This window comes from Carboxylicivirga longa (assembly GCF_050589825.1).
Taxonomy (GTDB): Bacteria; Bacteroidota; Bacteroidia; order Bacteroidales; family Marinilabiliaceae; genus Carboxylicivirga; species Carboxylicivirga longa.
Map to the genome: position 1 here is coordinate 230,686 of NZ_JBNGOZ010000004.1, position 53,202 is coordinate 283,887.

The following is a 53,202-nucleotide window of genomic DNA, read 5'->3' on the forward strand; positions in this document are numbered from 1 at the left end:
TGACCGGTACGGCGGAGACAGAAGCAGGAGAGCTGTGGGATATCTACGAACTGGATGTGGTGGTGATTCCAACCAATCGCCCCATTCAGCGTAACGATATGGAGGACATTGTGTACAAAACCAAGCGTGAGAAGTACAATGCCGTTAGTGCCGAAATCATTCGCCTGGTAGAGCAGGGACGTCCCGTATTGGTGGGTACTACTTCGGTGGAGGTATCCGAGTTATTGAGTCGTACCCTGAAGATGCGCGGAATTAAGCACAATGTACTGAATGCGAAGCTGCACCAGCGCGAGGCCGAGATTGTGGCCGATGCAGGTACAGCAGGTGTTGTTACCATTGCTACCAACATGGCAGGTCGTGGTACCGACATTAAGTTGTCGCCCGAAGTGAAAGCCGCCGGCGGTTTGGCCATTATCGGTACCGAGCGCCACGAGTCGCGTCGTGTTGACCGTCAGTTACGGGGACGTGCAGGTCGTCAGGGTGATCCGGGTTCATCACAGTTCTTTGTATCGCTGGAAGATGATTTGATGCGTCTGTTTGGCTCCGATAAAATTGTGAAGTACATGGATCGTCTGGGACTCGAAGATGGTGAGATGATTCAGCATAGCATGATTACGAAATCTATTGAGCGTGCCCAGAAGAAGGTGGAAGAGAATAACTTTGGTATTCGTAAGCGCTTGCTTGAGTACGATGATGTGATGAATTCGCAGCGTGAGGTAATTTACACCAAACGTCGCCATGCTTTATATGGTGAGCGCATTCAGGTAGACATCTCCAATATGATGGCCGATACTTGTACTGATATTGTAGAGGAATATCAGGCAGCCGGCGATTTCGAAGGCTTTAAGCTGGAGCTGATACGTATTTTCTCAGCCCAATCACCTTTTACCGAGGAGGACTTTTTGAAGGGGCGTGCTGATGAGCTCTCAATACAATTATTTGAAAAAATGTGGGAGGCCTACAAGCGTAAAGGCGCCCTTATTGCCCAGCAGGCCAATCCGGTTATCAAGGATGTGTACGAGACCAAGTCCGAAATGTTTAAAAACATTGTGGTGCCCATCAGCGATGGACAGAAGGTGTATCAGATAACTACCAATCTGAAGAAAGCCTACGAGAGCGAGTCGAAAGAGCTGGTTCGTTCCTTTGAGAAGGCTGCCATGTTGGCAACCATTGATGATGCGTGGAAGGAACACCTGCGTGAGCTGGACGACTTGCGTCAGGCGGTACAAAATGCTACCTACGAGCAGAAGGATCCACTGTTGATTTATAAGTTTGAGTCCTTCAACCTGTTTAAGGCTATGGTGGGCGAAAACAATAAGGCCGTGGTATCCTTGCTGTCAAAGGGTCATATACCTATTCAGAATGCCGATGGTGTTCAGGAAGCCCAGGAACGCAAGCGTCAGGATTATAGTAAAATGCAGACGCGTAAAGATGAGTTTTCGCGCGGTGGAGGCGGCAGTAGTGCTCCGGGACAAGCGCCCAAGCAGGAGCGTATTGAGCCGGTGCGTGTTGAGAAGAAGGTGGGCCGTAACGAACCTTGTCCCTGTGGAAGCGGTAAGAAATACAAACAATGTCACGGTAAATAATAATTAGTGCTCGTTGCATGGTGCCTTGTGCACGATGCAACGGGCATTATGCACTAATAACAGAAAATATGATTCTTAACTCAATTAACTGGAATGTTCATCCCGAGATATTTTCGATAGGATCGTTGCACGTGCGTTACTATGGCCTTCTTTTCGCCATGGGCTTTATGCTGGGTTATTATATTCTTGAGAAAATGTTCAAATCGGAAGACATAAAACAAGAATGGCTCGATAAAATATTTATGTACGTGGTGGTGGCTACCATTGTTGGGGCACGCCTGGGGCACGTGATCTTTTACGGATGGGATTATTACTCGCAGCATCCTGGCGATATCATTAAAATATGGGAGGGCGGATTGGCCAGTCACGGAGGTGCCATCGGAATTCTGATAGCATTACATTATTATTCAAAAAATGTGACGAAAAAGAGCATGATATGGACACTGGATCGCCTGGTGGTACCGGTTGCCCTAACGGCTGTCTTTATTCGTTTAGGTAACCTTATGAACTCTGAAATTTATGGTCATGTTACCGATTTGCCCTGGGGTTTTGTGTTTGAGCGACGCGGTGAAACGCTGCCCAAGCATCCCACGCAGCTATATGAGGCCTTCTGTTATCTGATTACCTTTATCGTGGTGTTCTTCACCTACTGGAAGACCAAGGCCAAGGAGAAGCAGGGCTTGATTTTTGGTATCTTCCTAATCGGTATTTTTGCCTCTCGTTTCTTCATTGAGTTTGTGAAAGAAAATCAGGAGGCCTTTGAAGAAAGCATGACCTTTAATATGGGACAGCTGTTGAGTGTGCCATTTGTCATTGCCGGTGTTTATTACATCTACAATGCGATAAAGAAGTAAATTGCTTTAAAGCATAACTAAAGCAGGCCGTTCAAAAATGAGGTTTTCATATTTTTGAACGGCCTGTTTTCGTTTTTTATACCACCCAACTAAGCGGGTTGATGCTGTGGACGTAATAGGTCCATTACGGTTTTTACCGGATTAAAAGTGCTTATCGGTACCTCAACAAAGAAGCTGAGCCAATGGGCCATGGCACCGTTCCACAGACCCGGTAATTCAAGTGCTTTTAAGGCTTTTCCGTTCTGTGTTTTCTCTGATATAAAGCCGGTTTCCGGATCCACAAAATTCGTCAGGTCAAACTTCTGTCCTTGATAATCTTTCGTATAACACACCAGATCTACCGGATTAAAGTGAGTACTGCTTTTCACTATTTCCTGCTGTTGGCCATCCTTGGGATGTATTTGTGCGCTTTCTACAATCTGCAGGCTTATGGTACCGTCTGATTGTTTCACCCAGAAGGGGCCGCCACCGGGCTCTCCTTCGTTTTTTACCATGCCACACACGCGAATCGGGCGGTTCAGATGTTCTTTAATAAAGGCTGCCTTCTGATTGTGATCCATGCTGGCCATTTTGTCATCGGTGATCTGAAGTTCAGAACAAAGGAAATCCACCCCTTTATCAATGGCATCGGGGGCTTGGCTATCAATTCCCTCAAGAATGGCAAATACCTGCTCTTTTTTACTAAGAAGAAGACCGGCCAGTACCTGCTTATAATGAATGGTGTCGCTCAGTAAATGCTGCGGCACCACGTTATCTATATTTTTGATGAAAACCATTTCTTCTGCAAGGTCATTTAGGTTTTCGATGAGAGCACCATGGCCGGCAGGTCGAAACAGCAGGTTACCATCCGATTGTCTGAAGGGGGTATTGTCGGGCTTAACGGCTAAAGTATTGGTGGAAGGTTTCTGGTAGGAGAATGATACCTCAAATTTACAATTATGGACTTTCTCAAGGGCATTGCGTCGCTCCTCCAATCGTGTTTTAAATAGTGCCTCGTGCTCCGGGCTTACCGTAAAGTGTACCTTACCCTTTGAGCCATCGCTTGCATAGGCAGCTGTCTCCTTTAGGTGTTCTTCCAAGGGCGTAAAGGCACTATTTTCACTATGGTGAAATAATAACAGTCCCTTGGGTAGCTGCCCGTAATTGAGGCCTTTGGGTAATAAAAGTCCTTCAATCAGGGTTGTGGCTGCCTCAACACTAACTGACTCGTTACCGGTATTTACCTGCGTACCTTGAGTGAGGGCATTGCCAAAGGCAAATTTGCGAATGTCACGCAGAAAGGTTTGATAAGGCTCCTGATTGAGAAGTTCTTGTTGGCGGCCATCATCGGCCTGTAAAAATTCAAACAGAGATTTGAACATACGGGTGGCAGCGCCCGATGCCGGCACAAATTTGATCACATCAAGTCCTTGATTTAATGCCCTGTTGTATTTTTCAATAAGCGTAGTTTCATCATATTTGTTGGTTCGGATGATGCCGTCGTTAATCGTGGCTGCTTTTACCAGCCTTGCATAAGGGAAACCGGCTTCAAAATGCTCCAGCTGCTTACTGATGCGTTCGGGTGTAATCCCTTCTTTGTGTATTTGTAAGTAGTCTTTTTCGCTTAGCATATAAATAGATTTTGATATGTAATAATAGTTTTTTTTGTCCTGTTTAACAAGCAAAATACATTTTATCATACTCGCAATACGGCAGCTTATATGCCTGAAGTTATTTAATACAAGGATGTTATTTGTTAAGACATGCTGTTTTTGAAAAATACACCATTAGACTAAATGACTCGAATAGTTGAATGTATTGATTATCAAATATTTAAAAGTTTAGTAATTCGGGAAAATATGATATATTCGCTCACTTAAAAATTTAATATTATTCACGAATCGTTCTTTTATGAAGAGAATAGGATTATTATGTGGGTTAATGATGATGGGTTTTCAGCTATTTGCTGAGGGCTATCAGGTAAACCTGCAGGGAAACAGGCAAACCGGAATGGGACATACTGGTGCCGGCCTTTTAATGGGAGCTAGCAGCATGCATTTCAATCCGGGAGCCTTAAGTTTAATGAAATCAAAATATGATTTTTCGGCAGGTGCAAGTGGTGTATTTTCAAAAAACACTTTTCAGAAAAAGGCACCTTCAGTATATGAGGCTAAATCGGATAACCCTGTAGGCACACCGTTTTATTTTTATGGTGCCACAAAGTTAAATGATAAGCTGGCAATGGGTCTCAGTGTTACATCGCCTTATGGAAATACCCTGAAATGGGGGGATGACTGGGATGGTAAATACCTGATTCAGGATATATCTTTACAAGCGATTTTTATTCAGCCCACTGTGGCCTATCAAATCACCGATAAATTAGGCATTGGCGTCGGATTTATGGCCGTTAGTGGTAGTGTGGACTTAAATAAGGCGCTGCCAGTGCAATATACCGATGAACAAGGAAACCCAATGAATGCGGGAGTCAATATCTCGGGTAATACCTGGGCCTTTGGTTTCAATGCCGGTATTTTTTATAAGGTATCTGATAATTTTACTGCCGGTTTAAGCTATCGATCGGAGGTAATGGTGAAGCTTGATGGCGGTGATGCTGATTTCTCGGTGCCGGGATCATTGGCCGGTTTATACCCCGATACTAAGTTTGACTCCGAATTACCGCTCCCTTCCAATATCACTTTAGGGCTGGGTTATCAGTTAAACGATAAGTGGTTACTGGCAGCTGACCTTCAGTATGTGGGCTGGTCGGCTTATGAAAGCCTAAACTTTGATTTTGAAGCACCAAGTGTGCCTGATTCATACAACCAGCGGGATTTTGAAAATACGATGATTTACCGCCTGGGAGCTGAGTATTCCCTAAATGAAAAAGCGCAGTTCAGAGCCGGTGTCTATTACGATAGTACTCCCATTTCTGAAGATTTGCTGACACCCGAAACCCCGGGAACCAATAAGATTGGTATGTCATTGGGCTTTGGCTATAAATTCACGGACAAATTGTCTTTGGATGCTTCTCTGCTATATATTCATGGAGAAAAGCGAGAAGATGGTTATGCACCCAGTGACTTTTATGGTACCTATTACACCAATGCCATTATTCCGGGTATAGGTATTAATTATTCATTCTAAAAGCGATATGGTAATGATAAAAAAATATACTGATCACCTTTTATTGATGAGTTTGGCGCTGGGCCTATGGTCCTGCGAACCCAATGTGGATACCTTTGTGCCATCTCATGGAAGTGCTGATTTTACGAAGTTTATTGCCATAGGCGATTCATACACCGCCGGATATACCGATGGTGCCCTGGGGCGTCGTGGACAAGAGGAGAGTTTTAGTTATATACTAGGTAAGCAGCTGATGTATGCCGGCAGTGAATCATTTAACCAGCCCTTGGTAAAATCTGAAGCCAGTGTGGGTACAACTGTTCTAGCCGAAAACCAGAACAATGGTTATTTTGAATTAAAAGTGGTAGATGGTGCATTTAAGCCGGTACCCGTACTGGGCGATATGGGCATATTTACTGAAAGCGTGTACAGTGCCAATAATCAAAATTTTGGTGTTCCTGGAGCCAAAGTTACTCATTTAGCACTTGAAGCGCCTTATCCACCGTACTCGACCCTTAATCCTTTCTTTAAGCGCTTTGCCAGTACTCCTGAAGCTACAGTTATGGGTGATGCCCTGGCTGCCCATCCTACTTTTGTGTCGCTGTGGATTGGTAACAATGATGTATTGGGTTACGCCCTTGCCGGTGGTGAAGATGATGAAATTACCGATGTAGCACTTTTTGCGGGTCTTATTGATCAATATGCTGGAGCCATTGCGGCTGGCGGCGCCAAAGCAGTGATGGGTAATATCCCGGCGATTGAAAGTATTCCTTATTTTAATACGGTGGCTTATAATGTGTTGCCGCTGGATGCTGATAAGGCAGCCCAGCTCAATGCTGGCTATACCAAATATAATGAAGGAGTAGATCTGTACAATAGTCAGGTGCCGGAAAACATGCAGCTGCCCTACATTAGTTTTCAGGAAGGAGCCAACGCTCTTATTATTGAAGACGAGGATTATCCCATTAATGGTATGCGCCAGATAAAGACTGATGAGAAATTGGTATTAACCCTGCCCAGTGATAAAATTGCCAATGAAGGCTGGGGAACCATGGTGCCTGTCCCAGCCGAATATGTGTTGGATGAGGAAGAGCTGGAGGATATAGATGTAGCTACTAAAGCCTACAATACTGCCATTAAAGCCACTTGCGAGAAATATGGTTTCGCCATGGTTGATTTGAATAAAAAAATGGAGGAGTTAAGTACCACGGGCTTAATCATCGATGGCCATCGTTACACAAGTCAGTTTGTGACCGGAGGTGTTTTCTCATTGGATGGTATTCATGCCACCGGAAGAGGTTCGGCCATTATCGCCAATGCCTTTATCGATGCGATTAATGCAAAATTCAATGCATCGGTTCCACGGGCTAATATTAACGATTATAACACAGTGGAGTTTCCGTAAGCGGGAAAATCAATAAGGAATAAATATAAAAGATGCCGCAAATAATTTTTGTTGGCATCTTTTTTATTTCAGCTGCATGGTAATGCGCTCCTCCAGGCTGTCGCGCAGGCGTATCAGCAGCGGATGATTAGCTTGAAATGGATGCTCATCAATCCTGCGAATGGGGAGCAAGCGAGGCGAGGTGCCGGAAATAAAGGCGGCCTCCATAACAGGTAGTTCATCCATCGGAAGCGAGCGATACACAATTTTTATCTTCAGCTCAAGTGCACAATTGATAATCTGTTGCCGCATAATGCCCGGCAGTACCTCCTGTTCTTTTGCTGTTATAAGTGTGTCATCTTTTATAAAAAATAGGTTAGAGCGGCTTCCCTCGGTAAGGGCATGGCGATGATTGACCAGCAATGTTTCATACACATGCTCCTGCGCAATAATATCATTGGCTTTATTACGTATGCTTGCATTGTATATTTTGGCCGTGGGATGAGTACGCTCATCATATTGTAGGGTGCATACAATCCCTTCTTTCCTTTCTGCTTCGTTGGGATAGCGGGCCGGTATAAAATAAGCCAGAAAGTAGGCATCTCCATTATTTTTAAACCTTAAATCAAGCTTCACATTCCCATCGTTGATATTATTAGCTGTATAGAGCACCTGCAAACGGCGGGGAAGCATGCTGATGCGCACAGGACTAACTTTGCCGGCTGTTTTTAGGCTATGTGTCAGTCGATTTAAATGATCGTCCAGAAAAAGTGGTGTAGACGCTTGTATACGGAATACCTCATACACGCAGACTTCATCGGGTGCGATGGTGGCGTTGAAGAAATTCACCGACTTAAGAGTTCTGTCCATCAGGAAGTACTGACCTCGTATAGCAGATTGCATCTGAAACAATGGTATCGTTAATATTTCAGTATGAAGATAAGTATTTTTTATAACCCGAAAAAATGTCAGGAGGCAATGTCATAATGCCCTGATCAGGAGTTGTGTAGTAGTCATTTTGTCATAGTGCGAAATCTGCTTATTTACATCGTGTAATAGTAATCTATTGATAATCAGAAATTAGTTTGTTTTTTGTCATTTAGGTGCTGAAATTGGCATCTACTTTGATATTGTCTGTGTGAGTGAATTAAAAATTTGTTGAACTAAATTTTGGAGGAAAAAGCTATGACACTGGCAAAATTATCAAACAACTGGTTTCCATCAGTACCTTCAATCTTCGATAGATTTTTTGATGGAGAATTGATGGATTGGAATAGAACTAATTATTCCAGCACCGATACAACCTTACCCGCCGTTAATGTTACCGAAAATGACAATGAGTTTCTGATTGATGTGGCGGCCCCGGGTTTAAAAAAAGAAGACTTTAAGGTGGATTATGACAATGGCCGATTAACCATTTCATCGGAAAAGAAAAATGAGAAGGAAGAAAAAGAAGGTGAGAAGGTAACAAGGCGTGAGTTCAGCTATCAGTCATTCCAGCGCTCGTTCACCGTATCGGAAAGTGTGATCGATGCTGATAAGATTGGGGCTAACTACGATAATGGCATTCTTCATATCACTTTGCCCAAGCGCGAGGAGGTGAAGCCACGTCCGGCCAAGCAGATTGCTATTAAATAGCCTTAAGGTTTGTCTCAAAAGGGAACATAGATGTGACCTTAAATGATATTGATTTTAATTAACAGAGAGTGCTATGTTGGAGTTATGTAAGAAAGTATTGAATGGTGTACAGGAAGATAAGGAGCTCTTTCGTAAAGAATTGATAAAATCTATGGCATGGCTAAATCGCGAAGATCAAACAAAGTTGAAAGATTATGTGCAGCTAACATTTGCCGATGAGCATGCCGATGTGATACAAGAGGTTCTTAGCACCCAATACGATTTTGCATCCTAACAATATTGAAAAAGCCGTTGGCTGTTTGCGATTGCATCGGCCAACGGCTTTTAATATGTTTTATGGCTCGGTTCTTTATCTGCCGAAATCCATTTAAGGATTAAATACAAAAAAGCTTAACGAATTGGGTGCTTTCAAAGCTTACACGTCCTAATCAGTCTCTCGGCTCTTTTCGCATAACTCACCGCTAATTCCTCACTTCTCACTTCCTACAACCTAACATACTTACACATTAATAGAGCCTAATTAAAGATAATAGTGTATTTTAAGGCTGAAAAATCACTTAAAATATACCTCATGAAGTACTTCTTTATCCTATTGGTATTGCTCGTTGTGGAACCAGTTTATACGGCGGGCAAAAATGTGACGGGCATTGTCTTTAACGACAAAAATAAAAATGGCATCTACGATGCAGGTGATATAGTAATGCCGGATGTTTGTGTCTCTAATCAAAGGGAGGTGGTAAAAACCGATGCGCAAGGACGCTACCAATTGCCTTTGCGTAAAAATGCTTTTATTTATGTGGTGAAGCCCCAAGGCTATGCTCTTCAGCTCGATGAGGATAACATCCCCCAAGGTAATTATTATCATCATCCCAAAGGAACGCCCCGTAATTTAAAATATCCGGGTGTGGAGCCAACAGCTAAACAACCTGTAGAAATTAATTTTCCACTATATGCTACCGGGCTAAAGACGAATTTTCGAATGCTGGCGCTGGGGGATCCGCAGATGCCCAATGATGAAGCACTGGACTATTTCAGGGATGGTGCTGTGGCCGATCTGTTTCGCCACCAGGCCGATTTTTATATGGTGCACGGCGATATTGCTGATGATCATCTTTTGATTTATCCGCGAGAGAAGAAAATAATGGGCAAGCTGAATGTACCCGGCTATCATGTTCCCGGTAATCACGATGTGAACTATCGGTCAGAAGATCGGGTTAATGATTTTGAGACTTACCGAATGGCCTATGGTCCCGATTACTACGCTTTTAACTATGGCAATGTTCACTTTATCGTACTGAATAACATTGCCTACCAGGGATGGGATAAGCTTAATAATAAAGCTGGGCGCTATACTGGCAATCTGGATGATACACAGCTGGAATGGTTGCAAAATGACTTGGCCACCGTGCCACACAATCGGCTGATTGTCATCAATTCGCATATTCCCTTTCTGGAAGGGCCTGCACAGAAAGAGGCCGTTGTTAAGCTGCACCAAATGCTGAGTGACCGGCAGGCCGTGCTCTCACTAAGTGGTCATACCCATCAGGTAAATACTTACCGGCTGGATGAGAATAGCCATTGGCCCTACCCGGGAATGCACGAAGGCGTTATTTTAGGAGCTACTTGCGGCAGTTGGTGGTCCAACCCCAAGGATGAGAATGGCATACCGGTGGCCACCTGTAATGATGGTTCACCCCGTGGCTATTTTGTGTTTGACTTCATGGGTGTCGATTATAGCTACCGTTTCATCCCATTTCATTATCGCGATGATTTTCAGATGCGCGTATCATTGCCCCAGGGACGATTGCAACAATCGGAGTTGGCAGATACTGATATTGTGGTTAACTGGTTTGTGGGGAAGCCACAGCAGAAGGTTGAAGTGCGTATCAATGGTGGAGCTGTGCGGTTGATGGAAAACTTCTATGGCACTGATCCTTTTTATGAGGGTACATTGGACATACGCAAAACAGATCCGGCTTATCCGCCACGTGCCCGTGAAACGCAGCACCTGTGGAAAGTTGCATTGCCTGTTGATTTACCTGTCGGCACACATCATATTGAGGTGACGGCCTACGGCGATAAGGGAAAGACCTATCAGGCCATTAAGCTATTTGCGGTAGAGTAAATAACTAACGAAGGTGTTCAAAAAAAGTATCACGCAGAGACCGCTAGGGATTTCGCGAAAGACATAAAGCAAAGAATGCAATGCTTCAGGCCTTTGCGCACTTTGCGAGAAATATCAAATATCTTTGAACACCTTCGTTTTGTAATATTGCCTTGGAAAAAGGCTTATCGCTTCTTTATTTATCGGGCGCTACGAATCCAGGTAAGACGGTGCCATAACTTTTCCAGCGGTCCCTGGCGGTACTTCTTCATCCACCAATTACAAAATGCAATTTGCAGAATAAACAGTACCACACCCAAATACAAACTACTTAATACCCCAATCTTCGGTGCCATATTCAGGGCAAAGGGGAAGTATATCAGTGAGCCGATAATTGATTGGGTAATGTAGTTGGTAAGGCTCATGCGGCCATAAGCGATAAAAGGCTTCATTAGCTTTTTAAAGAGACTGCTGCGGTATAAAAGAGCAAAGAGACTGACCCAGATAAAAGTAAAGCTAAGCTTCCACCACATATCAATGGCCACGCCCAGCGAGCGGCGGTACATAAATTCTCTGTCGATATAATAGTTCTGACGCAACAGATAGAAACAGGCAGCAGCAACAGTGGCTATGGCCAGCACACGCAACCAGGTTTTTTTATTCTCAGCCAGGTGAGCAAACCAGCCCCTGCGTCCCAGTAACAAGCCCACCAGAAATAAACCGGCAGTTTGCAGGAAACGGCCGTTTTCAATGGCCCACAGCATACTCCATAGCTGACCTATGGTAGTGTTTCCTTTGATAAGTGCCCAAAAAGTACCTTCCGACAAATAGCTTCTCACATCACCATGAAACAGTCTGTTAAGTTGTTTTGGCAGCTCAAAAGCATTGTCCGCAAGTTGCCTGAAAAAGTAGAACAGTTCCACCGGTTGTAGTAAAAAGAAAATTGCCAACAGCAGCACAGCGCGGTCGCCCCACTTGCGAACAACAAATAGCACCAGGCCAACCACAGCATACAGCATTAGTACCTCACCCGGAAAAAAAGCGGCATTAACACAGGCAAAGCCGGCCAGCAGCAAGAGACGCCACAGGTAACGGCCACCAAAACCGAGGCCTCGCGCCTGAGCCCTGGTGTATTGGATGTAAAAGGTGAAGCCAAACAGAAGGGCAAAAATTGAATAAGTTTTGCCCGCAAATAAAAAGAAAAGGGTATCCCAGGCGGCACGATCAGCGGTGCCCATGGCCTCAAAAGCAGTGGGGAAGACATACAGATTGAAACGTTCGATATTGTGCAACAGCATAATGGCCATAATGGCAAAGCCGCGCAATACATCCACTACTTCAATGCGCTTGGTGTTAACAGAGAGTGAACTCATTTTTATAAGTTTTGTGTTTATAAATGATCCTGATAATGGGGGTTGGGGTGGGCAAAGCGCCAAAAATAGTATTTATTTATTGGTTTTAATACTCCTTTGGATAGGCTTTGCCCAATTATCATGGGCACAATTCAACTGTTCACTTGTCTCCTTATTCTTGGGTGGTTTACGAAAGCGTAGTAGTCATTTAAAATGTGATGTAATGGCAGCAGCTCTTAAATGCCTTTAATGCGCTGCAAAAAGGCAGAAAAGGCTCCTTTATCTATCTCTCCTGATTTGCGGGCTTGATTAATAATTACTCGCTGATTATCGGCGGTAAGGTAAAATTTAAAGATATAATCGGCTGTTTCATCAATGCCCATCTTGCCAAAGCGCAGATCTGCCAAGTATAGTCCTTCTGTATCTTTGCCTACCTGGTAATAGCCCTTGGTGAAAAGAAGGAGTTTTTGAAGGTCCGTATCATGGCTCAGCGGTGCGAGAAGATGCTCGTTACGGGGAATGTAAATAAAGTCGGTGGGGTGGTGCTCGTCAAAGTTAGAATACAGGGCCATGTGGTATCCGTCAGATGCCTCAGCAATACCCATCCATAAGAAGTTACTCAGGGGTAGCGGGCTTGTGCGGAAGCGTTCATAACTAATGTCTTGCGCCTTAAAGGCTTGTTCAAATACTTTATTCACATAAAACTTATTGGCCACAGTAAGGCTCAGGTAACCAGTTGTTAAAGCCAGGGTGCCCACCATTAAGTAACGGCGTATCTTAGATTTTCTGTTGAAAAAGGGTAGTGTAAGCAAGGCCAACAAGAAAGGGAGGGTGTAAAATACATCTACAATGCCAATGGTGCCGAGTTCAACACGATAAGATGAGAAGGGCAGAAAGGCGCCGGTTCCATAGGTGGTTAGGTAGTCGAGCAAGGGATGGGTAAAGATTGACCAAAACATAAGTTGGGTCCATTCTATGCGGGTAATGAGCATTTTTTTTCGGTGGATGCGGTGAATCAACCAGCCCATGATAGGAGCCATCAAAAAGGCAAACACAAGGCTGTGACTAAATCCCCTGTGTACAAAGAGCCCATCTGCCACACTGTAAAATCGTGTGAACAGCACATCCATATCGGGGATCAGTCCCCCTACAGCTCCCCACATCAGGGCTTTGTTACCGGCTTTTTTCCCTAAAACCACTTCTCCTATTCCGGCACCCAACACTGTTTGTGTTACTATATCCATCAATTTGTTTATTATTTTGACATACTATTTTGAAAAATAACGATTCAACATTTATTTGGTTGCATAAAAAGGGCTGCTCTTTTGAAAAGAAAATGAGCTATTGCATATCTTTGATGATGGCAGAAATTGAAAGTTAAGTGATTATGAAGATCGAAAAGGAGAATGAAGACACAACAAGGGGCTACCTACAGGTTTATACCGGTAATGGTAAAGGGAAAACCACAGCAGCTATCGGCCTTACCATTAGAGCTGTGGGAGCCGGTAAGCGGGTTTTCTTCGCTCAGTTTGTAAAGGGGATGATATACTCCGAGGTAAAGGTGCTACAAGGACTTGCTCCTGCCGTTACCATCAAACAATATGGTTTGGAGTGTTTTATACACAAGGCGCCCACCCCAGCCGATGTGGAAGCAGCCCGTAATGGCTTGCTTAAGGTGAAGCAGATAATTGAATCAGGTAATTATGATATGGTGGTGTTGGATGAAGCCAATATCGCCCTCTACTATCAGTTGTTTAGCCTTGATGAATTCCTTGAAATCCTGAAAAATAAACCCTCTGCTACCGAGATCATTATTACAGGGCGTTACGCACCCGGTGCACTCATTGATATGGCTGACCTTGTATCTGAGATGAAAGAAATAAAGCATTATTACAGCACCGGCGTGTCAGCCAGGGAGGGAGTAGAGTTTTAGCCGACACATTGATGCCCAATTACTAAGTAAAACAGCCCTTGCTTTGAACATCTGGATCTTGAATTTATGATCAATTTAGTCCATAATTTTTATTTCGTATTTAAGTGATATGTAGATAGTCAATTAGCTGCTTAGCCCTAATGGCACCTGCTTTTTTTGGTAACTATTACCCTTCATTGGCGTATCATTACCTGCATTTTTATTCTAAACATAGAATTAGGAAAAATTTATTAACCTGTGTTGTTACTGCGTAGGCATCATCCAGTGGGATATGTGTACGTAAACAACTGCATGAAACAAATTAACATGAAGAAGATGAATTGGCTATCAGCACTTATGCTGGGTAGTATGATTGCCTTTACGGCATGCAGCGATGATGAAGCTAAGGGTGATGTATTCAGCGACCTGACCCCCGAGGCACACAAGCAGGAGATAGAACGCGAAGGTGTGGCTCTTGTGAAGAAGATGGAGGCTGCCAAAAGCTTAGAGACTTTCGATGTGATCGACGGATTTTTTACGCTGATGGATCGTACAACAGCTCAGCCTCCGGTGGCGTTAGCGATGCCCCTTACAGAGTTGCAAAATTTAAGCGAAGGCAATAAAACCATGGTGAGTGCACCGGCTGCCCTTGTGGCTCAGTACCGTATTTCAGATGAGTTTAAAAGCCAGACGGGTATTTATGAGTGGGATGAAGAAGCCACGGATTGGAGGTTGCTTGCTGCATCGGATACCGAAGCTACCTTCCGCTTTACGGTGAAAGAGCAGGCTGCGGAGATTAGCGTGTACAATTTTTCCACCAAAGATGCCACGCATCAGGATGAGTATGCAGAAACCGTTACAGAGTTGCCTTTAAGCCTGAATGCGCATGTGAAGTTAGGGGAGGCCGTGCTCACCAGCTTTAGCTTAGTGGCAGAATGGAACGAGGATGATACGCCCAGAAACATTGTGGAGACCATTACACTGGAAGATTTCTCTTTTACCGGCGAGCTGGTAAATACCAATACGGTGGTAAGTGCTGGTACGGCTTTCAAGTATAACAGCGATGTCATCTATGCCAATGGATTTCAGTTGGACGGTAACTTTAGCTACGATGAAATTTTCAATACCATACCCCAGGAAGGTGGTGACATGAATTCGGTATTTGCTCAAGAAGTACTGGCGCGTGCCAATGCCTGGTTTCAGCTGGGTAATATTAAAATTGAAGGTATTTTTGATGTGAAGGGCTTTATGGACGGTTTTGTTGATAAGGCAGGATCACTCACTGAAAATTCAACAGAAGAGGATTTTAATAATATGATGGTGGAGCTCATCAATGAATATGCCTTGTTCTATGTGCGTTTTGCCGATTCAAATGAAATCATTGCCAAAGGCGAGTTTTATCTGAAGGAAGTAAACGATTATTATGGCGGAACACATGTTGAGCCGGCTTTCCTGATGGTGTTTGGCGACGGTTCCAAAGTATCTGTAGATGACTTTGTAAAAGAAGGATTTGGTGATCTGATCACTGAGCTGGAAGCCTTTACAAAGGCTATGGACGCTGCTTATGGCGGCGACACAACGCCCGTTCAGTAATTTTTTATGGATGATAAGCTGAGTTTGGGGTAAAGTTTAATTCTAACGCCAACTCAGCTTAATGGTATTAATGGGGAATGTCCGAAATATAGGCTTCGCTTACATTGCGAATGATCATCATTTGGGACATTCCCTAATATTTTATTTTTCCCTTTGAGAGCGCTTATACTTCTTAGTTTATTTTTTTATTCCTTCGGGCTATGGGCACAAAATACATCCAATTGCCTTCAGGGACGGGTGGTGGCTGCCGATGATGGAGGTGCCATACCCTTTGCCCATCTGCGGACACCGGATGGTTTGTTGGGTACGGTAAGCGATGCCAACGGAGACTTTTCGCTTTGTGGCTTTACCGAGGCTCACACACAGCTTATTGTAGGTCATACAGCCTTTGAAACCAAAACCATTACCATTAACCCAGAGTGTTCGGCCCACCTGACTGTGCACTTGTCGATAAAAATTTATGAAGCGGCTGAGGTGAAAGTCCTGGCCACCCGAAACAGCCTTGTCAAAAGCCCAACGCCCGGTAAGCTCACGCTCAAAAATGAAGACGTACTCGCTTTACCCGCCTTTATGGGCAGTCCGGATGTGCTAAGGGGATTACAGCTGCTGCCCGGCATGCAGTCGGTAAGCGAGGGCAATGGCGGCATTTACGTTAGGGGAGGATCACCCGGACAAAATTATGTGCTCTTCGACCATATTGAACTGATGAATCCGACCCACCTGATGGGCGTTTACTCGGTTTTTAATCCTTTATTAAGCACTAAAGTTGATTTTTACAAAGGCAATGCACCCCTGCATTTATCCGGCCGACTGGCATCTTCTATATTGGTCGAAAGTGAGTACCAAAAGCGCGATAGTAGTAACTGGGCAGGCAATGTGGGCAATGTTGTCACCAACCTTAGTTATCGCGCACAGTCCAGGGATGAAAAGTGGTTTGTAAGCACCGGACTGCGGCGCAGTTATCTGGATGTGCTGGCTGGTATGACCAGTTTGTTCGTCAGTGATGAGCAGAATTATTTCAAGCAAAACGATTATGCTTTTTATGACTGGAATGGCAAGGTAAGTTACAGCACGGCGAATAATCGTATTCAGTTAAGCTGGTACCTTGGACAGGATAATTTTAGGATGCAGGCCTATAACTCCACTATTAAATCGCAGGCTCGGTGGGGAAATAAAGGGGCTGCTTTGCACTGGTATAAGTCATTGTGTCCGGGACTTAGCATGAGCAATACCTTATCCTACTCATCATATGGCTCAGAATTTGGCGCATCATTGCCCGACGGACGGATGCGTTTTGCCAGCAACTACCGGCAGATGAGCTTAAGCAATTACTTTAGCTATGAAAAGGGAGGGCAGTTATGGCGATGGGGATTTACCCTCAAAGGCTATGACGTATCCCCTCAAGAACTGGAAGTGAGTAATTTTACCGATCATAGTGCTGCGACTCATCAATACCGCAGTGCTGCCCTACGGTGCTTTATAAGTAATCATTTTAACCTTAGTAGTAAGTGGACGGCCTCACTGGGAGCTGCGCTTAATATCTACCGTTATCCTGATGCCTTCCCAACTCAGGGTGCCATAACACATGGATCGGCTTTTCAGCTAAAGCCCAATGTGCGGGCCACTCTTAGTTATGCCCAACAGCCCAATGCAGCCTGTAAGCTCTCTTATGCCTTTAATACGCAGGATATGCACCTGGCCTCCATGGCTTCCATTCCCCTGCCTACCGATATATGGATGCCGGCCACCCGGCAACTGCCCATTGAAGAGGGGCACCAGTTTACAGCTGGCTATTTCCAGTCGCTTCCCGCTCTGAATATAGAGTGGGGTATTGAGGGTTATGCCAAGTATATGAACAATATGCTTTTGTTGAAGCTGAATTCGGAAATGACGCAGCAGCATAACTTTGAGGAGAGTTTTTATGCCGGCCGTGGATTGGCCTGGGGCAGCGAACTCTATCTGCAGCAGCGGGCAGACAAAATGAATTTTACACTTTCCTACACTCTTGGCTGGACACGGCAGCAATTTGATGGTATCAATCAGGGACGGTGGCACGATGCCAAGTACGACCGTCGTAATGATCTTAACCTGCAGGCATCATACCTTCTCAACCAGCGCCTTGATGTAAGCACTGTATTTGTGTATGCCACGGGTAACAAGGCCACCTTGCCAACGGGGCGATACTGGCTGATGGGTTCCATTGCCAATGATTATGCCGGAGTAAATAACTATCGTATGCCGGCTTATCACCGCATGGATGTGTCCATGAATTACAAGTTGAGGTCAAAGTTCTTTCATGAATCGGTTTTGAGTCTGTCAGTCATTAATATATACGGTCGCAGCAATCCTTATTATATCTATTTCAGAGTTGAAGAGGGGCAGGATGATTATGAGCTGAGCATAACTGCCCGGCAGGTATCTTTATTTCCCATTATGCCGGCTATCAGTTGGCGCTTTAAATTTTAGTGATATGCGCATTTTATTACTGTTTTTTTTAATTTTCAGTGTCTCATGCAGCAAAGATATAGTGCTGGAGCCCATGCCTTACGAAACCAAACTTGTGGTAGATGGGTGGATTGAAAATGGTGAGTTGGCGCAGGTGTTGCTGACCATGAGTTCGCCTTTTATGACCGAGTATGATTCGGCATCCATACGCAATACCTTTGTGAATTATGCCCGTGTCAGCATCCGCAACAGTATAGGGGAAAGTGAGGTGCTGACATTAAGCCATTGCGCTGATTTTTTTCCGCCTTTTGTGTATAAAACCATTAAGATGAAGGGCCAAGTGGGAGAGACCTACACGCTTAAAGTAGAGGCTCGTGGTAAAGTGCTTACAGGGGTCACAACCATCCCTGCCCTGCCGCTTGTTGATGAGGTGTTTATGCAGTCTGTGTCCGATACCAGTCAAATCTTATATGCAATTATTAGGGATGATGCCTTAAGTAAGAACTACTACTATTCGCAGATATATACAAGGCATTACGACACGCGTTTTCATCCCTCGGGAAATCCCTTGCTCAACGACCACCTTTTTAATGGGAAAGAGCATTTGCTAATGGTCAAAAGAAGTGAACAGGCCGACCCGCTCAATATTCATCATATGGATACTGACCGTAATATTTTGCCCGATGAGTTTGCCATATCGGATACGGTTGTGCTTAAAATTTCGCAGATTGATGCTGAAACTTACCGGGTACTCAACGGTATTTACATTGATCATTTGAGTCAGGGCAGTCCTTTTACCTTTGTTGATCAGCAAACGCCTACCAATATTCAAGGTGGAATTGGTCGCTGGACAGGTTTAGCCACCCAACGCTTTCTGGTACATCAATAGCGTGTTGGGCTGATTACCTGCTTACTCAAAAACAAAGGCGGCTGCCCCATATCTGAGACAGCCGCACACTTATGAATGGTCTTTTTTTCTACCGAATGCGATCCATGGATTTGAGCAAAGCAATATCCTTTGCGATGGCACGTAAGGCCATAAAAGTGAGAATTAATGCCACCAGCGGAAAGGCTGTAGTAAGTTTGTAGCTCATTACCCCGCTTACTTCATCGATTAACTGCGTGCCCAGGTAGTATATCATCCCCGTTGAGCCAAGCAGCAAGGCCATATTTATGCCGCACAAACGTATTTGTAATACCCGGTTTTTGTACATGAGGATAGTGAGGAAAGAAATGATGGTGGCCACCGTGAGCAGAATCGCCAGTGCCAGTGTAGGTACCAGCATCTCGCCCCCGCTATTTTCCAGTCCACGATAAATAAAATTATAGATTTCCTTAGCCTCGGTTTCGATATGTGCAAAGGGCAAAAAGAACAGACTCGCCATCAGCAGTCCGCTTAATAAAAGATAAATCGTTTGAATACGTTGTATCATGATGCTTTGTTTTGGTTCGTTTTTCGAAATGCGAATTTACATATTTCTGTGCACATACGCCCACTGAAATACACGATTCAGGATAAAGACATCTAAACCTTATTAGATCTCTCTATCTGCTGCTAGCTCTCCTAAAGTTCATGTGACCAAGAAGCTGGGGTCCTCTCCGCCGTATAAAGGAGGAGTGCAAGATAGAGGAGAAGCGGATGGTGTTGTTTAACTCTCTGCCGTACTTCGTTTATCTACTGTGGTAATGCTGCATATATATTTTAAAAGGGAGTGTTTCGTAACAAAATCTTTCTTTCATTTGTTAATAACTTTTCCTTTGGGTGGGCTAAAAACAGGCGCTATCGAATGTTTTAAATCAAAAAATGGTTAATTTAACACAAAATTTAATTTTTATGAGAAAAATTGAAGCATCTGAATTAATTATAAACCCGGACGGCAGCATTTTTCACTTGCACCTAAAGCCGGGTGAAATTGCAGACAACATTATATTGGTAGGCGACCCCGGACGCGTGGAACTGGTTAGTTCATTTTTTGATACCATAGAGTTAAAGAAAGCCAACCGTGAGTTTGTAACCTGCACGGGTGCGCTCAATGGCAAACGGATAACGGTTGTAGCCACTGGTATTGGAACCGATAATATCGACATTGTGGTAAATGAATTGGATGCGCTGGTTAATGTTGACTTTGATACTCGTACTGTAAAGAAAGAGCATACTCAATTGAATTTTGTACGCATTGGTACTTCCGGTGCATTGCAAAAGGACATTCCCGTTGAGTCGTGGCTGTTAAGTGAAAAATCTATTGGTTTCGATGGACTCCTTAACTTCTACGCCCGTCGTAACGAGGTAGCTGATTTGGATTTTGAAAAAGCCTTTGTTAAGGCGCTAGACTGGAATCCCTTACTCACGGCTCCTTATGTGATGGAAGCAGCTCCTGCTTTACTCCATAGGCTGGATGGCGGTAAGGTAGTGCGTGGTGTCACCATTTCGGCACCCGGTTTTTATGGCCCTCAGGGGCGTGAGTTACGGCTCGATCTGGCGGATAAGCACATTAACCAAAAAATATCGGATTTCCGTTATCAGGATTACCGTGTTACCAACTACGAGATGGAATGCTCAGCCATATACGGCCTCTCTGCTCTGTTAGGACACAATGCGGCCACCGTGTGTGTCATTATTGCCAACCGACTGGCAGGTGAGGCCAGTGTGGATTATAAACCGGGCATGAAAGAGCTGATTCAGCACGTATTAAAAGGATTGACCAAGTAATGAGGAAATATGGATAGAGAACGGATAAAGGCCTTGATCAGTTTGCTTGACGATCCCAATGATGAGGTGTATGCTTCGGTAGAGGACGCCTTGCTAAAATCGCCGGTGGAGATTATACCGGAGCTTGAAAAGGCCTGGGAAGGCTCCTTGGACGATGTGTTTCAGCAGCGTATTGAGAATATCATCCACTCTATCCAACTTAAAGATGTTTTTACCGGTCTTATGCAATGGCTGAAATCGCCCACGCACGATTTGTTGTATGGTTCCTTCCTGGTTTGTAAATACCAGTACCCCGAAGTAAGCCTGGTGCAATTAAAAGAACAGCTGTCCGAGCTGCGCAAGGATATATGGCTGGAAATGAACGAACATTTAACCGCCCTTGAGAAAGTGAGGGTTGTCAACCATGTGCTGTTTCATAACCATAAGTTCTCGCGTAATACTAGTAAGTATCTTGCACCTGAGAATAACTATATTAACGAGGTGCTTGCTAGTCAAAAGGGCAATCCTCTATCGGTTTCAATCATTTATTCCATCTTATGCCGCGAGCTGGGCATGCCGGTATTTGGGGTTAATCTTCCCAAGAATTTTGTTTTGGCCTATCTCGATGAAGCCGCTGTGGATAGGGGTGAAGTACCCAAGGACCGATCTGCAGTGCTGTTCTATATTAATCCTATTAATAAGGGTGCTGTGCTGGGGCGTAAGGAAATTGAATATTTTATAAAGCAGCAAAAACTTCAGCCCAAAGAAGAATATTTTTTACCTTGCAATAATATAACAATTATTAGGCGTATGCTTAATAACCTGAGTGTGGCTTATGATAGCCATGGTGAAGAAACCAAAAAGCAGGAGATCCAAAAATTATTGGCTTTGTTTAGTGATTATGAACAGGGTTTATTGTAGTATTTTAAAGTATTGAATAGATAATGAGCAATTTATCAGGCTTACAGCCGCAGGCGCTTTGGTCTCAGTTCGAGGCCATTTGTACAGTGCCCCGTCCCTCAAAAAAAGAAGAGAAGATAATCGCCTTTCTGCTTCAATTTGCCGAAGAACATGGCCTGGAAGCGCAAAAAGATCACATTGGTAATGTATTGATATCCAAAGCAGCTACTCCCGGTAAGGAAAAGGTTAAGCCTGTTGTTTTGCAGTCGCATATCGATATGGTATGTGAGAAAAACAGCGATAAGAAACATGACTTTGATAAGGATCCCATCACGCCCATTATCGATGGCGAATGGGTAAAAGCTGATGGAACTACGCTGGGAGCTGATGATGGCATTGGTGTGGCTGCTCAATTGGCTTTATTGGCTGCCAATGATATTGCCCACGGGCCCATTGAGTGTCTTTTTACGGTGGATGAAGAAACGGGACTAACGGGTGCCTTTGAGCTTAAAGAGGGCTTTTTTAAGTCGCGCATCCTGCTCAACCTGGATTCGGAAGACGATGGTGAGCTTTTTATCGGTTGTGCTGGCGGTATCGATACTTTGGCAAAGTTTCCCTTTGCTAAAGAGGCTCCGGCGGCTTCTTCTTTCGCTTTCAAGGTAAGCGTATCGGGTCTAAAAGGAGGACATTCAGGAGATGATATTCACAAAGGGCTGGGCAATGCCAACAAAATCATTAACCGCTTCCTGTGGGATGCAAGCCGTCGTTACGATCTGCGCCTGGCAGCCTTTGATGGTGGAAATCTGCGCAATGCCATAGCGCGGGAAGCCTTCGCTATTGCCGTGGTTCCATCTGCTTATAAAGAGCAGGTGCGGGTGGCCTTTAATATGCTTTTTCATGATGTGCAGATGGAGCTGAAAGTCACAGAGCCGGCACTGCGCATGAAGCTGGAGTCGGTGGATGCTCCGTCTTACGTGATGGATGCTGAGGCGCAAAAAGGTCTGCTCAATGCCCTGTATGCTTGCCCCCATGGCGTGATGGAGATGAGTCGTGACATTGATGGACTGGTAGAGACCTCTACCAATCTGGCCGCTGTTAAGATGATGGATGATCATGTTATGGTGACCACCAGTCAGCGCAGCTCGGTGGAGAGTGCGCGTGAAGATTTGGCCAATATGATGATGGCACTCTTTACGCTGGCGGGTGCCGAGGTGAAGCATAGTGATGGATATCCGGGATGGGCACCCAATACGCAGTCAGAGATATTACAGATAACGCGTGATTCTTATAAGCGCTTATTCAATACCGACCCAGTTGTGCGGGCCATCCATGCGGGTCTTGAGTGTGGACTTTTCCTGGAGAAATATCCTGATATGGACATGATTTCCTTTGGCCCTACCATTAAAGGAGCGCATTCGCCCGATGAACGTATCAATATTGAAACGGTGGATAAATTCTGGAAGCACTTGCTTGATGTGCTGGATAATATACCCGAAGAATAGGACTGCTTTACTCATTGGATGACGATTTGCACTACTCCAATTGTCATCCGATGAGTTGCTATTTATCAAGCAGAGTTGGGTATTTGCCCGCTTTTACGGCATTAAACAAATCTGATTTGGCCGAGCAGGCACAGGTGCCCGATGCGCAGGGTGATTGACCCCTTCCGGGTTTCACCAGGCGAAAAAAGAAACGAATCACATGATAGACGGCCCAGGCCACCACGCTGTATGTCAGTATATCCTGTATCATAATTTCAATCTGAATCTGCATTAGCAGTAATAGCGCGAAGGTTATTCATACCTTGCCAACAATTTGCTGTCACTACTATCTCTAATTCTACTCGTTACATACCTAACAATACACTGCCAACCTGGTTCACTGCAAAGGCCAGCACCCAGGCCAGCCCGGTTGTGTAGAAGATGGTAAACAGTGCCCATTTCCACGAACCGGCTTCTTTGCGTATGGCTGCAATTACCGCCACACAGGGAAAGTAGATCAGGATAAAGAGCATAAAGCCAAAGGCCGTTACCTTGTTAAATACGGGTCGCCCATCAGCATATTTCTCATTGCGTATTCTTGAAATCAGAGCCTGTGAGTCCTCGGCTTCATCTTCCGAGTGATAAATCACAGCCATAGTGCTGATCACAATCTCTTTGGCCGCGATGCCTGTTATCAGGCTGACACCCATCTTCCAGTCGAAGCCCAAGGGAGCTATCACGGGCTCAATGGATTTACCCAGGCGCCCGATATAGGTATTGCTTTGGTGCTCACCTCTCATAAGTAAAGTGATAGAGTCGGTTTTATGCAGCAGACCCTGTTCCAGTTCTTGCCTGCTTTTGCCAACTGCTTTATCGATCAGGGGAGAATAATCGGCATGCAGCTGTTCTATCTGTGCATCAAAATCCTGACTATAATCCACTTCCTGGGGGAAATAACTTAAGAACCAGATAATGATGGAGGCAACCAATATAATACCCCCCATTTTCTTCAGGTATTCGGCTCCCTTATGCCACATGTGGCGTATGGTATTTTTTAATGTAGGCAGGCGATAAGGGGGCAGCTCCATCACAAAGGGTACCTCGTCGTGCTTAAAGAGCAGCCGCTTAAAGAGGCGGGCAATTAATACTGCCAGTAGTATACCGATGCCATAGATCAGGAACAACATGGTACCGGCTTGTTCGGGAAAGATGGCGCCAATAATCAGGATGTACACCGGCAAGCGGGCACTGCACGACATAAAAGGATTGATGAGCATTGTCAGCAGTCGGTTATTTCTGTTTTCGATGGTACGTGTAGCCATCACCGCGGGTACGTTACAGCCAAAGCCCATCACCAGCGGGATAAAGGATTTGCCATGCAATCCCATCTTGTGCATTAGCTTATCCATAATAAAGGCGGCTCGTGCCATATAGCCCGTATCCTCCATAAATGATATAAAGAAAAACAGGATGAGGATATTGGGTAGGAAGACGATAACACCACCCACACCGCCAATAACACCATCCACCAGCAGGTGTTTGAAGGAGCCATCGGGCATAATGTTGCTTACGAAATCGGCAAGAAAGCCAACGCCAGCTTCAATCCAGTTCATCGGATACTCGCCCAATGTAAACGTGGCCTGAAACATGAACCACATAAAAAATATAAAAATGGGAAAACCAAAAAGGCGGTGTGTGATGATGGCATCAATGCTGTCGGTTCGTCGGCGTCGTGTGCGTGGGTTTTCCTTAAATGTCTCTTTTAAGGCGCCGGCCACAAAGCCATATCGCGCATCGGTAAATAATGATTCAGAGTCTTCCAGGCACTGTTTTTCAATTTTAGTTGTCAAGTCTTCGGCCACTTCAATCACCGGAGCAAATAGTTCGCTGTGCGCGTTCATGTGCTCATATAGCTGCTTGTCTTTCTCCAGTATTTTAATGGCCAGGTACCGCGGTGATATGCGATTGGCAATGTTTCCAATCTGAGCAAAGCGCTTATCCAGGGTGGCAATGGCCGACTCCAGGGGTTCGCCGTAGTTCACATGAATATGGCGGACAATGGGGTCGCGGTCTTCATACACATCAATTAGCTTGTCAAAAAGCTGCGTAATACCTTTGCCACGTGAGCTAACGGTAGGAATAAAGGGAATGCCCAGCATGCCGCCCAGCTGCTCATGGTCAAGGCGGTCGCCCCGTCGGGCCAGCTCATCGTACATATTAAGCGCCACTACTACTTTTATATCCAGGTCAATGAGTTGAGTGGTTAGGTACAGGTTGCGTTCCAGATTAGAAGCATCCAGCACGTTCACTACTATATCAGGTGATTCCTTAGTGATGTATTCGCGCACATAGGTCTCTTCGGGTGAGTAGGCCGACATGCTGTAGGTGCCCGGCAGATCAATAATATTAAAGGTATAGCCCTTGTGGCTAAAACTAGCAGCCTTGGAGTCTACCGTAACCCCGCTGTAATTGCCCACATGCTCACGGGCTCCACTGGCGTAGTTAAAAAGGGTGGTTTTGCCGCAATTGGGATTACCCACCAGTACAATATTAATGCTGCGGTGTTTCTTGTTGGCCGTTTGCTTCAGAATATCTTCAGAGATGGTACCTTGGTAATTACCGGGTGCTATGTTCTTGGCCTCTTCAATTGTTACTACTTCAATTAAGCGAGCCTCACTGCGACGAAGCGACACAGTATAATCCATTATTTTGTACTCAATGGGATCCTTCAGCGGTGCATTTTTAACAACGGTCACTTTCTTACCTTTAATAAAACCCATCTCAGTAATGCGCTTGCGAAAAGCACCGTGTCCCTTCACCTTTACAATTACACCTTCATCCCCGTTGCTTAATTCTGATAAATTCATGAAACGCTCGAATTGATTGATCCCAATTTTTAAATATGCAAATGTACGCTTGCATGCTTGATGCTACAATACCTAAAAGTAGTGATTTTGTATTTTGTTTTAAAAATTATTCCGTCAATGATATCTTTTTACTAGGTTAGCCCACCGGAAAAATACTAATCAATATTATTAAGCTAAATGAAGAATAGAATAGTTAACGTGGCAGTACAAGTATTGCCCAGTTCGACAGAACATGATGCTTATCATCTTGTGGATGCAGCCATTGATATTATTGCCCGCTCGGGATTAAAGCATGAGGTATGTCCATTTGAAACAGTGGTGGAGGGACCTTATGCCGATGTAATGCAGTTGGTTGAGCAGGTGCAGGAGGCTTGCTATGGAAGTGGCGCTGATAGCCTGATCTGTAATCTTAAAATTCAGTCGAAGGCTGATGGAGATGTGAGTATCGAAGATAAAGTTGGTAAATACAGATAAAAAAAAGGTTGCTATTTAGCAACCTTTTCGATCCCCAATGGTATTACCGACTTATTCCTGTAAATCTTCAAATTCTACATTGGTATATTCCTTGGTGCTAACGGCTTCCTGAGGCTCCTTTGCATCTTCATCCATTCGCTTTTCTTTGATGAAATCCACCGTTTCCTGAAGACCGTCAATAAACTTATCAAAGTCTTCTTTGTATAGAAATACTTTATGTTTTTCAAAACGATAATTACCTTCTTCATCGTAATGTTTTTTACTTTCCGTAATGGTCAGGTAATAATCATTTTTACGCGTTGCTTTCACGTCGAAAAAGTAGGTTCTTTTTCCTGCTCTAATGGCCTTTGAAAAAATTTCTTCGCGATCCCTTTTTTCAAAGCCTTCATTTTTCTCGAATCCTTCCATTTTTTTCTTTATTGTTTTGGAAACAGCTTGTGTGCTCAAAAATGACAATTATTTATTTATTAACCAATAAATTTTTTACAATTTTTTTATGTTTTTCAAACAAATATACAGAACGTTCGAGCGCTAACGTTTAAATGCTATGCTTAAGAGCACCAGCATCAGTTGTTTAATATAATTGTCCATCTTTATCACTTAGCTGATCTGCCAGTAATGATCATGCTTATTAATTACTTTTATCCTAACTATGTTACGCTATAATAGCTTTTAAGCACTTCTTTCTTTTCTTTTTAAAATGCTAAAGGGTAACCCAATTAGTGCTCTCCTGAGTTTTCGCTTGCAGAGCCAAGGGAATGGAGTGTAACAGAGTCTCGGGTTCATTACTGATTGAAAATTAAGGGCTAAAAAAAAGTAAGATCCGGCATGGGATTGGTGGGACTCTTATTACCTTTTAACAAAGCTTGACATTCATTTAAGCAAGACTTGATAAAAGCGCTTGATGCAAATAAAAAAAAAGCTACTTTTGCATTTAAAATACAGTTAAAAAGTTCGATAGGGATGTTAAGTAGAAGATTGTTAAGAGTTAAAGTTGTGCAAATGACTTATGCACATCATCAAAAGGGTGAGGTGTCGATACAACAGACAGAAAATGAGTTATTTCACAGCATAGCTAAGGCTCATGAGATGTATCATTCATTTTTGCTATTGCTATTGGAGCTGAAGAATTTTGCGGAAAACAGAATTGAACTTCGCAAGCAAAAGAGACGTCCTTCAGAAGATGATTTAAATCCCAATTTACGCTTTGTAGATAATGCCTTTTTATTACAGCTAGCTGGCAATGAAGCGTTAATGGCCTATAATACTAAAAACGGTACGCCTTGGGTAAATCATCCCGAAACCATTAAGAGCCTCTATAACGTTATAAGCGAATCGGAAATGTTTGTTGAATACATGAAGACCGATGCAGGTGATTATGAGGCAGACAAACGTTTTATTGCTAAGTTGCTCGAGAAGGTAATTGCACCATTTGAAAGCTTGTATGCCATCTTTGAGGAGCAGAGTGTATATTGGAACGATGAGGTGGAATTTGTAATTTCCATGGCCGTTAAAACAATTAAGGGTTTTCAGGAGGCTAATGGTGCCGATGAGGCATTGCTGCCCGAGTTCAAAGATGATGAAGATCGTGACTTTGTGCAGCGTCTGTGCCGCAAAACACTGGTGAACCAGAAAGATAACATGGAGCTGATAAAGCAGTTTACCAAAAACTGGGATTTTGATCGCGTAGCCTATCTTGACCTGGTATTGATGCAGGTTGCCTTGGCCGAGATTATGGAGTTTAGTAGTATTCCGGTTAATGTTACCCTGAACGAATACATCGAAATTGCCAAGTATTATTCTACCAGCAAGAGTGGTACCTTTATCAACGGTGTGCTTGATAAGATTATCGGGCACCTCATCGAAGAGAAAAAAATAAACAAGCCCGGCAAAGTAACCCGTTAAATGAAAAGTCATCACCTGCTTATCCTTTTTTTAGCCCTATCTTGTAGTGCCTGTATATTGGGCAAGAAAAGGCAAAAGGAGAAAATAGGCTCAGGAAAGCTTCGTTTTACCGAATTATCTTATAATTTTGGAACGCTCAGGCACGGTGATGTTGTGGCTCATCGATTCAGGGTGGTTAACGAGGGAGATTACCCGGTTACCATTCAGGAAGTGAGTCATCAGTGCGGATGTACCGATGCGTTCTTTACCAAAGCACCCATCGACCCTGCCGATACCGGCTATGTAGAGGTGTTGTTTGATACCAAAGGCTGGCAAGGCAGACAGGTGAAACAGGTGGTGGTAATGGCTAACGACTCGGTTAAGCGGCATGAATTGTTGGTTTGGGCAAGTATAAACAGAAATTAATAAAATAAATTATGAGTTTTTCAAACGTACTATTGAGCCTGTTACCTCAGGCTGCCGAAGGAGCTAATCCTATTATGCAATTTGCACCTTTTGTGCTCATCATCATTGTATTCTATTTCTTTATGATAAGGCCGCAGATGAAGCGTCAGAAAGAGTTGCGTAAATATCGCGAGGCCCTCAAAAAAGGTGATAAAGTGATTACTACAGGCGGTATCTACGGAAAGGTAGCCGAAGTGAAAGATCAGTTTGTAACGGTGGAGATTGCTGACGGTGTAAAGGTGAAAATGGATAAGTCAGCCATTGTTATGGATATGACTGATGTAGCTGCCAATAAGTAAGAGGGCTTGCTGGTTTCCGTGTTTTCTGCTAAAGATTAATTACTTTTGTATTATTCTGATCGTTAAACCATGGATAACATACAAGCATTGCTAAAAAAATACATTCAATTTATTACTAAAAAGACCCGGGAGTTACGCGAAGATAGAAACGCGCTTATCTTTCTGGTCTTTTTACTTTTATCGGCCTGCTTTTGGGTGTTAAATGCATTGCGAAAGGACGATTACACTACAGAGGTGAGTTACCCGGTGCGCTTTGTGAATGTCGGCGAAGACGAAATTGTAAAGGGTAGCCTCAAACGTGACCTGCATCTTCGGATACGGGGCGGGGGGTTTAAGATATTACCCTATCACCTGCGACAGCAATTTACGGCCACCGCTATCGATATATCTGCTCTCAGTCGGGTGAATGTCGACGGGGTGGATGGTGCCTACCTTAATTCAATCGATTATTTTAAGCTCATAGAAGGTAAGTTGGCGGTAGGTGTAGAGCTGGAAGCCATTATGCCTGATACTTTATTTATACCGCTCATTGCTAAGGAAAGAAAAAAACTACCTGTTAAAGTGGTAGCTGATTATTCCTTCGAGCGTCAGTGTCAGTTGTCCGGATCCATTAAGGTGTCACCCGACTCAGTAATGGTGGCAGGTGCCGGTGATGTGCTGGATACGCTATCGTATATCCCAACACGGCCTTTGTTTTTCGAAAACTTATCAGATACCATTGTGCGCAATGTGCAATTGGATGTTAATCCCTCACTGGAGCTGAGCAAAAGAAGGGTAGTAGTGACCCTTCCGGTAGAGCCCTATACCGAGGCGCGTATTAATGTACCCATAAAATCGCTGAATTTGCCTGACAGTGTGGATCTAAAGACTTTTCCCCCAGCGATAGAGGTGTCGTATCATATTGGTTTGACCCGCCCCTTATTTCAGGTAAACGATTTTGCTGCCACGATCGATTTTGCGTCCATCCGCTTCGATGATTTGCCACGGCGCCTGAAAGTGCGTGTACAGAGGGCACCCGAGGATATACAGAATATGAGCTTTCGGCCGGTTTTTGTGGAGTATTTATTGGAAAAGAAATAAGGGATGAAGAAAATAGGGATTACTGGTGGTATAGGAAGCGGTAAATCAACCGTGGTTAGGCTTATCCGTTTTTTGGGCTATCCTGTTTACGAGGCCGACTTTGAGGCCAAACGGTTAATTAATGAAGATGTGGCGCTGAAGGATAAAATTGTGTCATTATTGGGGGCTGAGGCTTATACTGAGTCGGGCTATAACCGATCCTATGTGGCGCGTCAGGTCTTTAATAACCGGGACTTGCTACAGCAGCTTAATAGCATTGTCCATCCCGCTGTACGTGCCCATTTTGAGGCCTGGTGCAGGAGGAATGCAGCTAGCGATCTGGTATTTCAGGAGGCAGCCATTCTGTTTGAGAGTGGCGGCCATACGGCCTTCGATGCCACCCTGTTGGTTACTGCGCCGCAGGATATGCGCATACAGCGTGTGGTGAAGCGCGATGGATTGGCACCCCATCAAGTAGAGGCACGCATCAGTAATCAGTGGAGCGATAAACAAAAGGCTGATCTGGCTGATTTTGTGCTGCAGTGCGATGGACGGCATCTGGTTATTCCACAAGTACTGGCTATACTGAAACAGCTATAGAGCTGTGCCTGCAGATGCTGGATACACCTACTAACTGTTAAGATGTAATTATAATGCCAATTCGCAGATTGCATTAATATTGCCTCATAAAAGTTTGGTGTAAACGTCTTTAATTTTATTTTTGCAGCGAATATTAAATACAAGAATATGTTGAAAGGAATATTAGCAATTTCGGGACAAAGAGGATTGTTTAAATTGGTGTCTCAGGCCAAGAATTCAATCATCGTGGAGTCTTTGATTGATGGTAAGAAAATGCCTGCTTATGCAACATCACGTATCAGTGCTCTTGAAGATATATCGATATATACCGAGGATGAGGATGTGAAGCTGTTTGATGTGTTTAAGGCCATTCACGAAAAAGAGAACGGTGGTATGGCTATCTCGCCCAAGAGCAGCGGCGCCGAGCTTAAAACCTATTTTGAAGAGGTGTTGCCTTTGTACGATAAAGACCGTGTGTATGTATCGGATATTAAAAAAGTGCTGGGCTGGTATAACTTACTGATGGAGAAGGATATGTTTGATCCCAATGCCGTTGAGGAAGAAGTAGAAGTCGAGGCAAGTGAAGAATAATATTTATATTAAATCATGTAAGAAGGTGTCCTGTTGGGGCACCTTTTTTTGCATAATAGGGGCATAAGTTATCGGCATTGTGTATATTAGATAGGCTTTCTGCATTGTTGCAGTAGCCATAAAACCAAGCTGATGAGAAAAATACTATTATTAGCCGCTTTTACGTTGTTTACGCTAGTTGTTAATGCACAGACTGACGTTTACACTGTAAGTAGTGGAGAAATGATTTTTGCCTGGAGCGATACTGAACAGACACCCATTGGGGGTGGTTCCATGGAAAATGTGAGTGATAACCTGCGTTTCTCTGTTTTTTTGCACCTGGGGCAGTATGTGCACATCGACCTGGGGAATTCCCTGGGATTTTATTCAGGACTGGCGCTGCGCAATATCGGTTTTATCACCGAAGATGATGCCCTGGATTTAGGAGTGGACAAAGAGAAGCACCGTGCCTATGCACTCGGGCTACCCCTGGCTCTTAAGCTGGGCTCTTTTCGCGATCATTTTTACCTCTACGGTGGTGCCGAGTACGAATTACTCTTTCACTACAAATATAAATATTGGGTAGATGGCGATAAGCACAAGACCTCGGAGTGGTTCAGCGACCGTACCAACCGTTTTGTACCTTCAGTATTTGCCGGTATTCAGTTTCCCCGTGGTCTCAATCTTAAGTTTAAGTATTACCTCGATGATTTCTTAAATACGGATTATAAAAAAGGCGACAATCCTTTAAATGATTACTCACGCTACGGCAAAACCCGAATGTTTCACATCTCGCTCAGCTGGCAGTTCGACACCCGTGATATTGAGAAGTTATGGGGTGGCGATGGTGCTGCTCGACACCATGATGTGGTGATTTGATATGAGTTAAAAATTCCTGTGGCTATGGATGCCTTTCGCGTTAAGTGCTGGGTATCCGTCTTTAGTCTAATGGTGCATATAATATGAAGTGATCTGATTCTGTTTGTTGTCCTTCGACAGATACAAAGATTTGGAAATGTGTAATGTAAGCGTCTCCACAATAACGTATAGCATCTTATGGTAAAAGGTTGAAGTTTTGTATCTGATTTTTGTAATAAAAAAGGATGCATTATGATTTTTAATTTTACTGATAATACGCGCTTCTTCTTTTACAACGAAGCTGTAGATATGCGTAAAGGAATCCACTCGCTCTATCATTTGGTAAAAACAGCAGGTAATATGGATGCGCTAAGTGGTGATAGTTATGTATTCATTGGCAGGACACGTAAATCTATCAAGGTATTACGATGGCAAGGTTGATAACCAATAATATAGACTTAAAGCACTTTGAGCTTGTGTCAGAAGATAAGCAGGCTGTAATACATAGTGCCATTGTGTATTCTATATCCTTAAAGCGAAGCATAAAAGTTGTGCATGCTCTTTATTGCAACCCAAAGGGTAAGCAGATTTATAAACTGTATTTCTCAACAGATATCAATATGAATGCTTCTGATATCCTGAGGTTTTATCAAAGCCGCTTCCAAATTGAATTTCTTTACCGTGATGGAAAACAGCATACAGGCTTAAATGATTGCCAAGCCAGATGCGAAAATAAATTGGATTTTCACTTTAGCGCTTCGCTACAGCCATCAATCTTGCCAAGATCTTCCATTGGTTGAACCATACCCAAAGAACAAAGAAGATCATTTTCAATGACTGATATCAAAACAATAAACAACAATGCCTTACAATTGAATTTGTTTTTTTGACAAGTTCGGAATTAACCCAAACTTGCCTAAAAATATAAAGAAGGCAAGGGAACTTTTATATTATGGCACTATTGCCGCTTAAAAGTTTAATGAAGTATTGCCAGGTGCGACCTGGACAATAATATTATTGAACGACCAATGCGCTACATAAGCATCAGTCGTCGTAATTCTCTCTTCTGTGGTTCCAATGCCGTAACCGTGAGAACTGCTGCACTATATTCTCTGGCTATTTCATGCAGATTGAATGATGTAAATACATTTTCCTATTTCAAGGATGTAATACAGCGCCTGGCTGAATTCCCAAGGATGAGCAACGAGCAGATGTGTAACTTGCTACCCGATAGGTGGGCGCAATAAAAAGATAAAAAACACCATCAAATTGAGAGATCAACTTGATGGGGTGTTTTTTTGCGTAGGGCCACCCGGAGACCTTTACACTCTAAATGTTTATTACTTTGTATTAAGTGCATGGAGTTTGTATCACGCGAACAAGAAGGAACTGAAGATAGCCTTAAATGCAAAATGAAGGTTATGGCTCGATGGGGTTATTGCGGAAGTCGAATATTTAGGTCCTCGGTTTCAATATTATAATGCATAATTCGGGCTTCATTTTTTCTGCTTCCATATTAATTGTTCTACAACAATTATTAATGTTAGACAGCATTTATTTTGCGGTTTGTGATTTCGGAATAAAAAAGAGGGTGATGGAAAGGTGCATTTAAATAGTACACCATTTCCTCACCCTCTAAATGTGCTGGAAGCTTTTTCTTCCAAAGTTCTTTAAAGGTTAATCTTCAATCACAATACGGAAACCAACATTGTAAACTTTTTGCCAGTTTTTGTATGCTTTTCTGCACGATGAAGAGGCTTTTTCAGGACGGTCTCTCCATGAACCGCCGCGAACAACCTTATCATTGTTTGTTGCTCCTGAATTGCGTCCGTCATTTTCTTTGTATGGATATGAAAGATAATCAGAGCGTGTCCATTCAGATACATTACCGATCATATCATACAAGCCCCATGGATTAGCTTTATATTGACCGACCTTTGCGCCTAGCATATGGCCATCGTCAACGGTTTTTGAACGTGGAATAAAGTCAAAATAAGGGCGCAAATAATAATTTGCTGCCATTGGTTTGGGATTAACACCAATAACGGCCATGTCAGCTAATTGTTGGTCGGCTAAATTCGCATATGGCGCAAAGTCGGTATTGGTATCACCATACCAGAAATCATTATCACTTCCGGCTCGAGCCGCCCATTCCCACTGAGCTTCAGTTGGCAAGCTTACTTTAACACCCAGCTGCTCACTCAGTTTTTCGCAGTAAGCCATTGCTTCATCCCAGCTCACGCGAATAACAGGTTGTTTTGGCTTATTGGCTGGATAACCTGGGTTCACATGGTCCTTCCAAAATTGAGCGATAAACCGGCTGTCGTGTTCTGGTTCCAATGCTTTGTACTGCTCATTGGTTACCTCGAATTCCCCCATCCAAAATGCTTTCTTCACCTTAACCTTTGTGCGCGGATACTCATCCAAGTCCCCGTTTTCAGAACCCATAACAAACGAACCTTCAGGTATACGCACCAAACGCATTTTGATGCCAGGTGCAACTTCAATTTCCTTTACTTTTTCACCTGCTTCATTTTGGTAAGATTGAGCTTCATTGGCTGTAAACGGCCAGTTGCGTGTTTTTATATTTTTATGTTGAACTGTTTTAACCGCCTCTGGAACAATTGTCTCGACTTTTCCTTTATTATTCAGCTTATCAATGTAGGCATGCAATTCGCCTTTCCAGTCAACTTTTACATTATTGTATTTTTCCATTAACTCTTGGCGGCGATCAATCTGATTGTATCCACAGTATTTGTTTGCTTTGAATACACCACTGTATGGCGCATTGCAGTCAATCCACCTATATAATGTGCGCCATTCATCGTCACTTAATTCCACATTATAGTGGCCTTTTTTAAGCATTTGAATCAAATCGCTGGTGTTGGCATGGTATTCCATAGGTTTCATCACATGGATATCAGCCTCAGGTCCCTGACGATTAATATATGGATGAAATGCCAGGTAACTCTTACCAAAATTAGTGACTTTATCAGGAGAGTTGTCTTTGAAATTAGGCAACTTGTTACTTCCGTCGTGACAAGAAATACAACGTTTATTCAAAATTGGTTGTACTTCGTATTCGAAGGTAATCGCTCTCACGCCATCAGCCGGAGGTGTCAGATCGCGAGGCTGCATTCTCGATGCGATAGTAAACTTAGGTTTTGCAATAGTATTCTGGTTTTCGTGACATCCCACACACGACACTACTTCACCCGGCATTCCGGTTAGCCAGCTGCGCATCAATTGAACTGCTGCACCTTCGGCATCCAATGGTTGAATGGTGATAGGCATGTTGGCCGGCACTTTAAAGATTGCCGATCCGTCTTCTTCAACAGGAACGGTCCCAAGGATTCGCTTTATGTCCCATCCGCTTTGAATACCGTGCTCCATGTGGCCAGATGGGGATTTAATATAGGCAAATTCATACGCGATGATGCGCAATTCTTTAATGGTACCATGTGGCACTCCTTTGGTTCCTAATCCTTCATAAATATCCTGAATGTAAATGGTTGACTCAGTATCTTCAACATTTACTTTTTCAGGAATTACAGGAGGAGTAGCTTGTTTTTGTGCGATGGTTGCTTCTGTTATACCTTCACCTTCAAATAGGGCGATAGGGGTCATGTTATCGTAAATATCTACTAAATAAAGGCCCCACAACGATTCAGGAGACATTTTAGCAGTCACTAAAAAGAACTCATTGCTCAATGCACGAGGCTTCATAAACTGCGGCCATACACCATCAACCAAATGATCTTTGATTTCAGGAATCACTTCTTTATGGCGGTATGGAATCTCTTGCATTACGCCTTGTGCCTCCTTTCGTCCTTTTTTAGGATCGAACAACACCAAACGGCCTGAGCGGGCAACTCCGTGGTGACCGGATACAATAGCAACAAACTGGTTATTGTCTTTGCCTGGCAGAGGCTGCGCATCGAACATGCTGTTTGGCCAGTAGGAACCACTTCCGTAGAGTTCTTTTTTATTCGTTCCGTCTGGATTCATGTGCATCATGATACGCGAGAAATAGTGCGTATTATCCGTATATTCCCAACGTAAATACATCACACGTCCGTTGTTCATCACAATCGGATCCCAGTCATTATCCTGACCGAAGTTTAAACGACGTAAATCATGTGTTTCCGGGTCGTACAAACAAATGTTACCAACAATATCAGCTCCGCTAACACAAGGTACGCCATGATAGCCAATATTAGATACGGCCATGACTTTGCCGTTTGGCAAATAAGTCCCGTCAAAGAAGTTCAGATCTTCCTCTTCAGATAAGGTCACCTGATGTAAACCCGAACCATCTGTTTTCATTTCGAACAGTTGCCAGGTGTCTTTATCACTCACGGCTGTAAATAACACGCGATTGCCATCCCAGTGTGCCTGCATATCAGTTACAGGTGAACCATTGCTTGGTTTATATAGGGTTTTGCAAGCCACCTCACCGCGCAGGTTGCTAAGCTCAGCAATTTCGCAATTAAAACCCGTTCTTCTCATCGAGCTGTGACCCGACCAGTTATTGCTTTGGGTTCCAATACCAGGCCCCATGGTTGAGCGGGCATTGCCTTTTAGGTTGTGTTTGACAACCAGGATTTTGTCCATGTCAAGTAATGGATTGGCTAACAAAATCTGCTTTTGCAGAGCTAATATTTTTTCAGCATCAGCAATGGCTTTAGCATCTTCGGAATAAATACCTTTTTTAGCTCCCGGAAGAAGAGTTTTGATTTTATTTACTAAGGGCAGGTACTGAGCAGCATCAAATGCTTTATTAGATTTCATATTCTCTACCGCTAATTCAATAGACTCCGGTTTAACCCACTGAATATCGTTTTGCAGTAAATAAATTTTTAAAACACGGTTAAAAAGCAATAAATAATCCTCTGCTTGTTTCTCTTTTGGCTGTTTAGCAACTTCATTCATCAAACTCCGGAAATACTCAGTTTTTTCCAGTTTATTGATCAAGCTTTCCACAGCTGTTCTTTCAACACTTCCGTCATTTGTGCTTAACCAGTTATCTATATTGGTTTGAGCATTGCTGATGAAATAGCGCATTTCCAGTGGAAAATCTCTTTCAATCAGCTTATTGACTCTTGAGGTTGAAAGGTTTTGAACCTTAAAAGCTACAGATGAGTTGTTGTTTCCCTGACTATCAATACCAACTTCGGCTTCGAAGCTTTTGTATTTTTTACCCAGTGTAATAATTAACTCACCATTACCATGAGCATAAATACCATGATCGTATTGTTTACCACCAATACTGATTGGGGAGTTTCTTTTATTTTTGTTGACTCTGATACCTCCAAACTGCGCATAGGCCTTTTTCAGGTCCAACTCATCCAACCAAACTGTTTCGCCTGCTTTGGTGATTAATCTGGCATTTGCCCAGGCGCTGTGATCGTTCCAGCTCCCATCATTGGCATCCGACGAAATTAAAACCAATTCATCCAGTTGGGATACATCCACAGATATGGTTTCTGCTTTATCATTTTTTCGGAAAACTCCGGTGGTTAGAGGAAAATCGTGCTTGCTCAAAGCCGTATTGACCTTGCTCTTAACCTGCATAACCGTTGATGTAAAGGTATCTGCCTGCTTATAAATTTTTCCCGCAGGTGTGGCCAAGGCTCCTTGGTAAGCCATGGTTACTCCCAGCAGAAGAATAAGCTGTTTGCAAAGTAAAGATTTTTTCATTGTTATGTTTTCTTTTAAGCTAAATACGTTATTAGTTTATGCTGATTTAAGGCGGGAAGTGAACTAACGCTTAAATTGTATTCCCCAGTCCGGAGAAATTGTTGAGATAAGACCTAAGTGTTCATTATCTTTCAGTTTCCAAACCACTTGGGCATTGCGTTTAATCTCTACTACCGAAGCAGTAGGCTGATCACCTTTGGCATGTCCGCTCCAGTTGCAAATAATAGTATTTCCATTATCTAAACGGATGGCTTCTGCTACAAAACGTAAAGGGACGCCTGCAATGTCGTTCTCCTTAACTTCCCACAGTATTTCATTGGTTAGCGGGTTAATTTCAATCAGACGATGTGCATCACCCAGCGAAACCAGCCAGTTATCATTTTCAAGAATAACCACTGAAAAAGGAGCTTTTCCCACATTAATCGTTTTTAAGATTTTCCCATTTTCATTCAACTCATGTATTTCACCAGTTTTTAAAACTGGCACGATATAAGTGTTTTGATTCGTTTTGCGTATACGGCGAAATTGAGAATGAGGATTCTGAATTCCGGTGTCGAAAATCACCTCTTTGATTTTTTCACCTTCGGGCGTAAACTCCATTATCTGGGCCGGGCAACCGCATTGACCCAACAAATAGTTTCCATCCTCTGTGAGCGAAGCAGATTGTAATTCAGTTCCTTCAGGAGCTGTGTATTGCCATACAACTTCATGACCAGGTGTAATTACTTTTGCTCCGCTTCGGTGGGCATATAGAATATTACCATTTTCAAGTTCAGTTACTTCATTGCATTCTTGTCCTTTCTCAAGAAGATGATGCCATAGGATATTTCCTTGCTTATCTGTTTTAACAATTTTCTTCCAGCCTGAACCTGCCATTAACATGCCTGTTTTTTGTGTTTCACAGGCCATAAGGGCGATTGTAATTACCAAAAGAATAATCCCGTTTTTCATCATTTTAGCGAACTTTTAAAAAAGTATTTAGCATCATTATGTGTGTTTGGGTGGTGTAGTATTGCACCACCCAAACGCACTTCTGCACTGCCTGTTACTTTTCTATATTAAATAGCTTTTTCTGATTATTTTAAGTCATTAAATAGTTCCAGTCCCTGTTGAGGTGTTAATCCATCATGCACGACTGCGCTTACTGCCTGAATCATGGCTGCCGGAGCATCGGACTGAAAAACATTGCGTCCCATGTCTACGCCTAAAGCCCCTTCGTTAATCGCATTGTAGCATAATTCAAGGGCTTCCAGTTCTGGAAGTTTTTTACCACCTGCAATAACAACGGGAACGGGACAGGAAGCAATCACCTTTGAGAAACCTTCACAATAGTAGGTTTTAACGATATTGGCTCCATTTTCGGCACACATGCGTGAGGCCAGGCTAAAATAGCGGGCATCACGGGCCATATCTTTTCCTACTGCTGTAACTCCCATAACCGGAATTCCATATTCCTGACCCGCATCAACAGCACGACAAATATTGGCAACTGTTGTTGCTTCGGTAGCTGCATCACCAATTGAAGCCATGACCGCAATGGCTGACGCATTCATGCGAACGGCATCTTTAACGTCAATAACTACATTGTGATTAAGTTCTGTCAGGATCGATGTTCCGGCATCAGAACGCAAGCAGATTGCCTTGTTTGAATTGGCAGGAATACTGGAACGAATGATTCCGCGCGCGCCCATCAAACAGTCAGCATATTTAATTAGGGGAACTATATTTAAATCGATTCGCTCTAATCCCGAGGTAGGACCCATTATAAAGCCGTGATCAAAAGCTAGCATTACGGTACGTCCTGTATCTGGACGAAAAATGCGCGCCAAACGATCTTTCATACCCCAAGAAAGGTTATCGCTTCCTTTCAGATAAAATGCCTGGTTTTCTACCGGTTTACCAATCCCAAAGTTTGAACCTTCTCTTAAATCATCTAAATCTGCCATCTATTTTTGTATTTTATTTTTATTGATAATGAATTAAGCCAAAGTTTCAGCAAAAGACGCAAACATACATGCCCACGAAGTTGCACCTGGATCAGCATGTCCGATAGATCTTTCTCCCAGATTACGGGCACGTCCGAAAGCAGCCTGCATATCAACAGTTTTTTTAGCACCTTCCTGCGCCGCCTTAGCACCGGATTCAATTATCGCTTTTACGTCCCCTTCGGCAGCCTGAATACTTTTTACGGCAGGAATTAAAGCATCCATCATAGTTTTGTCACCTACTTTGGCTTGTGTTTGTTTTTGAACATTGGTTAGGCCTGCAGCAAACATGGTTTTTACTTGACTTGCCTCCAATTCGGCTCCTTCGGCACCATCGCTTAAACCTAAAAAGAAAGCACCAATCAGTGTGCTGGTGGAGCCACAAGCTTCCTGCATGGCACTAAAAGCCATATCGGTTAGCATGGCTTTAAACTCCTTTCCGCTTTCACTTGCTTTTTTAACAGCGTTTAAAGCCGCAACAATGGCTGTTCCATGGTCGCCATCACCGGCAATTGCATCCAGTTTAGAGAGCTCATCAGCACGGTCCGTAATGTTTTGGAGCGCGTTGTTTACCATTGATTTAAAAGTATCGATTGTTAGTTTTTCCATTGCTGAGTATCCTTATTATTTAGGCAGTACAGTCCAATATGGTGCATCAGAAGCACGGTTTTTCAAATATTCAATGTGGTCGTCATCCAGTTTCGCCAAAATCATTTGGAAACCTGATTGTTCCTGAACAGTTAGGATTTCAGTGATTTTACCATCAGCGACCTCACAACCGGCTGCCTCAATAATTTGACAGGCCTTGCGGAATACAATACTCATTTCCATATGTGTTGTAGCCCCAACACCGTTGATGTATAACAGTACTTTATCGCTTTTGGCAAGCTGTAATTTTTTCATTAAAGGCGTAATCATGCGCTCAGCCGTATCATCGGCACTAACCAATGGCATACGACCGCCACCGCCTTCGCCGTGCTGACCCATGCCAATTTCCATTTCGCCTTCAGGAAGTTCGGCAATTACAGCGCCATTCTGAGGATGAGTACAAGCTTTCATCGCAACAGCCAGTGTAGCCATTTGTTTGTTAAAGCGTTCACCGATTTCATAAATTTCTTCCAATGATTTGCCTTCTTCGGCAGCTGCTCCCACAATTTTATACAACGGCACACAACCTGCGAGTCCTCGGCGCTCTTCATCTGGCGTATCCAGACCTGCGCTGATGTCTTCGTGAGTGAGTAATATTTTTATTCTTATGTTTAAACGTTCGGCTAACTGCATGGCCATATTCGCACTCATTACATCACCCGCGTGGTTAAGAACGACCATAAGAATTCCGGCTTCGCGATTGAATTGTTTTAGGGCTTCCAATACGCGCGGTGCCCCTGGGGCGGCAAAAATATCACCTACCACCGAGCAGTCGAGCATGCCTTCACCTACAAAGCCGCTTAATGCAGGCTCGTGACCGGCACCGCCCAAAGTAACAATAGCTACTTTGTCATCAGACTTGGCATTGGCTCTTACAATAGTGTTTTCTGCGGATAAAGCTACTTTATCTTTATAGGCCATCACATAACCTTCAAGTAACTCTTTTGTAATATTTTCTGGGCTATTGATAAATTTATTTATCGGCGTTGTAATTTCTGACATAGTTTCTAAATTTGTAGTTTGTAATTAAGGGATAAGAGGAGCGATTATGCGAACTGCATTAATTCGATAGGAGCACCTTCTTCTTCAATAAAAGCGATTGTTAGGCTTTCGTCGGCTGCGAATGGTTCTACCAGTACTTTTTTCCCTTCCATTTGAGCTTTTAAATCGTCTACCCGGTAGGCGATGTGCGCAGTTGATTGAATTAGTTCAGGAAATGGTGAATCATCTTCAAACCTGAGCCACTCAATTTTGTTAGAGTTTTTAGAGTAGTCAGTAACAAAAACTTTAGCACCTTCCAGATAAATTTCATCTGGCTGAATTACTTGTGTTGGGATTCCAATGTGATCTAGTTCTCTCATTTAAAACACGTTTATGCGATTAATATATGTGTTATCAAGAGCGGGGATTGGCTGCTGCAACAGCTTCATGCTCCGCTCTTAATTTTTTATATGTTACCCAAGATATCAGTAAATACAACATTCGGGTTGGTAAAGCGCAAGCCATTGCCATCATGATAGTTGGCATATTCTGACACAATAGCTCCCTGGTCGCTGGCAATCATAAAGTGTGCTGCTTCAGCTCTGTTGAGCGTATTAATGCCGTTCGCTTTTAATTCCATAGCGTTATTTACGGTAATGAAATCCTTTTGACTTTCAGGCGTTTTAGGATTGTTTGGTGTTTCATCACCTTCGCCAAACGTAAAAACTGCTCCGTGACGCACGTGCCATGATTCCATTTTTGCAGGATGCTCAGTGGCTACATGACGGTGTTCAACAATCATTTGGCCCGGTAACAAGAAAATTTCATGGGCGAAGTAGCTATGTGTTGCATCGTTGTACCAAAAAATACCGGCCATACCAGCGTTGGCAAAATCACCTAGTTCAAAGTCTGTAATGAATATGTTATTTAATAAAAACTCATTAATCGGATAGTTATAATGTACAAATAGTTCTTTGTAGGCTTGTAGTGTTTTTTCCGGGCTCAGTTTGCCATTTACATAAAAATCGTCGTTTGTGTACTTTCTAAGCATTTTACTGGTTTTTGTCGTTTCATTTTCATTTGCAGACGAGCAACAACTGGTAACACCAACAGCCACTGCGCCGGCCGTACCTAATGTGGCCATTTTTAGCACCTCTCTTCTCTTCATTCTATTTTGCTTTTTATAGATTGTTCTGATTGTTTTTGACTTCATTTATATAGAGCAAGAAGCAACAGCTTCAATTTCTACTAATAGTTCATCGCGACATATATTGGAAAGCAAGTAACTTACCGGTATATCAGCATGATGCTTTAGGCAGGCTTGTTGAATTGTATCAAAATCTTCAGCCTGCTTGATATATACACGCAGTATTTCAGGTTTACTCTCTACATCAAAAATTTCTGATAGATTTTGATGCTTCATTAGTTGAGCGATGTTTTCTAAAGTAACATCTGTTTGTTCAGCCGGCTGGCCTATGCCAAGGCTTTCTTCTCCTCTGATAGCCGCTGTACCCGACACATAGATAGCAGCACAGTTATCATTTCCAATAAATTTGGCACGTTCGAACTTGGGTGTGGTTTTTATTTTTCTTACTTCATCTTCAGCCCCAATGAGCACATCCTGAGTATAGACATGGGCATCCGTTTGAAGCGGATTGGCCAATGGCAACTCTTTAAACTGGCCTGAAACGGCTATACAATCCACTATGATACCACCGAATTGTGTGCCGATACCCGTAGCTGCCGGATAACCTTTGGGCCAATCTGTTTTCTCATAAAATGAAGTCCGCTCATCGTTAAATAACTGGTAACGCTGGTACTTGCCATCCATATCGGTGATTCGCTCAATGTAATTCCATTGGCGAACTATGGAATTGATGCTCATCTCTTCTTTTTCTAGAATAGCAGACAGAGTGTTGAATATATCATGGCTTTGGGTTCTGACCGGTAATTGTAGCGAGGCCGAAAGTCCTGAAATATGAAGTTCACTGTAATTGGATGTAGATGCTTTTACATAATGCAGACCATGATAATCCAGGTAATCAATTTTTAGCTCTTTGTTATCGGTCACCTGAACGACTTCAACGGCCATTGCTGTATCCAATGGTTTTTGAGCAATAAAACTAACGGCCGGATGATTAGTTTCAAACTTTTGAGCAATGGCTGCCAGCATTAGTTTTTTATCATTTTCATAGCAGCAGTTATCATTCGGCGCCCAAAAAACAGATAAGCGCACAACCGGTTCTTTGGTCGACAGCTGCGAAATGCAGCTATTGAACATTTCTGCAACGTCTGCTTTTGCTTTAGCCTTTAGTATATGATAGTTTGATATAAACATTATTTATTGTTTTATAGAGATTTAATGTATTCGACCAAATCTTCCAGTTCTTTCTTTTTAAGTTTACGACCTTCCAACCCATGCTTCATGTCCATGATTAAAACCTCAATGGATTCGGCTCGACCATCGAATAAATAAGGCGCTGTTCGCCAAACTTCTCTGAGAGTTGTTGTATCCCATCCATTCTCAAATTCAATGGGGCCAATTTTGTGTTTACTGAGGTCGGTGTAGAAAGGCCCGCTGTGACAATAATTGCAGCCCGCCTTTTGAAATACTTTTTTACCCCGTTCTGCTTTATTACTTAACTTTCCGTTGATCAGGTAAGGGCTTGGCAGTGGTTGCAACGATTTCAGGTAGGCATCAACGGCTTGAGCATCTTCTTCACTCACTTCGGCAAACTGGATGTGTTTAAATCCTGCTCGAACTGCTGTTTCTGCATCAGGCCTGATTCCGGAAATCATAGCTGGTGGCGTTTGGTGAGAAAGTAAAAGGCTCTTACAATTCTTAGAGTTACCAATGCCATCGTTTAATAAATCCCAGTTCATACCATCCGTGCGGGCATCCCCGGGGTGACAACCGTTACATGACTGCCAGCCTTGAAAGCAATGAGAGGCATCGTTAAAAATTCGTTCTCCTTTACGCTCAAGTGACTCGGTATAATTAGGATTGAGGGCGAATACTGTGTTGCTATGGTTGTTTAGGTTAATAATATTAAGCTGGTCAGAAAAATACGATGCTACAATTACCTTTTTTGTATCCAATAGCAATGCCCGAGGTCCATTGCCCTCAATCGGTATGCGTTTGCGGATGCCTGAAAGAAAACGCAAGTCGTACGATAATTCTTCTTTGTTGTCTGTGTTCTCAAATCTTTGAATTAGCTCAGGGTAATTGATTACACTGATATCATGCGTTCCGGAATGGCTGATAACCATTGTTTCTTCATCACAAGCTACTTCCCAGATACCTGCAGCTCCTGATTCTGGTTCGTCTAAGATTACCGTGCCCATATATGCCTGCGATGATGTATTAATAATACTCATTCCGCTGGTATTCATCCAGCCCTGTTGCAATTGCGTGGTTGGCACCTGAAAACGGCCCAGGTTATGTGTAATAAACACATATTTACCGTCTGGCGATAAACAGATTCCGCGTAAGGCATTACTGCCATTAGCTAACTGAATATCTTTAATGCGTTTCATGGTTCGTGTATTGACTACCGATACCTTTGATGCGACTACTTCTAAATCTGCACGTTGGTTGGGCAAAAAATTGGTGACATACACAAAATCGCCGTCTGCACTTAGTACAGCTCCTTTGGGTTCGCGTAATAGTTTAACTTCACGCTTTACTGAATTGGTAGTGAGATCAATCTCCACTAAAGTATTGTCGAATTGACAACATACATAAAGTATTGTGCCATCGGTATTTAACACGGGACTGATGGCTCCCATAGGAACTTCTATTTCTGCTGTTACTTCTTTTGTAATAATATTAATTACCGATACAAGACCATTTCCATAAGAGCTGGTGATGTAGGCTTTATTGGCATTAACAACAATACCTGTGGGTTCATTGGTAAAATGCCACTGATATATTATTTGAGCATCTTTTCTGGAAACTAAATCAACTCGTTTAGCTGTTTTTTGAACCAGAAAGATGTTTTCACCACTTTTATCAAAAGCCATTGCGGTAGTTGATAAGGGTTGTTTATTAGACGTGGCGTGAGAGATATTTAAACCACTGCCTAAGAACAAAATTACCATCAAAAAAAATGTGATACGAACGGTTTTCATGCCTGTAATGTGTTTTTTTGCTTGTTGAACCCCCATTTTCTGGAAATAGCCAAACCGGCTTCTTTTAATATACAACCAGTGCTATCGAAGTCATTAAAGGGAAGGCGTGCCGAAGGCGCTGTAATCCATATAGCTGCTATTGGATAGCCGTATTGGTTAAAGATTGGAGCACCTACACAGTGAACACCTTGCAACTCCTCGGCATGATCAAAACTGTATCCTTTCTCTTGAACAAGTTTCAGCTCTGTTTTATACCTTTCTTTTGACGTTATGGTATTTTCATTGAATTTCTCAAAACGCATCGCACTAATGATTTCCTCTTGTTCATGCACAGGCATAAATGCAATTATGGATTTTCCGGGAGCTGAAGCGTGCAGGTTAAAACGTTTACCAGGCTGTAACATAAATGTAAACGGGTGAAGCCCCAATACCTGTTCGAGCAAAACACCTTCACCTTCAATAAGTGAGCCTAGAAGAACTGTTTCCTTCAGTGAATCTCTGATTTCGCGCATAACAGGCAAACTGTTCTCAATTAAGCTAGATTCAGAAAGAGTGGATAAACCAATATGAAGAAACTTTTTTGATAAGGTAAAGTGCACTGGCGACTCACTTTTGACAAGGTATTCGCGATCGGCTAAAGTTTGTGTAATTCTAAAAAGTGAGCTTTTGGGGAAACCTGTTTTTTCCTGCATTTCAGCTAAGGTTAATCCTTGTTGGTGGTTGATGAGTAGCTCAATAATACTTAGGGCCCTTTCTAAGTTAGGAACGGAATAGTTCTTTTCCTCCTCTTTTACCTGGTTATGTTGTTTCATATATGGATTGTAGTTTTATAGATGAACTCACTTGGCCAAAAATAAGAAAGAATTTGAGAAAATGCGCAATCGTTTGTCTTTTTTAAATCATTTTGATTTGCAGCAGTTAATAATGGCATCAAAAATAGGCGGCTTATAAAGTTTGACTGGAACTAGGGAAATTCTAAAGGCATGCCATCGCTGATTATCGTTTATGAATTGAAAATTATTTCTGGTTCAGGAAATGATTTGTTAGTAGAGAATAGTCGTCAAACCAGCACGGGAACAAGTGGACAACAAAAGCAGTAGTAATACCATTTGTTTCGAATAGAGCGGATAATTTCAGAGGCCATGCTAATTAATGATTTAAGATGGAAATGAGAATAGAGAGGGCGGGGATGTTATTTTTATGAATGTGGAGCCGTTGGGTTTATTCAATTTATAAACTTGATAAATAGCATTGCGCCATGTTGCATATATGCAATGTTTGTGAAAGGGTGAAATCTATTTATAGAGGTCGGTAGTTAGGTGCATATTAAATCTTGATGATAAAACTTTTCAGCGTCCACCATTCTTCGAATTAGGCTATTAAAAATATTGGCCTTCATTTGGGAACGATTGATGCGATAACAGAATTCATTAAAGTATTTGTCAATGTGAGAATCGCTCACCCACGCGCATGTTGTTCTCAGCCATGATTTAACCTGATGTATCATTGTATGCAAGGCTTTAAAGTTTATTCTGCCCATGCTTTCGACCTGTTCAATATTGTAGTCTTTCTTTATTGGACGGTAACCCCTCCAGCAGTCAGTTGTCACGCAGGCTTCTTCTGAGATATGTAAATTAAAAAGTCGCTTAAGCTCTCTGGAAGAATAATTGTCAATTTTTATGGAATACATTCTCTTAACTTTGCCATCATCAGTAAGTTCCACTGCGCAAGCGGCTTTCTTTTTCTTTCTGTGATAGCTACGCCCAACTTTTCCTTCTTCTTTGCCATCAACAACAAACATGTCGACATGCACATTGCCGCTCATTGGGTTATTACCACTGGATTTCATTGCCTCTCTTACCTTGTGCATGAACAGGCGAGCTGAGATAAAGAGATCGTAGCGGCTAAGAATGACTTCGGCCATGACGTTGCACTCGGATCCAAAGTGTTTGATATTGGATTCAGCCCCAAGGTCGTCGAGGCAGATGGTCTTGGGTGTTTTGTGTCCCGGCGTTATGTGGAAGCTATGTTTGCTGTAGCGGTGAATCACCTCGTAGCCATCTTTCTGAAATTCAAAACTGATATCGCGGCAGGCCTTAATGGCAAAGCGCTTATATGCCGGTAGAATGGAAGGCAGCAACTTCATGAGGGCGGCCTTTATGCTTAGATCCAGAATTTGCTCCTGATCTGCTTTTTATTGATTTGTTCCGAAATGGATAAAAACACAAAAGCCTGTAGATCAAACAATATACAGGCTTTTGTGTTTTTTTGATGGTGTTGAATGTGATCCCGGCGGGAACAATATCATTTTTGCAAATCGTTTACAGTCCAGTAAGTTACAAACTAAGAATTTTTATGAGGTCACTTAATAGGTCACAAAAAATATGAAGTGATCTGATTCTGTTTGTTGTCCTTCGACAGATACAAAGATACAGAAATGTGTAATTTGGAGTCAATAAAAAGAAAGTAAAGTATCACAAATTGAGCCAGGTCTTTAAGCAGGGTGTATGTTTCTTAGATTGTTTAGCGCATGGAGGTTAGTGATGTTTAAGGTGTATTGATGTTGTTTGATTGAAAAACGGATGATGCAGGCTGTTGGAAGTGGTGTAAATTTAATGGGGTAGGATGACAAGAAGCCTGTTAGATGGGTGAAAAACCGGCTTCTAATCGGTGAGGTATTGCTTCACAAGTTCTTCTTTAATGCCTGTGTGGGAGGCAAACTCATCGATGGTAATAAACTGGTGATTGGTTTTGCCAAGTTTGCGCTTGATATGCTGTAATAAGCGACGGCTGGTTTTTTCACTTCGGCCTGTGATGCGTTGCACATCTTTGGGGTAGATGCATAATCTTGTAAGAGTGCTTTTCATTTCCTCAGGTTTTACGTATTCACTTCATTATTCATGAATATCGTTTGATAGTTTGATTCAATCTCCGTGATTTCATCTTCGGTAAGGGCTTTGAATTCTTTAGAACGTGCCCGTTTTGAGAGCCGGCCATTGTTCTGCTCCAGGAAGCGGACCAGGGTTGCGACTAATTTATCCGGCATTTCCAGGGTGTTGTCTATGTAGCGTTTAAAGGTGTCGTAATGTTGCAGATAACTGACTTCAGCCGGAATAACCTTATCAATGGTATCGACCACACAATCGTATAGAAATTCAGCCTGGGCTGTGGCATCAAAATAGCGGTAGTAATCGATGGTTTGGTTCGTTACTTCTATATTGTTGTCTTCAGTGGTTTTCCATTCAATAAAGTCAAGGATGGGGTGTGAGTAATCTTCCAGTACAAGGCGGTAATCATCGATACGGTTGAGGATGGACGCAGAAACCGGGAAGATAATTCCTTGTTGGGAGAATCTCATCTTGGCAAGAATATGGTGGATTAGGTAACGGTGAATCCGTCCGTTACCATCCACAAAGGGGTGGATAAAGACAAAACCAAAGGCGATGCCGGTGGCTGCCAATACCGCATCAAAGCCCGATGATTCCAATAACTTATAAGTATCGATAAGGCCCTGCATGAGTGGTTCCAGATCCTGCCACCGGGCCGAGATATGATCGGGCATCGGTTCGCCACTCATTCGGTCGTGTTCGCCAACAAAACCGCCTTGACGGCGCAGCCCCATCTGTGTAAAACGTTTACTTTCAATAACGAGTTGTTGCAGGCGAATCAGCTCGTCAATACTTAATTCCTTGGTGCCGGCCTGCCCGATGGCTTTCCCCCAACGCAGGGCGCGGTTGATGCCGGGGTTTTCTCCCTCGATGGTAAAGGAGGCTTTGGAATCTTTTAGCAGGAGAAAAGAAGCGGCTCGCTGCAGTACATCCTTATGAATAGCATTCAGGTAGTTATTTTGCGTATCAGAGAGCTTCGATTCGATGTGTGCTTGTAGTTTGGGTGTTTTAAAGATGAGCGGGCAAAAGTCGGGAGTGCCCGGCAGGTTGTTGATGATGCGGTGACGCGATGAACGTTGCCCCTCAATGGCAAATTGCAGTTTATCATCCAGCAGGGGCACAAAGTTCTTTACACCCAGGTTGGGGATATCCAGGGTGGTTCCGGTGAGCCATTCAAAGAGAAACCATATTTTACGACTGTATTGGCCGGTGGGTTCAATGGCCAGGAGTTCTTTCACCTCATCGCTTGTTAAGGTGTGGAACAGGTATTTAAAAAATAGTAAGTTGATGCCTTCATATTTAATGGCGAAGACCAGGTGTTTGTAGAGGGTGTCTTCGGGTTGGTGCTTGGGGGTGAAGACCTGCCATCCGTCTGTTTCATAGCGCCGGTTTTTAGTGCTTATCAATGCCAGTTTGGCCGGCAGGGGCACGGGCAATGACAAGGTATGGATGATGGCTCCATAGCCAACGATATAGCCTTCTTCGGGCGTTGTGCGTCCGTGAAAAACGGTTATTCTTTGTGAAAAATGGTTATCTTTCATGCTTATATACGAATAATAGGTATTCAAATATACAGGATAAATGGGTATAATGCATAAAAAATGGGTATTTTTTACCTCTTAACAAGAAAAACAGGTACGTGGTAGATGAAGTAAATATCGTTTCTTTACTACTATATCACTACTTGACCCGTACTTTAAGGTAGGCAGGGTGTAGCTTAAGATAGTGTATAAATGGACTTTTTACGGACAAAAATAACCTTGCCCGGACAAGGCGGTCACCTATATTTGTAATGCCATGCATGGGATTGTACTTTGTGCCTATTAACCCATAAAATTTAATAATATGGCAAGGCAAAAAGGAGTAATTAAGCTGGAAGGGCGAGTTGGTGATTTGTCATTCTACAGAAGCGGTGGTCAGTACCTGGCCCGCGAAAAAGGCGGGGTTGATGCAGATCGTATCAAGAAGGATCCGGCCTACGCCAGGACAAGAGAGAACGGTTCTGAGTTTGGCCGTGCCGGTAAGGCCGGTAAAGAATTGCGCAATGCTCTGAATGAGGTGTTGGCGCGGGGAGCCGACAAAAAGGTTTCGAACCGTTTGGCGGCCGCTATGCTGAAAGCGATACAGGCTGATGCGACTAACAGGCGCGGCGAGCGCACAGTGCAGGATGGTAACCTATCCTTACTGAAAGGTTTTGAGTTTAATGCGGCTGCTCCGCTGGAAACAATCTTGAAACTGAGCCACACAGTTGCTTTTGATCGGGCCGCCGGTACTACGCAGCTGGCTATTGATGCGTTCAATCCGAGTGAAGAGGTGCCACAGGTGGAAGGTGCTACGCATGTGCGTTTTATTCTGGCAACGGCAGCGGTTGATTTTGGCAATCAGAGCTACGAAGTGGATGTGGTGGATAGTGTTGATATTGACCTGACGGCTTTGGAGCAAGAGGCGGTAAGCATGAACAGTGCTATTTCTGCCGATTCACCTCATCCGGTGTTTATCGTGGTTGGCGTAGAATATCACCAGCTGGTTAATGGCAGTATGTATCCTTTACAAACCAAAACTCACAATCCAATGGCGATTGTGGAGGTGGATCGGGTTTAGGTGTTAGCAGGTAGCTAGTAGGTGTTAGTTCTTAGGTGTTAGGCAGGAGGTAGAAGGGAGATGATGCAAGGTGAGTAATGGGTGGCATGATGGTTCCCCCTCTGCCTTCGGCATCTCCCCAAGGGGAGAATAGGTTTACAGCTGTGCCTTCGGCATTTTTATCTCGGCTGAGCTCGATGGCCGCCCAAGGGGAGAATAGATTAGCAGCATGGTTAAAATTAGGTGATGATGAGTGAGGCTTCATTGAATAGTAGTGGACGTGTGGGATTTTTTGGTGGTACGGCGATAAGTGTGCTGAACGGCATTTCGTTTGAAGGGGCTATTGAGACGATCTTTTATGCCTTTCTGGGTACGGTGGTTAGTTTTGGTGTTTCGTGCCTGCTGAAGTATTTCATGAAAAATCATTCGAAGGATAGGCAGTAGATAGGTGTTAGCTGTTAGTTCTTAGGGATTAGTTGAAGAGTTGAAGAGTTGAAGCGTTGAAAAATTGGTGAATTGAGAAACAGATGAACTGGGGATGTTGGATTTATGATTTGGGGGATAGTTGAGGAGTTGAGGAGTTGAAGGGTTGAGAAGTGGAGTTGAGGAGGTGAGTGATGAGTAGTGAGATGATTGACAGCTTGGTTAAATGTTGGGAAACTGGTGAATTGAGAAATGGGTTGAAGGGTTTACTGTGTTGAATTGGGAAACTGGTGAGTTGGTGAAGGGATTGATAAGTTGAGGGCTGCGGTTGTGATGAAATTTTTTGGTTGGGCAGCAGAGGCTGTTGTTCCGGTGTGTGTTGATGGGCTCTTGGGTTATGCAATTCAAGAGCTCTTTTTTTGATTGCGAAGCAAGCTAATAAAAGCGAATTATAAGGAATCGTTGAATAATGAAATTCTTAGGAAAGATTCAGTCCTTGTTGGGTAATGGTGTTTTTAAGGATGTGGGTGATCTCATCGACCGGTTTGTAACAACAGGGGTTGAAAAGCAACAGCTCAAAACAGAGCTATTGGAGTTACGGCACCGTCATGAACTGGAGGCTGTGAAATTATCGCTGGAGGCTGAGCAGGAATTTAATCAACGTATTAAAGACCTGGAGGGAACGGCTAAAGATTTGCATCAATCGGGTTGGTTGGGTAAGATGGTGCTGTTTATGCGGGGTGCGCAGCGGCCTTTGTGGGGTTACTTTGTGGCGTACATGGATTACATGGTGTTTGCCGGTAACTGGTCATTGAAGGGCAATGAGAAGCTGGAGTCGGCTTTTTGGATCATTAACTTCCTGGTGCTGGGCTTTTTGTTTGGTGAACGGGCGGTTAAGAATGTGGCGCCGCTGGTGAGTGAAATGATGAGTAGGAAAAAGGGAGAAGGTGTTAGCTCTTAGGTATTAGCTAGTAGGTGTTAGCTCTTAGGGGATAGGGGTGAGGAAGGAGTTGATTAGTTGAAGAGTTGAAGGGTTTAGGAGTTGAAGAGTTGAAAAACTGGGGAATTGAAAAATTGGTGAATTGAGAAATGGGTTGAGGAGTGGAATTGGGGAGGTGAGTAATGCTATGAGTGGGATGATGGTTCCCCCTCTGCCTTCGGCATTTTCATCTCGGCTGCGCTCGATGACCGCCCAAGGGGAGAATAGGTTTGAGGGATGCGTAAAAATTATGGCGATGGATTTGAAGGTTGTAAGGTATAGTGGTTCCGGGGAGAGTACATTAGGGCTGCTGTTTATTGATGGTGCATTTGCTTGTTATACATTGGAGGATGAGCACCGAACCATTAAGGTGATGGGTGAAACGCGGATCCCGGCCGGTAGGTATCGGGTGGAGTTGCGTAGCTATGGTGGCCACCATTGGCGTTACCTAAAGCGCTATGGTTCTGAATTTCATAAGGGGATGTTGCAGATTATGAATGTGCCCGGCTTTACCGATATTTTGATTCATAAGGGCAATGATGATGATGATACGGCCGGTTGTTTGCTTGTTGGTGATACAGCTAATAATAACCAGGTTACAGATGGCTTCATTGGTAATAGCACGGTGGCATATAATCGCATTTATCCGTTTGTAAGGGATGCAATTTTGAGGGGGGATGAGGTGTTTTTGGAGGTAGTTGTCAGGTGCTAGGGATGAACCTGCTACATTTGTAAGGACAGTAAGTTAAGATATATGGCTCTAAATTATATATCTTAGAATCATTATGAGTG

Annotated in this window: 49 protein-coding genes and 1 pseudogene (1 of these 50 only partly in view); 28 read left to right on the forward strand and 22 right to left on the reverse strand. The window is 43.3% G+C overall.

Annotated features, from left to right (window positions below; translation table 11 throughout):
* Together secA and lgt are read left to right on the forward strand one after the other, a co-directional pair.
* Positions 1-1,586: the end of a preprotein translocase subunit SecA gene (secA, locus tag ACRD7A_RS05270; protein WP_430810086.1), read on the forward strand. It extends 1,720 nt beyond the left edge of the window; 1,586 of the gene's 3,306 nt are visible here — the last part of the coding sequence; its start codon lies off the left edge, out of view; its stop codon occupies positions 1,584-1,586.
* A 68-nt stretch (positions 1,587-1,654) separates the two neighbouring features.
* A complete protein-coding gene (gene lgt / locus ACRD7A_RS05275) occupies positions 1,655-2,440 on the forward strand; it encodes a prolipoprotein diacylglyceryl transferase (protein ID WP_430810087.1) in 786 nt (261 codons plus the stop codon).
* A gap of 89 nt (positions 2,441-2,529) precedes the next feature.
* Here the strand turns inward: lgt and ACRD7A_RS05280 are convergent, their stop codons facing one another.
* Positions 2,530-4,050, reverse strand: coding sequence for a DUF4301 family protein (locus ACRD7A_RS05280; protein WP_430810088.1), 1,521 nt, complete (start codon positions 4,048-4,050; stop codon positions 2,530-2,532).
* A gap of 280 nt (positions 4,051-4,330) precedes the next feature.
* On the opposite strand from ACRD7A_RS05280, the gene ACRD7A_RS05285 reads away from it, so the two are divergent.
* Positions 4,331-5,563, forward strand: a complete 1,233-nt coding sequence (locus ACRD7A_RS05285) for an OmpP1/FadL family transporter (RefSeq protein WP_430810089.1) — start codon at positions 4,331-4,333, stop codon at positions 5,561-5,563.
* Between the two features lie 13 nt (positions 5,564-5,576).
* Positions 5,577-6,947, forward strand: coding sequence for an SGNH/GDSL hydrolase family protein (locus ACRD7A_RS05290; protein WP_430810090.1), 1,371 nt, complete (start codon positions 5,577-5,579; stop codon positions 6,945-6,947).
* A gap of 63 nt (positions 6,948-7,010) precedes the next feature.
* On the opposite strand, the gene ACRD7A_RS05295 is transcribed toward ACRD7A_RS05290, so the two are convergent.
* A complete protein-coding gene (locus ACRD7A_RS05295; protein WP_430810091.1) occupies positions 7,011-7,829 on the reverse strand; it encodes an aminotransferase class IV in 819 nt (272 codons plus the stop codon).
* A 282-nt stretch (positions 7,830-8,111) separates the two neighbouring features.
* Between ACRD7A_RS05295 and ACRD7A_RS05300 the strand changes: the two genes are divergently transcribed.
* From ACRD7A_RS05300 to ACRD7A_RS05310, 3 genes are all read left to right on the forward strand, one after another.
* Entirely contained in the window at positions 8,112-8,564 is a 453-nt protein-coding gene (locus ACRD7A_RS05300) for an Hsp20/alpha crystallin family protein (protein ID WP_430810092.1), read from the forward strand.
* 73 nt (positions 8,565-8,637) lie between these two features.
* A complete protein-coding gene (locus ACRD7A_RS05305) occupies positions 8,638-8,838 on the forward strand; it encodes a hypothetical protein (RefSeq protein WP_430810093.1) in 201 nt (66 codons plus the stop codon).
* Between the two features lie 297 nt (positions 8,839-9,135).
* On the forward strand, positions 9,136-10,689 hold the full coding sequence (locus tag ACRD7A_RS05310) for a calcineurin-like phosphoesterase C-terminal domain-containing protein (protein ID WP_430810094.1): 1,554 nt from the start codon (positions 9,136-9,138) through the stop codon (positions 10,687-10,689).
* A gap of 179 nt (positions 10,690-10,868) precedes the next feature.
* Here ACRD7A_RS05310 and ACRD7A_RS05315 read toward each other — a convergent pair whose 3' ends face one another.
* Together ACRD7A_RS05315 and ACRD7A_RS05320 are read right to left on the reverse strand one after the other, a co-directional pair.
* Positions 10,869-12,041 carry a DUF418 domain-containing protein gene (locus ACRD7A_RS05315; RefSeq protein ID WP_430810095.1) on the reverse strand — a complete coding sequence of 391 codons (1,173 nt, stop codon included), beginning with the start codon at positions 12,039-12,041 and terminating at the stop codon, positions 10,869-10,871.
* 215 nt (positions 12,042-12,256) lie between these two features.
* A complete protein-coding gene (locus ACRD7A_RS05320) occupies positions 12,257-13,264 on the reverse strand; it encodes a metal-dependent hydrolase (protein WP_430810096.1) in 1,008 nt (335 codons plus the stop codon).
* A 143-nt stretch (positions 13,265-13,407) separates the two neighbouring features.
* On the opposite strand from ACRD7A_RS05320, the gene cobO reads away from it, so the two are divergent.
* From cobO to ACRD7A_RS05340, 4 genes are all read left to right on the forward strand, one after another.
* Complete coding sequence (gene cobO / locus ACRD7A_RS05325; protein WP_430810097.1) at positions 13,408-13,953, forward strand: cob(I)yrinic acid a,c-diamide adenosyltransferase; 546 nt, start codon at positions 13,408-13,410, stop codon at positions 13,951-13,953.
* 306 nt (positions 13,954-14,259) lie between these two features.
* Positions 14,260-15,525, forward strand: coding sequence for a hypothetical protein (locus ACRD7A_RS05330; RefSeq protein WP_430810098.1), 1,266 nt, complete (start codon positions 14,260-14,262; stop codon positions 15,523-15,525).
* A 153-nt stretch (positions 15,526-15,678) separates the two neighbouring features.
* Positions 15,679-17,991 (forward strand): TonB-dependent receptor, encoded by a 2,313-nt coding sequence (locus ACRD7A_RS05335; protein ID WP_430810099.1) that lies wholly within the window; start codon positions 15,679-15,681, stop codon positions 17,989-17,991.
* A 4-nt stretch (positions 17,992-17,995) separates the two neighbouring features.
* Complete coding sequence (locus ACRD7A_RS05340) at positions 17,996-18,859, forward strand: DUF4249 domain-containing protein (RefSeq protein ID WP_430810100.1); 864 nt, start codon at positions 17,996-17,998, stop codon at positions 18,857-18,859.
* Positions 18,860-18,947: 88 nt separating this feature from the next.
* On the opposite strand, the gene ACRD7A_RS05345 is transcribed toward ACRD7A_RS05340, so the two are convergent.
* Complete coding sequence (locus ACRD7A_RS05345; protein WP_430810101.1) at positions 18,948-19,403, reverse strand: DUF4293 domain-containing protein; 456 nt, start codon at positions 19,401-19,403, stop codon at positions 18,948-18,950.
* 401 nt (positions 19,404-19,804) lie between these two features.
* On the opposite strand from ACRD7A_RS05345, the gene ACRD7A_RS05350 reads away from it, so the two are divergent.
* The 3 genes from ACRD7A_RS05350 to ACRD7A_RS05360 are packed head-to-tail and all read left to right on the forward strand — an operon-like array spanning position 19,805 to position 23,061.
* Complete coding sequence (locus ACRD7A_RS05350) at positions 19,805-20,680, forward strand: nucleoside phosphorylase (protein WP_430810102.1); 876 nt, start codon at positions 19,805-19,807, stop codon at positions 20,678-20,680.
* A gap of 9 nt (positions 20,681-20,689) precedes the next feature.
* Positions 20,690-21,580, forward strand: coding sequence for a transglutaminase-like domain-containing protein (locus ACRD7A_RS05355; RefSeq protein WP_430810103.1), 891 nt, complete (start codon positions 20,690-20,692; stop codon positions 21,578-21,580).
* A gap of 23 nt (positions 21,581-21,603) precedes the next feature.
* Entirely contained in the window at positions 21,604-23,061 is a 1,458-nt protein-coding gene (locus ACRD7A_RS05360) for an aminoacyl-histidine dipeptidase (RefSeq protein ID WP_430810104.1), read from the forward strand.
* A 58-nt stretch (positions 23,062-23,119) separates the two neighbouring features.
* On the opposite strand, the gene ACRD7A_RS05365 is transcribed toward ACRD7A_RS05360, so the two are convergent.
* The gene (locus ACRD7A_RS05365) at positions 23,120-23,311 is read right to left on the reverse strand and encodes a hypothetical protein (RefSeq protein WP_430810105.1); all 192 of its coding nucleotides are present in this window, start codon (positions 23,309-23,311) and stop codon (positions 23,120-23,122) included.
* Positions 23,312-23,405: 94 nt separating this feature from the next.
* Complete coding sequence (gene feoB / locus ACRD7A_RS05370; RefSeq protein WP_430810106.1) at positions 23,406-25,907, reverse strand: ferrous iron transport protein B; 2,502 nt, start codon at positions 25,905-25,907, stop codon at positions 23,406-23,408.
* Between the two features lie 177 nt (positions 25,908-26,084).
* On the opposite strand from feoB, the gene ACRD7A_RS05375 reads away from it, so the two are divergent.
* Entirely contained in the window at positions 26,085-26,381 is a 297-nt protein-coding gene (locus tag ACRD7A_RS05375; RefSeq protein WP_430810107.1) for a thiamine-binding protein, read from the forward strand.
* 51 nt (positions 26,382-26,432) lie between these two features.
* Here the strand turns inward: ACRD7A_RS05375 and ACRD7A_RS05380 are convergent, their stop codons facing one another.
* Positions 26,433-26,789 (reverse strand): DUF3276 family protein, encoded by a 357-nt coding sequence (locus ACRD7A_RS05380; protein WP_430810108.1) that lies wholly within the window; start codon positions 26,787-26,789, stop codon positions 26,433-26,435.
* A 594-nt stretch (positions 26,790-27,383) separates the two neighbouring features.
* Here ACRD7A_RS05380 and nusB point away from each other — a divergent pair.
* The 9 genes from nusB (at position 27,384) to ACRD7A_RS05425 (ending at position 33,342) form a co-directional block, all read left to right on the forward strand.
* Positions 27,384-28,286: a transcription antitermination factor NusB gene (gene nusB / locus ACRD7A_RS05385; RefSeq protein ID WP_430810109.1), complete on the forward strand. Its 903-nt coding sequence runs from the start codon at positions 27,384-27,386 to the stop codon at positions 28,284-28,286.
* Positions 28,287-28,691: a DUF1573 domain-containing protein gene (locus ACRD7A_RS05390; protein WP_430810110.1), complete on the forward strand. Its 405-nt coding sequence runs from the start codon at positions 28,287-28,289 to the stop codon at positions 28,689-28,691.
* Positions 28,692-28,702: 11 nt separating this feature from the next.
* Entirely contained in the window at positions 28,703-29,029 is a 327-nt protein-coding gene (gene yajC, locus ACRD7A_RS05395; RefSeq protein WP_430810111.1) for a preprotein translocase subunit YajC, read from the forward strand.
* A gap of 69 nt (positions 29,030-29,098) precedes the next feature.
* Positions 29,099-30,109 carry a YbbR-like domain-containing protein gene (locus tag ACRD7A_RS05400; protein ID WP_430810112.1) on the forward strand — a complete coding sequence of 337 codons (1,011 nt, stop codon included), beginning with the start codon at positions 29,099-29,101 and terminating at the stop codon, positions 30,107-30,109.
* 3 nt (positions 30,110-30,112) lie between these two features.
* Positions 30,113-30,688 carry a dephospho-CoA kinase gene (gene coaE / locus ACRD7A_RS05405; RefSeq protein WP_430810113.1) on the forward strand — a complete coding sequence of 192 codons (576 nt, stop codon included), beginning with the start codon at positions 30,113-30,115 and terminating at the stop codon, positions 30,686-30,688.
* Positions 30,689-30,835: 147 nt separating this feature from the next.
* Positions 30,836-31,258 (forward strand): DUF5606 family protein, encoded by a 423-nt coding sequence (locus ACRD7A_RS05410; protein WP_430810114.1) that lies wholly within the window; start codon positions 30,836-30,838, stop codon positions 31,256-31,258.
* A 132-nt stretch (positions 31,259-31,390) separates the two neighbouring features.
* Positions 31,391-32,116, forward strand: a complete 726-nt coding sequence (locus ACRD7A_RS05415; protein WP_430810115.1) for a hypothetical protein — start codon at positions 31,391-31,393, stop codon at positions 32,114-32,116.
* Positions 32,117-32,347: 231 nt separating this feature from the next.
* Entirely contained in the window at positions 32,348-32,536 is a 189-nt protein-coding gene (tnpB, locus tag ACRD7A_RS05420) for an IS66 family insertion sequence element accessory protein TnpB (protein ID WP_430810116.1), read from the forward strand.
* A gap of 560 nt (positions 32,537-33,096) precedes the next feature.
* Positions 33,097-33,342, forward strand: coding sequence for a transposase domain-containing protein (locus tag ACRD7A_RS05425; protein WP_430810134.1), 246 nt, complete (start codon positions 33,097-33,099; stop codon positions 33,340-33,342).
* Between the two features lie 430 nt (positions 33,343-33,772).
* On the opposite strand, the gene ACRD7A_RS05430 is transcribed toward ACRD7A_RS05425, so the two are convergent.
* The 13 genes and pseudogenes from ACRD7A_RS05430 to ACRD7A_RS05490 all read right to left on the reverse strand — a co-directional run bounded on the left by ACRD7A_RS05430 (position 33,773) and on the right by ACRD7A_RS05490 (position 49,969).
* Positions 33,773-37,795: an SUMF1/EgtB/PvdO family nonheme iron enzyme gene (locus ACRD7A_RS05430; RefSeq protein ID WP_430810117.1), complete on the reverse strand. Its 4,023-nt coding sequence runs from the start codon at positions 37,793-37,795 to the stop codon at positions 33,773-33,775.
* 63 nt (positions 37,796-37,858) lie between these two features.
* Entirely contained in the window at positions 37,859-38,749 is an 891-nt protein-coding gene (locus ACRD7A_RS05435; protein ID WP_430810118.1) for a beta-propeller domain-containing protein, read from the reverse strand.
* A 122-nt stretch (positions 38,750-38,871) separates the two neighbouring features.
* A complete protein-coding gene (gene lsrF / locus ACRD7A_RS05440; protein WP_430810119.1) occupies positions 38,872-39,741 on the reverse strand; it encodes a 3-hydroxy-5-phosphonooxypentane-2,4-dione thiolase in 870 nt (289 codons plus the stop codon).
* A 33-nt stretch (positions 39,742-39,774) separates the two neighbouring features.
* Entirely contained in the window at positions 39,775-40,389 is a 615-nt protein-coding gene (locus tag ACRD7A_RS05445) for a DAK2 domain-containing protein (protein ID WP_430810120.1), read from the reverse strand.
* 15 nt (positions 40,390-40,404) lie between these two features.
* Entirely contained in the window at positions 40,405-41,430 is a 1,026-nt protein-coding gene (locus ACRD7A_RS05450; RefSeq protein ID WP_430810121.1) for a dihydroxyacetone kinase subunit DhaK, read from the reverse strand.
* A 44-nt stretch (positions 41,431-41,474) separates the two neighbouring features.
* Positions 41,475-41,789: a hypothetical protein gene (locus tag ACRD7A_RS05455; RefSeq protein WP_430810122.1), complete on the reverse strand. Its 315-nt coding sequence runs from the start codon at positions 41,787-41,789 to the stop codon at positions 41,475-41,477.
* A gap of 86 nt (positions 41,790-41,875) precedes the next feature.
* Positions 41,876-42,577: a cupin domain-containing protein gene (locus ACRD7A_RS05460; RefSeq protein WP_430810123.1), complete on the reverse strand. Its 702-nt coding sequence runs from the start codon at positions 42,575-42,577 to the stop codon at positions 41,876-41,878.
* A gap of 45 nt (positions 42,578-42,622) precedes the next feature.
* The gene (locus ACRD7A_RS05465; RefSeq protein WP_430810124.1) at positions 42,623-43,747 is read right to left on the reverse strand and encodes a chorismate transformation FkbO/Hyg5 family protein; all 1,125 of its coding nucleotides are present in this window, start codon (positions 43,745-43,747) and stop codon (positions 42,623-42,625) included.
* A gap of 11 nt (positions 43,748-43,758) precedes the next feature.
* Positions 43,759-45,432: a hypothetical protein gene (locus ACRD7A_RS05470; protein ID WP_430810125.1), complete on the reverse strand. Its 1,674-nt coding sequence runs from the start codon at positions 45,430-45,432 to the stop codon at positions 43,759-43,761.
* A 104-nt stretch (positions 45,433-45,536) separates the two neighbouring features.
* The gene (locus tag ACRD7A_RS05475; protein ID WP_430810126.1) at positions 45,537-46,352 is read right to left on the reverse strand and encodes an IclR family transcriptional regulator; all 816 of its coding nucleotides are present in this window, start codon (positions 46,350-46,352) and stop codon (positions 45,537-45,539) included.
* 503 nt (positions 46,353-46,855) lie between these two features.
* A pseudogene (locus ACRD7A_RS05480) lies at positions 46,856-47,425 on the reverse strand (IS1595 family transposase); the annotation flags it as partial.
* A gap of 778 nt (positions 47,426-48,203) precedes the next feature.
* On the reverse strand, positions 48,204-48,407 hold the full coding sequence (locus ACRD7A_RS05485; RefSeq protein ID WP_430810127.1) for a hypothetical protein: 204 nt from the start codon (positions 48,405-48,407) through the stop codon (positions 48,204-48,206).
* A gap of 11 nt (positions 48,408-48,418) precedes the next feature.
* A complete protein-coding gene (locus ACRD7A_RS05490) occupies positions 48,419-49,969 on the reverse strand; it encodes a Fic family protein (protein WP_430810128.1) in 1,551 nt (516 codons plus the stop codon).
* A 304-nt stretch (positions 49,970-50,273) separates the two neighbouring features.
* Here ACRD7A_RS05490 and ACRD7A_RS05495 point away from each other — a divergent pair, with 304 nt between their 5' ends.
* Positions 50,274-51,029: a hypothetical protein gene (locus ACRD7A_RS05495; RefSeq protein WP_430810129.1), complete on the forward strand. Its 756-nt coding sequence runs from the start codon at positions 50,274-50,276 to the stop codon at positions 51,027-51,029.
* A gap of 31 nt (positions 51,030-51,060) precedes the next feature.
* Here ACRD7A_RS05495 and ACRD7A_RS05500 read toward each other — a convergent pair whose 3' ends face one another.
* Positions 51,061-51,273 carry a hypothetical protein gene (locus ACRD7A_RS05500; protein WP_430810130.1) on the reverse strand — a complete coding sequence of 71 codons (213 nt, stop codon included), beginning with the start codon at positions 51,271-51,273 and terminating at the stop codon, positions 51,061-51,063.
* Between ACRD7A_RS05500 and ACRD7A_RS05505 the strand changes: the two genes are divergently transcribed.
* The 3 genes from ACRD7A_RS05505 (at position 51,255) to ACRD7A_RS05515 (ending at position 53,122) form a co-directional block, all read left to right on the forward strand.
* On the forward strand, positions 51,255-51,452 hold the full coding sequence (locus ACRD7A_RS05505; RefSeq protein WP_430810131.1) for a hypothetical protein: 198 nt from the start codon (positions 51,255-51,257) through the stop codon (positions 51,450-51,452). The genes ACRD7A_RS05500 and ACRD7A_RS05505 overlap by 19 nt on opposite strands.
* Before the next feature lie 448 nt (positions 51,453-51,900).
* The gene (locus tag ACRD7A_RS05510; protein ID WP_430810132.1) at positions 51,901-52,392 is read left to right on the forward strand and encodes a hypothetical protein; all 492 of its coding nucleotides are present in this window, start codon (positions 51,901-51,903) and stop codon (positions 52,390-52,392) included.
* A gap of 274 nt (positions 52,393-52,666) precedes the next feature.
* Complete coding sequence (locus ACRD7A_RS05515) at positions 52,667-53,122, forward strand: DUF5675 family protein (protein WP_430810133.1); 456 nt, start codon at positions 52,667-52,669, stop codon at positions 53,120-53,122.
* Positions 53,123-53,202: the final 80 nt, after the last annotated feature.

Excerpts from the sequence above, each read along its gene's own strand:
- lgt (WP_430810087.1), top strand. The coding sequence starts at position 1,655 with ATGATTCTTAACTCAATTAACTGGAATGTTCATCCCGAGATATTTTCG.
- ACRD7A_RS05280 (WP_430810088.1), bottom strand. The coding sequence starts at position 4,050 with ATGCTAAGCGAAAAAGACTACTTACAAATACACAAAGAAGGGATTACA.
- ACRD7A_RS05285 (WP_430810089.1), top strand. The coding sequence starts at position 4,331 with ATGAAGAGAATAGGATTATTATGTGGGTTAATGATGATGGGTTTTCAG.
- ACRD7A_RS05290 (WP_430810090.1), top strand. The coding sequence starts at position 5,577 with ATGATAAAAAAATATACTGATCACCTTTTATTGATGAGTTTGGCGCTG.
- ACRD7A_RS05295 (WP_430810091.1), bottom strand. The coding sequence starts at position 7,829 with ATGCAATCTGCTATACGAGGTCAGTACTTCCTGATGGACAGAACTCTT.
- ACRD7A_RS05300 (WP_430810092.1), top strand. The coding sequence starts at position 8,112 with ATGACACTGGCAAAATTATCAAACAACTGGTTTCCATCAGTACCTTCA.
- ACRD7A_RS05305 (WP_430810093.1), top strand. The coding sequence starts at position 8,638 with ATGTTGGAGTTATGTAAGAAAGTATTGAATGGTGTACAGGAAGATAAG.
- ACRD7A_RS05310 (WP_430810094.1), top strand. The coding sequence starts at position 9,136 with ATGAAGTACTTCTTTATCCTATTGGTATTGCTCGTTGTGGAACCAGTT.
- ACRD7A_RS05315 (WP_430810095.1), bottom strand. The coding sequence starts at position 12,041 with ATGAGTTCACTCTCTGTTAACACCAAGCGCATTGAAGTAGTGGATGTA.
- ACRD7A_RS05320 (WP_430810096.1), bottom strand. The coding sequence starts at position 13,264 with ATGGATATAGTAACACAAACAGTGTTGGGTGCCGGAATAGGAGAAGTG.
- cobO (WP_430810097.1), top strand. The coding sequence starts at position 13,408 with ATGAAGATCGAAAAGGAGAATGAAGACACAACAAGGGGCTACCTACAG.
- ACRD7A_RS05330 (WP_430810098.1), top strand. The coding sequence starts at position 14,260 with ATGAAGAAGATGAATTGGCTATCAGCACTTATGCTGGGTAGTATGATT.
- ACRD7A_RS05340 (WP_430810100.1), top strand. The coding sequence starts at position 17,996 with ATGCGCATTTTATTACTGTTTTTTTTAATTTTCAGTGTCTCATGCAGC.
- ACRD7A_RS05345 (WP_430810101.1), bottom strand. The coding sequence starts at position 19,403 with ATGATACAACGTATTCAAACGATTTATCTTTTATTAAGCGGACTGCTG.
- ACRD7A_RS05350 (WP_430810102.1), top strand. The coding sequence starts at position 19,805 with ATGAGAAAAATTGAAGCATCTGAATTAATTATAAACCCGGACGGCAGC.
- ACRD7A_RS05355 (WP_430810103.1), top strand. The coding sequence starts at position 20,690 with ATGGATAGAGAACGGATAAAGGCCTTGATCAGTTTGCTTGACGATCCC.
- ACRD7A_RS05360 (WP_430810104.1), top strand. The coding sequence starts at position 21,604 with ATGAGCAATTTATCAGGCTTACAGCCGCAGGCGCTTTGGTCTCAGTTC.
- ACRD7A_RS05365 (WP_430810105.1), bottom strand. The coding sequence starts at position 23,311 with ATGATACAGGATATACTGACATACAGCGTGGTGGCCTGGGCCGTCTAT.
- feoB (WP_430810106.1), bottom strand. The coding sequence starts at position 25,907 with ATGAATTTATCAGAATTAAGCAACGGGGATGAAGGTGTAATTGTAAAG.
- ACRD7A_RS05375 (WP_430810107.1), top strand. The coding sequence starts at position 26,085 with ATGAAGAATAGAATAGTTAACGTGGCAGTACAAGTATTGCCCAGTTCG.
- ACRD7A_RS05380 (WP_430810108.1), bottom strand. The coding sequence starts at position 26,789 with ATGGAAGGATTCGAGAAAAATGAAGGCTTTGAAAAAAGGGATCGCGAA.
- nusB (WP_430810109.1), top strand. The coding sequence starts at position 27,384 with ATGACTTATGCACATCATCAAAAGGGTGAGGTGTCGATACAACAGACA.
- ACRD7A_RS05390 (WP_430810110.1), top strand. The coding sequence starts at position 28,287 with ATGAAAAGTCATCACCTGCTTATCCTTTTTTTAGCCCTATCTTGTAGT.
- yajC (WP_430810111.1), top strand. The coding sequence starts at position 28,703 with ATGAGTTTTTCAAACGTACTATTGAGCCTGTTACCTCAGGCTGCCGAA.
- ACRD7A_RS05400 (WP_430810112.1), top strand. The coding sequence starts at position 29,099 with ATGGATAACATACAAGCATTGCTAAAAAAATACATTCAATTTATTACT.
- coaE (WP_430810113.1), top strand. The coding sequence starts at position 30,113 with ATGAAGAAAATAGGGATTACTGGTGGTATAGGAAGCGGTAAATCAACC.
- ACRD7A_RS05410 (WP_430810114.1), top strand. The coding sequence starts at position 30,836 with ATGTTGAAAGGAATATTAGCAATTTCGGGACAAAGAGGATTGTTTAAA.
- ACRD7A_RS05415 (WP_430810115.1), top strand. The coding sequence starts at position 31,391 with ATGAGAAAAATACTATTATTAGCCGCTTTTACGTTGTTTACGCTAGTT.
- tnpB (WP_430810116.1), top strand. The coding sequence starts at position 32,348 with ATGATTTTTAATTTTACTGATAATACGCGCTTCTTCTTTTACAACGAA.
- ACRD7A_RS05430 (WP_430810117.1), bottom strand. The coding sequence starts at position 37,795 with ATGAAAAAATCTTTACTTTGCAAACAGCTTATTCTTCTGCTGGGAGTA.
- ACRD7A_RS05435 (WP_430810118.1), bottom strand. The coding sequence starts at position 38,749 with ATGATGAAAAACGGGATTATTCTTTTGGTAATTACAATCGCCCTTATG.
- lsrF (WP_430810119.1), bottom strand. The coding sequence starts at position 39,741 with ATGGCAGATTTAGATGATTTAAGAGAAGGTTCAAACTTTGGGATTGGT.
- ACRD7A_RS05445 (WP_430810120.1), bottom strand. The coding sequence starts at position 40,389 with ATGGAAAAACTAACAATCGATACTTTTAAATCAATGGTAAACAACGCG.
- ACRD7A_RS05450 (WP_430810121.1), bottom strand. The coding sequence starts at position 41,430 with ATGTCAGAAATTACAACGCCGATAAATAAATTTATCAATAGCCCAGAA.
- ACRD7A_RS05455 (WP_430810122.1), bottom strand. The coding sequence starts at position 41,789 with ATGAGAGAACTAGATCACATTGGAATCCCAACACAAGTAATTCAGCCA.
- ACRD7A_RS05460 (WP_430810123.1), bottom strand. The coding sequence starts at position 42,577 with ATGAAGAGAAGAGAGGTGCTAAAAATGGCCACATTAGGTACGGCCGGC.
- ACRD7A_RS05465 (WP_430810124.1), bottom strand. The coding sequence starts at position 43,747 with ATGTTTATATCAAACTATCATATACTAAAGGCTAAAGCAAAAGCAGAC.
- ACRD7A_RS05470 (WP_430810125.1), bottom strand. The coding sequence starts at position 45,432 with ATGGCTTTTGATAAAAGTGGTGAAAACATCTTTCTGGTTCAAAAAACA.
- ACRD7A_RS05475 (WP_430810126.1), bottom strand. The coding sequence starts at position 46,352 with ATGAAACAACATAACCAGGTAAAAGAGGAGGAAAAGAACTATTCCGTT.
- ACRD7A_RS05485 (WP_430810127.1), bottom strand. The coding sequence starts at position 48,407 with ATGAAAAGCACTCTTACAAGATTATGCATCTACCCCAAAGATGTGCAA.
- ACRD7A_RS05490 (WP_430810128.1), bottom strand. The coding sequence starts at position 49,969 with ATGAAAGATAACCATTTTTCACAAAGAATAACCGTTTTTCACGGACGC.
- ACRD7A_RS05495 (WP_430810129.1), top strand. The coding sequence starts at position 50,274 with ATGGCAAGGCAAAAAGGAGTAATTAAGCTGGAAGGGCGAGTTGGTGAT.
- ACRD7A_RS05505 (WP_430810131.1), top strand. The coding sequence starts at position 51,255 with ATGATGAGTGAGGCTTCATTGAATAGTAGTGGACGTGTGGGATTTTTT.
- ACRD7A_RS05500 (WP_430810130.1), bottom strand. The coding sequence starts at position 51,273 with ATGAAGCCTCACTCATCATCACCTAATTTTAACCATGCTGCTAATCTA.
- ACRD7A_RS05510 (WP_430810132.1), top strand. The coding sequence starts at position 51,901 with ATGAAATTCTTAGGAAAGATTCAGTCCTTGTTGGGTAATGGTGTTTTT.
- ACRD7A_RS05515 (WP_430810133.1), top strand. The coding sequence starts at position 52,667 with ATGGATTTGAAGGTTGTAAGGTATAGTGGTTCCGGGGAGAGTACATTA.